This is a genomic window from Paracoccus sanguinis (assembly GCF_900106665.1).
In the GTDB taxonomy this organism is placed as follows: Bacteria; Pseudomonadota; Alphaproteobacteria; order Rhodobacterales; family Rhodobacteraceae; genus Paracoccus; species Paracoccus panacisoli.
Map to the genome: position 1 here is coordinate 333747 of NZ_FNNA01000001.1, position 55235 is coordinate 388981.

54 protein-coding genes, 2 pseudogenes and 1 riboswitch (2 of these 57 cut by a window edge) are annotated in these 55235 nt (G+C 71.6%); of the genes and pseudogenes, 30 read left to right on the forward strand and 26 right to left on the reverse strand.

Going from position 1 to position 55235, the window contains the following annotated elements; all coding sequences use genetic code 11:
• The 5 genes in view from BLW17_RS01630 to BLW17_RS01650 are tightly spaced (at most 12 nt apart) and all read right to left on the reverse strand, a layout consistent with a single transcriptional unit that may run on beyond the window.
• Positions 1-267, reverse strand: partial view of a CheR family methyltransferase gene (locus tag BLW17_RS01630; protein ID WP_052176476.1) — the 5' portion only. 567 nt of this gene lie to the left of the window's left edge; the window shows 267 of its 834 coding nt (coding positions 1-267); it begins with the start codon at positions 265-267; the stop codon falls past the left edge of the window.
• Positions 268-269: 2 nt separating this feature from the next.
• The gene (locus tag BLW17_RS01635; protein ID WP_052176477.1) at positions 270-764 is read right to left on the reverse strand and encodes a chemotaxis protein CheW; all 495 of its coding nucleotides are present in this window, start codon (positions 762-764) and stop codon (positions 270-272) included.
• Positions 765-768: 4 nt separating this feature from the next.
• Positions 769-3036: a chemotaxis protein CheA gene (locus tag BLW17_RS01640; RefSeq protein WP_074825989.1), complete on the reverse strand. Its 2268-nt coding sequence runs from the start codon at positions 3034-3036 to the stop codon at positions 769-771.
• A gap of 12 nt (positions 3037-3048) precedes the next feature.
• Complete coding sequence (locus BLW17_RS01645) at positions 3049-3414, reverse strand: response regulator (protein WP_036703542.1); 366 nt, start codon at positions 3412-3414, stop codon at positions 3049-3051.
• Complete coding sequence (locus tag BLW17_RS01650) at positions 3411-3686, reverse strand: STAS domain-containing protein (RefSeq protein ID WP_036736644.1); 276 nt, start codon at positions 3684-3686, stop codon at positions 3411-3413. The genes BLW17_RS01645 and BLW17_RS01650 overlap by 4 nt, the downstream gene beginning before the upstream one ends.
• 332 nt (positions 3687-4018) lie before the next feature.
• Between BLW17_RS01650 and rpsB the strand changes: the two genes are divergently transcribed.
• On the forward strand, positions 4019-4816 hold the full coding sequence (gene rpsB, locus BLW17_RS01655) for a 30S ribosomal protein S2 (RefSeq protein WP_139305886.1): 798 nt from the start codon (positions 4019-4021) through the stop codon (positions 4814-4816).
• A 73-nt stretch (positions 4817-4889) separates the two neighbouring features.
• Positions 4890-5777 carry a translation elongation factor Ts gene (gene tsf / locus BLW17_RS01660; RefSeq protein WP_036712727.1) on the forward strand — a complete coding sequence of 296 codons (888 nt, stop codon included), beginning with the start codon at positions 4890-4892 and terminating at the stop codon, positions 5775-5777.
• Between the two features lie 596 nt (positions 5778-6373).
• On the opposite strand, the gene BLW17_RS01665 is transcribed toward tsf, so the two are convergent.
• From BLW17_RS01665 to BLW17_RS01710, 10 genes and pseudogenes are all read right to left on the reverse strand, one after another.
• Positions 6374-7348: a proteasome-type protease gene (locus tag BLW17_RS01665; RefSeq protein WP_074825992.1), complete on the reverse strand. Its 975-nt coding sequence runs from the start codon at positions 7346-7348 to the stop codon at positions 6374-6376.
• Positions 7349-7403: 55 nt separating this feature from the next.
• A complete protein-coding gene (locus BLW17_RS01670; RefSeq protein ID WP_036702395.1) occupies positions 7404-8243 on the reverse strand; it encodes a transglutaminase family protein in 840 nt (279 codons plus the stop codon).
• Between the two features lie 4 nt (positions 8244-8247).
• The gene (locus BLW17_RS01675; protein WP_197055320.1) at positions 8248-9222 is read right to left on the reverse strand and encodes an alpha-E domain-containing protein; all 975 of its coding nucleotides are present in this window, start codon (positions 9220-9222) and stop codon (positions 8248-8250) included.
• Between the two features lie 233 nt (positions 9223-9455).
• Positions 9456-10862 (reverse strand): annotated as a pseudogene (locus tag BLW17_RS01680) (circularly permuted type 2 ATP-grasp protein); the annotation flags it as partial.
• A 127-nt stretch (positions 10863-10989) separates the two neighbouring features.
• A complete protein-coding gene (gene phoB / locus BLW17_RS01685; protein ID WP_036710320.1) occupies positions 10990-11679 on the reverse strand; it encodes a phosphate regulon transcriptional regulator PhoB in 690 nt (229 codons plus the stop codon).
• 75 nt (positions 11680-11754) lie between these two features.
• Positions 11755-12522: a phosphate signaling complex protein PhoU gene (gene phoU, locus BLW17_RS01690; protein WP_052176392.1), complete on the reverse strand. Its 768-nt coding sequence runs from the start codon at positions 12520-12522 to the stop codon at positions 11755-11757.
• Between the two features lie 30 nt (positions 12523-12552).
• Complete coding sequence (gene pstB, locus BLW17_RS01695) at positions 12553-13356, reverse strand: phosphate ABC transporter ATP-binding protein PstB (protein WP_036702391.1); 804 nt, start codon at positions 13354-13356, stop codon at positions 12553-12555.
• Between the two features lie 21 nt (positions 13357-13377).
• Positions 13378-14748, reverse strand: a complete 1371-nt coding sequence (gene pstA, locus BLW17_RS01700; RefSeq protein ID WP_036733706.1) for a phosphate ABC transporter permease PstA — start codon at positions 14746-14748, stop codon at positions 13378-13380.
• The gene (pstC, locus tag BLW17_RS01705; RefSeq protein WP_036733730.1) at positions 14745-16199 is read right to left on the reverse strand and encodes a phosphate ABC transporter permease subunit PstC; all 1455 of its coding nucleotides are present in this window, start codon (positions 16197-16199) and stop codon (positions 14745-14747) included. The genes pstA and pstC overlap by 4 nt, the downstream gene beginning before the upstream one ends.
• 268 nt (positions 16200-16467) lie before the next feature.
• A complete protein-coding gene (locus BLW17_RS01710) occupies positions 16468-17505 on the reverse strand; it encodes a PstS family phosphate ABC transporter substrate-binding protein (protein WP_036733708.1) in 1038 nt (345 codons plus the stop codon).
• A 189-nt stretch (positions 17506-17694) separates the two neighbouring features.
• Between BLW17_RS01710 and BLW17_RS01715 the strand changes: the two genes are divergently transcribed.
• The 6 genes from BLW17_RS01715 (at position 17695) to BLW17_RS01740 (ending at position 21709) form a co-directional block, all read left to right on the forward strand.
• Positions 17695-18357: a glutathione S-transferase family protein gene (locus tag BLW17_RS01715; protein ID WP_036733710.1), complete on the forward strand. Its 663-nt coding sequence runs from the start codon at positions 17695-17697 to the stop codon at positions 18355-18357.
• Between the two features lie 81 nt (positions 18358-18438).
• Positions 18439-18684 carry a hypothetical protein gene (locus BLW17_RS01720; RefSeq protein ID WP_036702382.1) on the forward strand — a complete coding sequence of 82 codons (246 nt, stop codon included), beginning with the start codon at positions 18439-18441 and terminating at the stop codon, positions 18682-18684.
• Positions 18684-19064: a type II toxin-antitoxin system death-on-curing family toxin gene (locus BLW17_RS01725; protein ID WP_036733712.1), complete on the forward strand. Its 381-nt coding sequence runs from the start codon at positions 18684-18686 to the stop codon at positions 19062-19064. Before BLW17_RS01720 ends, BLW17_RS01725 begins: the two co-directional genes overlap by 1 nt.
• A 138-nt stretch (positions 19065-19202) precedes the next feature.
• Positions 19203-21167 (forward strand): DNA topoisomerase IV subunit B, encoded by a 1965-nt coding sequence (gene parE / locus BLW17_RS01730; protein ID WP_036733714.1) that lies wholly within the window; start codon positions 19203-19205, stop codon positions 21165-21167.
• Between the two features lie 34 nt (positions 21168-21201).
• Entirely contained in the window at positions 21202-21471 is a 270-nt protein-coding gene (locus BLW17_RS01735; RefSeq protein WP_036733716.1) for a BrnT family toxin, read from the forward strand.
• Entirely contained in the window at positions 21452-21709 is a 258-nt protein-coding gene (locus tag BLW17_RS01740) for a BrnA antitoxin family protein (RefSeq protein WP_052176393.1), read from the forward strand. Before BLW17_RS01735 ends, BLW17_RS01740 begins: the two co-directional genes overlap by 20 nt.
• A 79-nt stretch (positions 21710-21788) precedes the next feature.
• Here the strand turns inward: BLW17_RS01740 and BLW17_RS01745 are convergent, their stop codons facing one another.
• From BLW17_RS01745 to BLW17_RS01765, 5 genes are all read right to left on the reverse strand, one after another.
• Positions 21789-22226: a c-type cytochrome gene (locus BLW17_RS01745; RefSeq protein WP_036733732.1), complete on the reverse strand. Its 438-nt coding sequence runs from the start codon at positions 22224-22226 to the stop codon at positions 21789-21791.
• Positions 22227-22299: 73 nt separating this feature from the next.
• Positions 22300-22971: an ABC transporter ATP-binding protein gene (locus BLW17_RS01750; protein ID WP_081969135.1), complete on the reverse strand. Its 672-nt coding sequence runs from the start codon at positions 22969-22971 to the stop codon at positions 22300-22302.
• Positions 22964-24262 (reverse strand): lipoprotein-releasing ABC transporter permease subunit, encoded by a 1299-nt coding sequence (locus BLW17_RS01755; RefSeq protein WP_036733722.1) that lies wholly within the window; start codon positions 24260-24262, stop codon positions 22964-22966. The genes BLW17_RS01750 and BLW17_RS01755 overlap by 8 nt, the downstream gene beginning before the upstream one ends.
• 228 nt (positions 24263-24490) lie before the next feature.
• A complete protein-coding gene (locus BLW17_RS01760) occupies positions 24491-26413 on the reverse strand; it encodes a calcium-binding protein (RefSeq protein ID WP_036733724.1) in 1923 nt (640 codons plus the stop codon).
• Positions 26414-26655: 242 nt separating this feature from the next.
• Positions 26656-27732: a helix-turn-helix transcriptional regulator gene (locus BLW17_RS01765; RefSeq protein WP_036733726.1), complete on the reverse strand. Its 1077-nt coding sequence runs from the start codon at positions 27730-27732 to the stop codon at positions 26656-26658.
• Positions 27733-27902: 170 nt separating this feature from the next.
• Between BLW17_RS01765 and radA the strand changes: the two genes are divergently transcribed.
• The 3 genes and pseudogenes from radA to purF form a co-directional block, all read left to right on the forward strand.
• Complete coding sequence (radA, locus tag BLW17_RS01770; protein WP_036702365.1) at positions 27903-29267, forward strand: DNA repair protein RadA; 1365 nt, start codon at positions 27903-27905, stop codon at positions 29265-29267.
• 59 nt (positions 29268-29326) lie between these two features.
• The gene (locus BLW17_RS01775; protein WP_036702363.1) at positions 29327-29980 is read left to right on the forward strand and encodes a CvpA family protein; all 654 of its coding nucleotides are present in this window, start codon (positions 29327-29329) and stop codon (positions 29978-29980) included.
• 335 nt (positions 29981-30315) lie between these two features.
• Positions 30316-31770: pseudogene (gene purF / locus BLW17_RS01780) on the forward strand (amidophosphoribosyltransferase); the annotation flags it as partial.
• A gap of 111 nt (positions 31771-31881) precedes the next feature.
• Here the strand turns inward: purF and BLW17_RS01785 are convergent.
• Both BLW17_RS01785 and BLW17_RS01790 read right to left on the reverse strand, forming a co-directional pair.
• A complete protein-coding gene (locus BLW17_RS01785) occupies positions 31882-33213 on the reverse strand; it encodes a sensor histidine kinase (protein ID WP_074825998.1) in 1332 nt (443 codons plus the stop codon).
• Between the two features lie 11 nt (positions 33214-33224).
• The gene (locus tag BLW17_RS01790) at positions 33225-33878 is read right to left on the reverse strand and encodes a response regulator transcription factor (RefSeq protein ID WP_036705463.1); all 654 of its coding nucleotides are present in this window, start codon (positions 33876-33878) and stop codon (positions 33225-33227) included.
• Between the two features lie 146 nt (positions 33879-34024).
• Here BLW17_RS01790 and BLW17_RS01795 point away from each other — a divergent pair, with 146 nt between their 5' ends.
• From BLW17_RS01795 to BLW17_RS01810, 4 genes are read left to right on the forward strand one after another with little or no spacing between them, the layout of a single operon-like run.
• On the forward strand, positions 34025-34291 hold the full coding sequence (locus tag BLW17_RS01795) for a PepSY domain-containing protein (protein WP_052172129.1): 267 nt from the start codon (positions 34025-34027) through the stop codon (positions 34289-34291).
• 1 nt (position 34292) lies between these two features.
• Positions 34293-34820: a cytochrome b/b6 domain-containing protein gene (locus tag BLW17_RS01800; RefSeq protein WP_036736754.1), complete on the forward strand. Its 528-nt coding sequence runs from the start codon at positions 34293-34295 to the stop codon at positions 34818-34820.
• Positions 34817-35533, forward strand: coding sequence for a VIT1/CCC1 transporter family protein (locus BLW17_RS01805; RefSeq protein WP_036705459.1), 717 nt, complete (start codon positions 34817-34819; stop codon positions 35531-35533). The genes BLW17_RS01800 and BLW17_RS01805 overlap by 4 nt, the downstream gene beginning before the upstream one ends.
• Positions 35534-35555: 22 nt before the next feature.
• The gene (locus BLW17_RS01810) at positions 35556-36227 is read left to right on the forward strand and encodes a tyrosine-protein phosphatase (protein WP_197055316.1); all 672 of its coding nucleotides are present in this window, start codon (positions 35556-35558) and stop codon (positions 36225-36227) included.
• Here the strand turns inward: BLW17_RS01810 and BLW17_RS01815 are convergent.
• Positions 36224-37171, reverse strand: a complete 948-nt coding sequence (locus BLW17_RS01815) for a glycosyltransferase family 2 protein (RefSeq protein ID WP_036736762.1) — start codon at positions 37169-37171, stop codon at positions 36224-36226. The genes BLW17_RS01810 and BLW17_RS01815 overlap by 4 nt on opposite strands.
• A gap of 638 nt (positions 37172-37809) precedes the next feature.
• The gene (locus BLW17_RS01820; protein WP_036734797.1) at positions 37810-38301 is read right to left on the reverse strand and encodes an ureidoglycolate lyase; all 492 of its coding nucleotides are present in this window, start codon (positions 38299-38301) and stop codon (positions 37810-37812) included.
• A 116-nt stretch (positions 38302-38417) separates the two neighbouring features.
• Between BLW17_RS01820 and uraH the strand changes: the two genes are divergently transcribed.
• The gene (gene uraH, locus BLW17_RS01825) at positions 38418-38768 is read left to right on the forward strand and encodes a hydroxyisourate hydrolase (protein ID WP_036734794.1); all 351 of its coding nucleotides are present in this window, start codon (positions 38418-38420) and stop codon (positions 38766-38768) included.
• Positions 38769-38771: 3 nt separating this feature from the next.
• Complete coding sequence (locus BLW17_RS01830) at positions 38772-39992, forward strand: urate hydroxylase PuuD (protein WP_036734792.1); 1221 nt, start codon at positions 38772-38774, stop codon at positions 39990-39992.
• A 94-nt stretch (positions 39993-40086) separates the two neighbouring features.
• Here the strand turns inward: BLW17_RS01830 and BLW17_RS01835 are convergent, their stop codons facing one another.
• Positions 40087-41286, reverse strand: coding sequence for a calcium-binding protein (locus BLW17_RS01835; protein ID WP_052176493.1), 1200 nt, complete (start codon positions 41284-41286; stop codon positions 40087-40089).
• Between the two features lie 127 nt (positions 41287-41413).
• On the reverse strand, positions 41414-42310 hold the full coding sequence (locus BLW17_RS01840) for a LysR family transcriptional regulator (RefSeq protein WP_036734790.1): 897 nt from the start codon (positions 42308-42310) through the stop codon (positions 41414-41416).
• Between the two features lie 103 nt (positions 42311-42413).
• Between BLW17_RS01840 and xdhA the strand changes: the two genes are divergently transcribed.
• From xdhA to BLW17_RS01905, 13 genes are all read left to right on the forward strand, one after another.
• The gene (gene xdhA / locus BLW17_RS01845) at positions 42414-43868 is read left to right on the forward strand and encodes a xanthine dehydrogenase small subunit (RefSeq protein WP_036734788.1); all 1455 of its coding nucleotides are present in this window, start codon (positions 42414-42416) and stop codon (positions 43866-43868) included.
• Complete coding sequence (gene xdhB / locus BLW17_RS01850; RefSeq protein ID WP_036734784.1) at positions 43865-46195, forward strand: xanthine dehydrogenase molybdopterin binding subunit; 2331 nt, start codon at positions 43865-43867, stop codon at positions 46193-46195. Before xdhA ends, xdhB begins: the two co-directional genes overlap by 4 nt.
• A complete protein-coding gene (gene xdhC / locus BLW17_RS01855) occupies positions 46192-46974 on the forward strand; it encodes a xanthine dehydrogenase accessory protein XdhC (RefSeq protein ID WP_052176492.1) in 783 nt (260 codons plus the stop codon). Before xdhB ends, xdhC begins: the two co-directional genes overlap by 4 nt.
• Positions 46971-48266, forward strand: coding sequence for a guanine deaminase (gene guaD / locus BLW17_RS01860; RefSeq protein ID WP_036734780.1), 1296 nt, complete (start codon positions 46971-46973; stop codon positions 48264-48266). The genes xdhC and guaD overlap by 4 nt, the downstream gene beginning before the upstream one ends.
• Before the next feature lie 167 nt (positions 48267-48433).
• Positions 48434-49876, forward strand: coding sequence for a Glu/Leu/Phe/Val family dehydrogenase (locus BLW17_RS01865; RefSeq protein ID WP_036734777.1), 1443 nt, complete (start codon positions 48434-48436; stop codon positions 49874-49876).
• 7 nt (positions 49877-49883) lie between these two features.
• Positions 49884-50438, forward strand: a complete 555-nt coding sequence (locus BLW17_RS01870) for a GNAT family N-acetyltransferase (RefSeq protein ID WP_170835569.1) — start codon at positions 49884-49886, stop codon at positions 50436-50438.
• A gap of 47 nt (positions 50439-50485) precedes the next feature.
• Positions 50486-50590, forward strand: a riboswitch (TPP riboswitch).
• Positions 50591-50643: 53 nt separating this feature from the next.
• A complete protein-coding gene (gene thiD / locus BLW17_RS01875; protein WP_036734774.1) occupies positions 50644-51438 on the forward strand; it encodes a bifunctional hydroxymethylpyrimidine kinase/phosphomethylpyrimidine kinase in 795 nt (264 codons plus the stop codon).
• Positions 51435-52436, forward strand: coding sequence for a glycine oxidase ThiO (thiO, locus tag BLW17_RS01880; RefSeq protein WP_036734772.1), 1002 nt, complete (start codon positions 51435-51437; stop codon positions 52434-52436). Before thiD ends, thiO begins: the two co-directional genes overlap by 4 nt.
• A complete protein-coding gene (gene thiS / locus BLW17_RS01885; protein WP_036734770.1) occupies positions 52414-52611 on the forward strand; it encodes a sulfur carrier protein ThiS in 198 nt (65 codons plus the stop codon). Before thiO ends, thiS begins: the two co-directional genes overlap by 23 nt.
• 1 nt (position 52612) lies before the next feature.
• A complete protein-coding gene (locus BLW17_RS01890; RefSeq protein WP_036702303.1) occupies positions 52613-53377 on the forward strand; it encodes a thiazole synthase in 765 nt (254 codons plus the stop codon).
• A gap of 106 nt (positions 53378-53483) precedes the next feature.
• Entirely contained in the window at positions 53484-54149 is a 666-nt protein-coding gene (locus BLW17_RS01895) for a thiamine phosphate synthase (protein ID WP_081969211.1), read from the forward strand.
• Positions 54146-55114, forward strand: coding sequence for a HesA/MoeB/ThiF family protein (locus BLW17_RS01900; RefSeq protein WP_036735408.1), 969 nt, complete (start codon positions 54146-54148; stop codon positions 55112-55114). Before BLW17_RS01895 ends, BLW17_RS01900 begins: the two co-directional genes overlap by 4 nt.
• A protein-coding gene (locus tag BLW17_RS01905) for an ABC transporter substrate-binding protein (protein ID WP_036735411.1) crosses the window boundary here: on the forward strand, positions 55111-55235 show its beginning. It continues 823 nt past the right edge of the window; 125 of the gene's 948 nt are visible here — the first part of the coding sequence; the start codon lies at positions 55111-55113; its stop codon lies beyond the right edge, outside the window. The genes BLW17_RS01900 and BLW17_RS01905 overlap by 4 nt, the downstream gene beginning before the upstream one ends.

Here is a 55235-nt window from a genome sequence, read left to right on the forward strand (position 1 = left end):
GCGGAAGAAATGGGTGAAGTTGGTGGTCAGCGCCGAGACGAGGTGATCGCGCTCCCCGGCGAGCGCGCCGTTGTCGAGCCGCTGGACGTAATCGGCGAGGCTCGTGCAGTTGTTCGCGGCAATCCGCCGGTGCAGGCGCGAATCCATCATGCCGCGCTTTTCCGGTCCGAGGACGATGCCGGCCTCGCGGTAGATCAGGTCGGCGATCCGCGCGTAGAGCGGGTCCGCGAAGCCGGCGGGCGGTGCGTGAAGGTCGGGGGGGGACATGGTCACGCCGCGCTGTCGGTCTGGTGGGCGGGCAACACCGATTGCAGTTCGAGCATCCGGATGAGCCGGTTCTCGACCAGCGTCAGGGCACTGATGCAGGCGTTGTCCTTGTCGGCGGCCAGGTCGGGGGGCGGCTGCAGGTCGCTGGTGGCGACGGCGAGGATGTCGGAGACCGCGTCCACGAGCAGCCCAGCGGTCTGGCCGTTGATCGAGACGACCATGATCACGTTGCGCTCGTCGCCCTCGATCGGCGGCATCCCCAGCCGCACGGCGAGGTCGATCACCGGCAGCACCGTGCCGCGCAGGTTGATCACCCCCTTGACGTGCGGCGGCGAGAAGGGAAGCGGCGTGGCGCGCGACCAGCCCCGGATCTCGCGTACGGACATGATGTCCACGCAGTATTCCTGTTCGCCCACGCGGAAGGCCAGCAGCTCGATCTCGGCTGCGGCGCCGGGCGTGGCTGAGGATAGGGGCGGGTTGGGGTGAAGGTCGGTCATGGCGTCATCCTGCAAGCGCTTGGTCCGGCTCGGCTGCGGGCCGGGCGGGACGGGTGAGGTCCGAGGGGTCGAGGATCAGCGCCACCTGGCCATCCCCGAGGATGGTCGCGGCGGCCACGCCGGGGACGGGGCCGAAGTTGCGGTTCAGTCCCTTGATGACCACCTGCCGCTGCTCCATGATCTGGTCGACGATCAGCGCGGCGCGGCTGCCGTCCTCTTGCGTGGTGAGGATGACGATCGACTCGCGCGCCGTGCGGGGGCCACGGCGGAAGCCGAGCTGCACCCCGAGGTCGAAGAGCGGCACGAGGTCGCCGCGGATGTGCAGCAGCTCGGTGCGGCGGCCGACGCGGCGGACGTTCTCGGATGAAAAGGTCGCCGTTTCGACGATGGCCGAAAGCGGCACCACCAGCGTCTGGTCGGCGACCCGCACCACCATCCCGTCAAGCACCGCGAGCGTCAGCGGCAGCGAGATCGAGAACTTCGTTCCCACCCCCGCCTCGCTGGTGATCGTGACGCGGCCGCCGAGCGCGGTGATGGAGCTTTTCACCACGTCCATCCCGACGCCGCGGCCAGAGAGCGCCGAGACCTGACTCGCGGTGGAAAACCCGGGCAGGAACAGCAGGTTGTCGATCTCGCTGTCGGTCAGCTGGGCGTCGGCGGCAATGAGCCCCTTGGCCACCGCGATCTCGCGCGCGCGGGGGCGGTTGATGCCGGCGCCGTCGTCGGCGACCTCGATCAGCACCCGACCGGCGCGGTGCGAGGCCGAGAGGGTGATGATCCCCTCGGCCGGCTTGCCGGCGGCGCGGCGCCTCTCGGGAAGTTCGATGCCGTGATCGACCGAGTTGCGAATCATGTGGGTCAGCGGATCGGCGAGACGCTCGATCACGGTCTTGTCCACCTCGGTCGCCTCGCCCTCGGTACGCAGCCGCACCTCCTTGCCGACGGCGGCGGCGGCCTCGCGGATGATGCGAGCCATGCGCTGGAAGAGCGGCTTCACCGGCTGGGCGCGGATCATCATGACCCCGTCCTGGATGTCGCGGGTGAGCATCATGAATTCTTCGAGGCCGTTCATCACCGAGCTGTTCTCGGCCATGCCCGCCTCGGAGACGCTTTGCGCCAGCATCGCCTGGTTGATGACCAGCTCGCCCACGAGGTTCACCAGCCGGTCCACCCGGTCGAGATCGACGCGGACGGTCGCGGACGGCGGCTCGGCCTCGGGGCGGGTCGAGCGCGCCCGGGGGGCGGCGCCGGGGGTGGGCTCGTCGGCGTTGGCCGCCGCGACGATGGTGTCGGCGTCGAGCCGCAGCGGCGGCGCTTCGCCGGCGGTCGCGGCGATGTCGGCGGGCAGCGGAAGCTCGGACTGCGGAGTTTCGGGCAGAGGCGGTTCGGACATGGCGCTCTCGACAGGATCATCGGCAAGAAAGGGGTCCGTCCCGCCTTCGGGCCCACCCGGCGGCAGCGGGGTCGCGGCGGGCGCGATGGTCAGGTCGCAGACGTCGGTCACGAAGTCGAAGACCTCGCGGATCTCGGCCTCGGTCACGTCGCCCTGCAGCAGGATCGTCCAGCCGAGACGCGGGGCCTCGGCCGCCTCGGGCGCCGACGACAGGTCATCGGGGACGTGGCAGCGCAGCTCGGCCTCGCCGAGGGCGGCGAGGGCGCGCAGGATCAGCAGCGGCTCGTTGCCGCTGGTGAAGAGGTCGGCGTGGGGCGTGAAGTCGATCCGCCACGCGGGCAGGTCCGACGCGACGCTGTCCGTGGCGTCCGTCGCAGCCGGCTCGTCGCCCTCGGCCTCGAGCGGCCCGAAGCCCTCGAACCCCGGCAGGTCGAGCGAAAAGCCGAGCCCGCTGGGGGTGAAGTCCACCGGCTCGTCCTCGACCGGGGCGGCGTCGCCCATCAGCGCCTCGAGCGCCGCCAGCATCGGCTCGGCGCCCGCGGGGGGCGGCTCGTCATACTGGGCGGCGCGAATGTGGTCGTGCAGCAGGTCGGCGCCCTGGATGAAGAGCCGCGTCGCCTCGGGCGTCAGCGCGAGCTTGCCGGCGCGGAGCTGGTCGAGCACCGTCTCGAAGCGGTGCGCAAAGCCCACCAGCGCGTCGAAGCCAAAGGCCCCCGCGCCCCCCTTGATCGAGTGGACGGCGCGGAAGACGACGTTGATCGTCTCGGCGTCGCCGCCATCCTCGTCGAGGATCACGAGCGCGTCCTGCAAGCTCTCCATCAGCTCGTCGCACTCGACGAAGAACGAGGCGCGGATCTCGGCCATCGGGTCGGTGGACATCGCCGCGCCTCCTCAGCCCGTAACCATCTGGACGGTCTTGACCAGCTTGCCCGGATCGAAGGGCTTGACGATCCAGCCGGTCGCCCCGGCCTCGCGCGCCCGCGCCTTGAGTTCGGGGGCGCTTTCGGTGGTGAGCACCAGGATCGGCACGCCGCGCATCCGCTCGATCGCGCGGACCGCGCGGATGAAGCCGAAACCGTCGAGCCGCGGCATGTTGATGTCCGAGATGATCGCGTCGGGCGCCATCCCCTCGAGCACCTCGAGCCCGTGCACTCCGTCATCGGCGGTGGTGACGGTCATGCCGGCGGCGCCGAGCGCAAGGCGCACCATGTCGCGCATGGTCCGGCTGTCGTCCACGGCGAGGATGTTGAGGCTCATCGCGCGTCCTCCGCCCCGAACCATCGGTCAAGGCCCATCACCGCCACCGCCTCGTCGAAGGCGGGCGAGCGCGGGCCGACCTCGAGCCGCAGCCCGGCCGCGGCCCAGCGCTGGCGCGCCGCCACGAGCAACTGCGCGGCGAGCGCGCCGAGATGGGTCACCCCGCCCGCGTCGAGGCTGAGGTCGGCGCCGTCGCAGGCCCCGAGCCGTTGCGCGAGCGGCCGCACGGCGCCCAGATCGAGCCGTGCATCGAGCGTCAGCACCGCCGTCATCGCCTGCACCCCTGTCCCGTCCCCGTCGCCATGTCCGTCCCTTCCCAAACCGATTCCCGCTTTGCGCCGTTATGGGCACCGATCGCTTAAGGTTCGGTTGATGGGGCCCCGCCGCCGGGTCGCAGTCAGGCGAAAAATCGCTAAAATGCCGCCGAACGGCGCCCCGATCCGGGCGCTGCGCCTTGCAACTGCGGCGGATTGGCCCTATCTCGCGCGCACTTCACAGGCGGGGGCGGGCCTCTGGCGGGAGACATCCGCCACGGTCCACCGGTTGGGGCGGCCCATGCGGTTGCGTCCTGAAACCCCTGCCCCAGGCGCAAACCGGAAAGGACATGGACATGGCGCTTCCCGAATACTCCATGCGTCAGCTGCTCGAAGCTGGCGTTCACTACGGCCACCAGACCCAGCGCTGGAACCCGCGGATGGCGGAATACATCTACGGCGACCGCAACGGCATCCACATCATCGACCTGACCCAGACGGTCCCGATGCTGGACCAGGCGCTGACCGTGATCCGCGACACCGTGGCCAAGGGCGGCCGGGTGCTGTTCGTCGGCACCAAGCGGCAGGCGCAGAAGGCCGTGGCCGAAGCGGCGGAAAAATCCGCGCAATTCTACATGAACCACCGTTGGCTCGGCGGCACGCTGACCAACTGGAAGACCGTGTCGCAGTCGATCCAGCGCCTCAAGCAGATCGACGAGGCGATGTCGGGCGGCGCCGAGGGGCTGACCAAGAAGGAACGCCTCGGGATGGAGCGCGAGCAGGCCAAGCTGCAGGCGAGCCTCGGCGGCATCCGCGAGATGGGCGGCCTGCCCGACCTGCTGTTCGTGATCGACGTGAACAAGGAAGACCTCGCCGTGCAGGAAGCCAACAAGCTTGGCATCCCGGTCGTCGCGGTGGTTGACACCAACTGCTCGCCCAAGGGCGTGACCCACGTCATCCCGGGCAACGACGACGCGGCCCGCGCCATCGCGCTCTACTGCGACCTGGTCGCGCGCGCGGCGCTGGACGGGATGTCGGCGCAGATGGGCGCCGCGGGCGTCGATCTCGGCGCGCTGTCGGACGCCCCGGCCGAGGACATCGACGACCTCGAGGCCGCGGACGCCGAGGCCGAGACCGCCGGCGCCTGAGCCGCGCCGTCACGGGACTTTCATCAGGCGGGGCCAGACCCCGCCTGACGCATTGACCAACAAGGAGAAGACCATGGCTATCACGGCCGCGATGGTGAAAGAGCTGCGCGAATCGACCGGCGCGGGGATGATGGACGCCAAGAAGGCGCTCGAGGAGACCTCGGGCGACATGGAGGCCGCGGTGGACTGGCTGAGGACCAAGGGTCTGGCCAAGGCCGCCAAGAAATCCGGCCGCGTGGCCGCCGAAGGGCTGGTCGCGGTCGCCGTCAAGGACGGCAAGGGCGTGGCGGTCGAGGTGAACTCGGAAACCGACTTCGTCGGCAAGAACGAAGAGTTCCAGTCGATGGTCCGCGGCATCGCGGAAACCGCGCTCGGCACCGCTTCGGTCGAAGAGCTGGCGGCGGCGCCCCTGAACGGCAAGCCGGTGAGCGAAGTGCTGACCGACGCGATCGCCAAGATCGGCGAGAACATGACCCTGCGCCGGATGGTGACGGTCGAGGGCGACACGGTCGTCTCGTACGTCCACAACGCCGCGGCGCCGAATATGGGCAAGATCGGCGTGCTGGTCGCGCTCAAGGGCGACGCCGCCAAGGCGGCCGAGCTGGGCAAGCAGATCGCCATGCACATCGCGGCGACCTCGCCGGCCTCGCTCTCCGAGGCGGATCTCGACCCGGCGCTGGTCGAGCGTGAGAAGTCGGTGCTGACCGAGCAGGCCCGCGAATCGGGCAAGCCGGATTCGGTGATCGAGAAGATGATCGTCGGCCGGATGGCCAAGTTCTTCGAAGAGGTGACGCTGCTCGGGCAGAAGTTCGTCATCAACCCGGACGTGACCGTGGCCCAGGCGGCCAAGGACGCGGGCGTCGAGGTGACGGGCTACGCCCGCGTCGCCGTCGGCGAGGGGATCGAGAAGAAAGAGGAAGACTTCGCCGCCGAAGTCGCCAAGACGCTGAAAGGCGCCTGATCCTCAAGGCCGCGGCGTCACGCACGGCATCAGGCCGGTCCCTGTGGGGGCCGGCTTTTTTGTTGCGTTGGGGGTGGGGCGGCGGGCGGCGGGGTGCTGGGTTGGAGACGGGCGGCAGGGGGCGGGGCGCCGCGAGAGTGGCTAACGCCGCGGCCCGTGACCCACGCGGAAAGACGGGCGGCCGGGGGAACCGCTGAGCGAACTGCGGTGACGGCACCCCGCGCTGGCCCTGCCGTGCAGAGGCGCCGATGCGGCGGCCAATAGCCGGGAGACCGGAGGCTTTGGAGGTGCTCGGTATCAGATCAGGCGTCAGCCGCCGGGGCGTTGACGTGCTCGCGCGAGGCCCTAGGGACCGGCTGACGCGGCGACCAGCGGGCGAGGCTTTGGCTATCTCCAACGGGTCAACGCCGCGATCGGGAGGGGATTGGGGAGGCCACGCGTGCGTGGGGCGTTGCCAGCCTGAGAGCCGCAGCGGCTAGAGGGTCAGCAAACCCCCACGCAGGGACGACAGAACCACCGAAAGCCGCGCGACAATGCCCGGCACCGGTACCGTGGGGATGCGGCACAGCGGTCCCCCAGCACACCTACCCCCAAATTCAGCCGGTGCGCGGGCCGCCGGGGGCGGTGGGGGCGGGCTCGGCGAGGCCGGCGGCGGCGGGGTCGTCGTTCACCGGGACCGAGACCGTGGGGTTGACCTCGACTGCCTCGGCGGGGGCCGGAGCGCCGCGCTCGGCGGGGGGCGTTGCGGTCGCCTCAGCGCCCGGCCGGGGGGAGGATGGTGCAGCGGGTGCCGTCGCCCCGTTCCCCGGCAGCGGGGTGTCCGAGGGGCTGGCCACGCAGGGCAGCTCGGGGTCGGGCAGCGCGTTCAGCGCCTCGGCCAGCGACTGCCCCCACCGCGAGGAGATCATGCTGTAATAGGGGTCCGCCTCGCCCATCCGCAGCCGCGTGGTGGCGAAGCTGTCGCGGGCCATCAGCGTCACGTCCACCGGCAGCCCGACCGAGAGGTTCGCTTTGATCGTCGAATCGAAGCTCACCGTCAGCAGCTTGACCGCCTCGCGGAAGCTCATGTCGGGGCGGTAGGCGCGCACGATGATCGGGCGGCCGTATTTCGTCTCGCCGATCTGGAAGAACGGCGTGTCGGGCGTGGCCTCGATGAAGTTGCCCTCGGGGTAGATCAGGAACAGCCGCGGCGGCGCGCCGGCGATCTGCCCGCCGAGGATCATGCTGGCCGAGAACTTCGAGGCCGCGGTCTGCCCGGCGGCATCCTCGCGCCGCTTGATCTCGTCGCGCAAGAGGTCGCCCAGCATCTGCGCCGTGGCGAACATCGACGGCTGCGAGAGCAGCGACATCCCGCGCTCGTCGGGCGCCGCGGTGCGGTCCTCGAGCCGGCCGACCACGGCCTGGGTGGTGGCGAGGTTTCCGGCCGTCATCAGGACCAGCGTCCGCTCTCCCGGCTGGGTCCAGACGCGGGTCTTGCAGAACACCGACACGTTGTCGACGCCCGCGTTGGTGCGGGTGTCGGACATGAACACCAACCCGCGGTCGAGCATCACGCCCACGCAATAGGTCATCGCCGGCGTCTCCTTCTGGCGCCCCGCGCGTGTGCGGGCGGCGGTCGTCTTATGGTCATTGCTCGCCGACGTGCAAGTGGACGTGCAGGTCTTCGGCGTGGGCGCCGTAGCGGACCCCGCCCATCGGCGCGGCCTCGTCATAGTCGCGCCCGACGGCGAGGCGCACGTAGCGGTCGTCCGGGCTGATCCGGTTCGAGGGGTCGAAGCCGACCCAGCCCAGCCCCTCGAGATGCAACTCGACCCAGGCGTGGGTGGCGGTCTGGTCCTCGCGGTCGTCGAGCCTCAGGTAGCCCGAGACGTAGCGCGCCGGGATGCCGAAGCGGCGGGCGACGGCGGCCATGACATGGGCGTGGTCCTGGCAGACCCCGGCGCCGCGGGCCAGCGCCTCTTCGGCGGTCGTGGCGGGGTGGGTGTCGTCCACGTCATAGGCCACGGCGTCGGCGACCGCCGCCATCATCCGGTGCGCGAGGCCGAGGCCCACCTGCCCCGCCACCACCGGCGCCACCGCCGGTCCGCCCGCATCGGGCCCGCCGAGGTCCGCGACCAGCCGCGCCACCCCCTCGCCCGGCATCGTCAGCGCCGTCGGCCGGGTGAAGAGCCACAGCGGCGCCAGCGCCCGGTGCGGGCCGAAGACGCCCGCCGTCTCGCGCGTCTCGACCACCCCCTCGGCGGTCACGGCGACCCGGTCGCAGCCCTGCGCCATCGAGACCAGCCACACCTCGTTGCCCAGGTGGTCGCGGAAGGCCACCTGCCGCTCGACCCCCTCGAGGCCGATGCGCCAGTCGATCACCCGCTGCGGCCCGAGGCTGCGGGGCGTGACGCGCAGCCGCATGACCCCGTAGTTCGGCGCCGCCTCGTAGCGATATTCGGTGCGGTGGCGGATCGAGAGCAGCATCGGGTCACTCCGTGAAGCGGTAGTCGCGGGCGATCGCCGCGGCGAGGCGCGCGTTGTCGGCCAGGAAGGCCTGCAGGAACTCGTGCAGCCCCTCCTCGAACACCTCGTCGATGTCGCGCTCGGAGAGCATCCGGTTCAGCGCCTCGGCCTCGGCGTGGCAGGGCTGGCGGGTGCCATAGTCCCGCGCCAGATCGGCCAGCGCGGCCGAGATCTCGGCGTGGCAGAACGCCAGCGAACGCGGCATCCGCCGGTTCAGGATCAGGAAATCGGCGGTGTTGGCGGCCGAGATGTCGGCGTCATAGAGCCATTTGTAGGCCTTGTGCGCCGAGACCGAGCGCAGGATCGAATCCCATTGCGTCTGGTCGAGCGCCGAGCCGACCCAGGCGGTCGAGGGCAGCAGGTGGTAATACTTGACGTTGAGGATGCGCGCCGTGGTGTCGGCGCGTTCCAGGTGCAGCCCGAGGCGGATGAACTGATAGCCCGGGGTGCGCAGGATGGTGTTGACCGTCATCCCGCGGATGAGCGCCGTGGCCTGCTTGATGCGGCCCAGCACGGCGGGCAGGTCGGCCTCGCGCACCGGCCGGGCGAGCTCGTCGGCGACCATGCGCCAGGCCTCGTTCACGGCCTCCCACGCGTCGCGGGTCAGGGCGGTGCGGACCATGCGGGCGTTGGTGCGGCCCTGCAGCAGGCAGTTGCGGACGCTCGAGGGGTTCTCGGGCGCGCGCAGCAGGAAGTCGATGGCGGTGTCGGGGTCGGGCTGGTCGTCCAGCGCCCCGTGGGTGGCGGTGAAGGCCTCGAGCACGCCGGCGCTTTCGAGGACCGAGCGCCAGTCGGCCTCGGCGGTGCCGCGGGTCAGGGCCATGTGCAGGCCGGCGTCGACCAGCCGGGCCATCGCCTCGCCCCGCTCGATCTGGCGGGCCATCCAGAACAGCCCGTCGGCGGTGCGGCCGAGGAGGATGGTGCGGGAATGGGCGGTCATTGCTGCCCCTCCGTCGCGGTGGGTTGGGCGGGGGTGGGCTGGGTGTCAGGCGGGGTGGAGGGGGTTGGGCGCTGCGACTGCGACTGCCTTTGCCCCTGTGCCTCTCCCTGCGACTGACCCTGGGCCTGTGACTGTCCCTGTGACTGACCCTGCGATTGTCCCTGTCCCTGCCCCTGCCGCATCGGCACCCGTGCCCCGAACGCGCCGCGCCCGTTGGTCACGGCGGACGCCCCGTCGCGCAGCACCCAGGTGTCCTTGGTGCCCCCGCCCTGCGACGAGTTGACGACCAGCGAGCCCTCTTTCAGCGCCACCCGTGTAAGCCCGCCCGGGACGATCCGCACCCCGTCACCGACCAGCGCGAAGGGCCGCAGATCGACGTGGCGCGGCGCCAGCCCCGCCTTGGTCAGCACCGGACAGGTCGAGAGCGCCAGCGTCGGCTGGGCGATATAGTTCGCGGGCCGGGCCTTCAGCTTTTCGGCGAAGGCCTCGCGTTCGGCGCGGCTGGCGGCGGGGCCGACCAGCATCCCGTAGCCGCCCGAACCATGCACCTCCTTCACCACCAGCTCGTCCAGCCGGTCGAGGACATGGGCGAGGTTCTCGGGCTCGGAGCAGCGCAGCGTCGGGATGTTCGACAGGATCGGTTCTTCGCCGGTGTAGAAGCGGATGATCTCGGGCATGTAGGAATAGACCGCCTTGTCGTCGGCCACCCCGGTCCCCGGCGCGTTGGCGATGGTGATGTTGCCGGCGCGGTAGACATCCATGATCCCCGGCACCCCCAGCACGCTGTCGGGGCGGAAGCTCAGCGGGTCGAGGTAGTCGTCGTCGATCCGGCGATAGAGCACGTCGATGCGGCGATAGCCCTCGGTCGTGCGCATGGCGACGTGGCCGTCGACCACCCGCAGGTCGGCGCCCTCGACCAGCTGCACCCCCATCTGGTCGGCGAGGAAGGCGTGCTCGTAATAGGCCGAGTTGTTCACCCCCGGCGTCATCACCGCGACCGCGGGCTGCGCGGGCGCGCGGGCCGGGCGCGCCGCCGACAGCGAGCGGCGCAGGAGCTTGGGATAGTCCTCGATCGGCTCGACCCGGTTCTGCATGAACAGCTCGGGGAAGAGCTGCATCATCGTCTCGCGGTTCTCGAGCATGTAGCTGACCCCCGAGGGGGTGCGGCAGTTGTCCTCGAGCACCTGGAACTCGTTCTCGGCGGTGCGGACGATGTCGGTGCCGACGATGTGGGTGTAGATGCCGCCGGGCGGCGTCATGCCGATCATCTGCGGCAGGAAGGCGTCGTTGGTGGCGATCAGCTCGAGCGGGACGATGCCGGCGCGGATCACCTCCTGCCGGTGATAGATGTCGTGCAGGAACGAGTTGATGGCGCGGACCCGCTGCTCGATCCCGCGGGCGAGCCGCGCCCACTCGGCGGCCGAGAGGATGCGCGGCACGATGTCGAAGGGGATCAGCCGCTCGGTCGCCTGTTCCTCGCCATAGACGGCGAAGGTGATGCCGGTGCGGCGGAACACCTCTTCGGCGTCGGCGGCCTTGCGGGCCATCAGGTCGTCGGGCTGGCTGGCGAGCCAGCGGGAGAACTCGGCATAGGGGGCCCGCACCCCCTGCCCCTCGGTCATTTCGTCGAACGCAGTCATGGTCACCTCTCGGGGACCACTGTGGCGCGGCGCGGGCGGCGGGGGCAAGGGGATGGGGCGCGTGCTCCGGCCCCCGGGGGGCACGCTGCCCAAGGCTTGGGCAGTCGCGCCGGGGTGCCCGCGCGGCTCAGCCGAGCGAGTAGCCCGTGCCGCGGACCGTGCGCACCGGGTTGTCGCCGCCATGCGCCATCAGCGCCTTGCGCAGCCGGCCCACGTGGACGTCGATGGTGCGGGTATCCACATAGATGTCGCGGCCCCACACCCGGTCGAGCAGCTGCTCGCGGGTCCAGACCCGACCCGGACGCTCCATCAGCGTCGAGAGCAGGCGGAACTCGGTCGGGCCGAGGTGCAGCGTCTTGCCCGAGCGGAAGACGCGATGCTCGCCCGCGTCCAGCAGGATGTCCTGGAAGCTTAGCCGCTCGCCCATCGTGGCCGGGCGGGTGCGGCGCAGCTGGGTGCGCAGCCGGGCCATCAGCTCGACCACCGAATAGGGCTTCACCACGTAGTCGTCGGCCCCGGTCTCGAGGCCGCGCACCCGGTCGCCCTCGTCCGAGCGGGCCGAGAGCATGACGATGGGGATATGGCGGGTGTCGGGGTCGGCCTTGACCCGGCGGCAGATCTCGATGCCCGAGACGTTCGGCAGCATCCAGTCCAGCACCATCAGGTCCGGGTTCTCTTCGGCCACCAGCAGCAGCGCCTCGTCCCCGGTCTCGGCCGAGACGACGCGGAAGCCCTCGGCCTCGAGGTTGTAGGTCAGCACCTCACGCTGGGCGCCCTCATCCTCGACGAGGAGGATGCAGGGTTGCTGAATGCTCATCGGGTCTCCTCCGTGTCATCAGGGCGCGCGCGGGGAAATACCGGCGCGCGCCGGGTTGGCAGCGGCGGGCGCGGCTCAGCCGGCGCCGGGGGCGGGACGCGGCGCCGGGCCCGCGCCGGGGTCGGCGGGCGCTTCGACGGGGGGCCGGGCGACGCTGTCGCTTTTCGGGCGCGCATCCTCGGGCAGCGTGCCCGAGACGAGATACAGCACCTGCTCGGCGATCGAGGTCGCGTGGTCGCCCATGCGCTCGATGTTCTTGGCGATGAAATGCAGGTGCATGCACGAGGTGATGTTGCGCGGATCCTCCATCATGTAGGTGAGGAACTCGCGGAACAGCGCGTTGTACATCTGGTCGACCTCAAGGTCGCGCGCCCGCACGTCCGCGGCCAGCGCCGCGTCGCGGTGGACGTAGCTGTCGAGCGCATCCTTGAGCATCGTCTCGACCGTGCCCGACATCCGCCGCAGCGCCATGCCGGCGCCGTCGATGGCCGGCAGATGCGACAGCACATGGGTGCGCTTGGCGATGTTCTTGGCGTAGTCGCCCACCCGCTCGAGGCTGCCCGAGATCTTGATGACCGTCAGCACCACCCGCAGGTCGGTGGCGTTCGGGGCGCGCAGCGCGATCACCCGCGCGGCTTCCTCGTTGATCTGCTGCTCGAGCGCGTCGATGGCGCGGTCGCGGCGGCGGACCTCTTCGGCCAGCTCGTCGTCGCGGGTCTCGAGCGCGCGGGCGGCCTCGTCGATGGCGGTCTCGACGAGCCCGCCCATCTTGACGACCAGCGCCTGCACGGTCTCGAGGTCGCGGTCAAACGCCGAGGCGATGTGGCGGTCGGTGGTGTTCATGGGGCAGTCCTCCGGTCGCGTGCCTGCGGGTTAGCCGATGCGGCCCGAGATGTAGCTTTCCGTCCGCGGGTCCTGCGGGCGGGTGAAGATGTCGTCGGTGTTGCCGTATTCCACGAGGTTGCCGAGGTGGAAGAAGGCGGTCTTCTGGCTGACGCGGGCGGCCTGCTGCATCGAGTGGGTGACGATCACCACCGAGAACTCGGACCGCAGCTCGTCGATCAGCTCTTCGACCTGGGCGGTGGCGATGGGGTCGAGCGCCGAGCAGGGCTCGTCCATCAGCAGGACCTCGGGCGAGGTCGCCACGGCCCGCGCGATGCAAAGCCGCTGCTGCTGGCCGCCCGAAAGCCCGGTGCCGGTCTCGCCCAGCCGGTCCTTGACCTCGTCCCACAGCGCCGCGCCGCGCAGCGCGCGCTCGACGATCTGGTCAAGCTCGGCCTTGTTGCGGGCCATGCCGTGGATGCGGGGGCCGTAGGCGACGTTGTCGTAGATCGACTTGGGGAACGGGTTCGGCTTCTGGAACACCATGCCCACCCGTGCGCGCAGCTGCACCGGATCGACGCGGCGGTCGTAGATGTCGTCGCCGTCGAGCAGCATCCGCCCCTCGACCCGCGCGATCGGGATGGTGTCGTTCATCCGGTTCAGGCAGCGCAGGAAGGTGGACTTGCCGCAGCCCGACGGGCCGATGAAGGCGGTCACGGTCTTGTCCAGCAGATCGACGTTCACGTCCTTGATGGCGTGCTTGGTCCCGTACCAGACCTGCACGTCGCGGCACTCGAACTTGATCTCCTTCGCGTCGGTGTCCACGGTTCTCTCCGCCAGTCGCATATCGTTCATCTTAGGGATCCCCTTGATCGCTCACCAGCGCCGTTCAAAGCGGCGGCGCAGATAGATGGCCAGAAGGTTCATCGCCAGCAGGAACACCAGCAGGACGATGATGGCGCCCGAGGCGCGCTCGAAAAACGCAGGGTCGGCGCGCTGGGTCCAGTTGTAGACCTGCACCGGCAGGGCCGAGGCGGGCTCGAACAGGCCCTGCGGCGGGGCCGACGGGTAGTTGGCGACGAACGCCACCATGCCGATCAGCAAGAGCGGCGCGGTCTCGCCCAGCGCCTGCGCCAGCCCGATGATGGTGCCGGTCAGGATGCCCGGCATGGCCAGCGGCACGACGTGGTGAAAGACCGTCTGCATCCGGCTCGCGCCCACGCCCAGGGCCGCGTCGCGGATCGACGGCGGCACCGCCTTGAGCGCGGCACGGGTCGAGATGATGATCGTCGGCAGCGTCATCAGCGTCAGCACCAGCCCCCCCACGATGGGCGCCGAGCGTGGCAGCCCCACCAGGTTGATGAAGATCGCCAGACCCAGGATCCCGAACACGATCGAGGGCACCGCCGCGAGGTTGGCGATGTTGACCTCGATCAGGTCCGTCAGGCGGTTCTGGGGGGCGAACTCCTCGAGGTAGATGGAGGCCGCGACCCCGATCGGCAAGGACAGCACCAGCACGATCAGCATCATGTAGAACGAGCCGAGGATGGCGATCCCGAGGCCCGCCGCCTCGGCCCGGTTGTCCGAGCTGTCGGTGCCGGTGATGAAGCTGGGGTTGAAGCGGGTTTCCAGCTCGCCGCGCGCCTTGAGCGCCTCGGCCAGGTCGAACTGCGCCACCGAGGTGCGGGCGTCGCCGGCCGCGGATTCGCGGCTGACCCGGCCCTTGAACATCCCGTCCACGCGCGAGCTGGTCAGCGCCGGCACCTCGATCAGCGAGCCCACAAGCCCCGGATCGGCCAGCACCGCCTGCCGCAGGTCGGCGCGGGCCTGGGCCGAGAAGAACCCGGCCAGGTCCTTGTCGGCGAGGTCGGGGATGGCGATGCCGTTCGTCTCGACGAAGCCGCGCAGCGAGTTTTCCAGCAGCTTGCCGTAGCTCGTGGTCAGCACCTTGCTCATCGCCGCCGGGTCGCGGGTGCCCTGCGGATCGACGACCGAGGCCTCGATGGTCACCGGGATGGTGGCGTAGGTCTGCACGAAGGCGGTCGAGCCGTCGCGGATGATGGTGAAGAGCAGGAACACCAGCGCCAGGATCGCCGTGGCGATGGCCGCGACGCCATAGGCGCGGAACCGCCGCTCGGCCGCGTTGCGGCGCTTGGTGCGGGCGTCCTGCACCAAAAGCGACTTGCGGGCGCGCGGCGCGGCGCTGCCGCCCACGGGGCGCGGCGGGGTCGAGGTGACGTCGGTCATTCGTACTGCTCCCGATAGGTGCGCACGATGTAGAGCGCGAAGACGTTGAGCCCGAGGGTCAGGACGAAGAGCGTCAGGCCCAGGGCAAAGGCGACCAGCGTCTCGGGGCTGGCGAAGTCGTTGTCGCCGGTCAGCTGGCCGACGATCTTGACGGTGATGGTGGTCATCGCCTCGAACGGGTTGGGGCTGATGCGCGCCATGGCGCCGGCGCCGAGGACGACGATCATCGTCTCGCCGATGGCGCGGCTGGCGGCCAGCAGCACGGCGCCGACGATCCCCGGCAGCGCCGCGGGCAGCACCACCTGGCGCACCGTCTCCGAGGGCGTCGAGCCCATGGCGAGGCTGCCGTCACGCAGCGACTGCGGCACCGCGTTGATGATGTCGTCCGACAGCGAGCTGACGAACGGGATCAGCATCATCCCCATCACCAGACCCGCGGTCATCACCGAGGACGCGCTGTTGCCCAGACCCATCGGCTGCGCCAGCCAGTCGCGGATCAGCGGGCCGACGGTGACGAGCGCAAAGAGGCCGTAGACGATGGTCGGGATGCCGGCGAGCACCTCGATGGCGGGCTTGACCAGCGACCGCACCCGGGGCGTGGCGTACTCGCTCATGTAGATCGCGGCGAAAAGGCCGATCGGCACCGACACCAGCAGCGCGATCAGCGAGATGTAGAGCGTCCCCCACAGCAGCGGCAGCATCCCGAGCTTCGAGCCGCCGCCGAAGGACGGCGTCCACTCGGTCCCGAAGAAGAAGTCCTGCCACGGGTAGAGCTGGAAGAAATGCACCGATTCGAAGACCAGCGAGAGCACGATCCCGATGGTGGTGAAGATGGCGATCATCGAGCAGAGGATCAGCAGGCCGCGCACGACCTGCTCGACCACGTTGCGGGCGCGGAACTGCGGCGTCGTCCGCATCAGCGCGAAGCCGAGCCCGCCGAGCGCCAGCACCAGCGCGAGGCCGGTCAGGATCCGCCCGCCGGTGCGGGTGAAGTCGCCATAGGACTGCGCGGCGCGCAGGATGTGGGGGGTGGTCGAGACGCGCAGCCCGGCGGCGCTCAGCCGGTCGAAGGCGGCGCTGTCCTCGGGGGTGAGGGCGGCGACCTCGGCCGGGGTCAGCACGTCGCGGGCGACGGCGGCGTTGAGCTGGCTGGCCGAGCGGCGCACGTCCTCCATCACCAGCCGGCGGCTGTCGCTGTCCGACATGGCCTCGGCCGGGATGGCGCGGTGGACCACGCGGTCGATGACCAGCGGCTGGGCGATGCCCCAGAGCAGCAGCACCAGAAGCGCCGGGACGGCAGTGAACAGCGCCACGTTCCAGCCGTAATAGGTCGGGCGCGAGTGCAGCACCCTCGTGTTGCCGTCCACGGCCCGGACCGAGCGGGTGCGGCCGAGGACATAGCCCACGACGGCGAGGGCCAGGACGATGAGTGTGATCCAGAGGGTCGGCATGGTGCCTCGCAGCATGGGTGCGCCCGTCGAGCGGCCGGGACGCGGGGAGGCCGGCCCCGCCGGGCGGACGCGGGCCAGCCTCGGGTCGAGGCGGCGCGACGGACGCGGCGGCCGCGGTGCCGGCAGTCTAGCAGATGCGAACGCCCGAGATCACGAGGGCAGACTCGGTTCCGGGGCGTCCGGGGTGAGGCGGCCCCCGAAGGGACCGCCCGTCGGCATCGGGTGGCGCAGGGCCGGCCCCGCGGGGCCATCCTCGCGCCGTCCCGGATCAGGGCATGGTGATCGTGGTGCCGTCCGCGACGGTCTTCTGCACGTCGGCCAGCTTGGGGTCCGGCACCAGGCCATAGGTCGCCAGCGGGCCGCCGGGACCGGCGATGGCGTCCGAGACGAAGAACTCGGCATATTCCTTCAGGCCCGGGATGACGCCGATGTGGTCCTTCTTGACGTAGAAGAACAGCGGGCGCGACACCGGGTATTCGCCCGACGCGATGGTGTCGGTCGAGGGGGTCACGCCGTTGATGGTGGCGACCTTCAGCTTGTCGGTGTTGTTCTCGTAGAACGACAGGCCGAACACGCCCACGCCGGTCTTGTTGCTGTCGATGCGGGCCAGCGTCTCGGTGTAGTCGCCGTCGATGTCGACCGACTTGCCGTCGGTGCGGACCGCCTTGCAGGCGCCCTCGCCCTTCTTCTCGTCGCCGCCGTTGGCCTCGACCAGCGCCTCGAGCGCGCCGGCTTCCTTGCAGCCCGCGATCAGCACCTTCTCCTCGAACACTTCACGGGTGCCGTGCTTGGTGCCGGGGATGAAGGCCATGATGTCCTGGTCGGGCAGCGACGGGTTCACGTCCTTCCACTTGGCGGCGGTGTTCGGCACCACCTTGCCGTCCACGACCACGTCCTTGGCCAGCGCCAGGAACACGTCCTTGGGGGTCAGCACGAAGTCGGCGCCGGCCTTGTCGCTGGCGAAGACGATGCCGTCGTAGCCGAACTGGACTTCGACGATGTTCGTCACGCCGTTGGCCTTGCAGGTCTCGAGCTCGGCCGGCTTGATCGGACGCGAGCTGTTGGCGACGTCGACGGTGTTCTCGCCCACGCCCTCGCAGAACTGCTTGAGACCGGCCGACGAGCCGCCGCCCTCGACCACGGGGGCCGGGAAGTCGGTGTTTTCGGCGAAGGCCTCGGCGACGATGGTGGCGTAGGGCAGCACGGTGGACGACCCGGCGACCTGGACGTTGTCGCGGGCGGCGGCGGCGGTCGCCGACAGCGCGACGATGGCCAGCGCCGAGGCGGAGAAAGTCAGCTTGTTCATGGCAGGCTCCTGCAGTTGGGTGGCGTGGCCGCCACGGGGCGCGACCTATCGCGGAAGTGCGACGGTTTCGTGACAGTCTCTTGACGGTTTCATGTCGCCGCCGGCGCCATCGCCGGTTGACGCCGCGTCGGAAACCCGCGTTGTCTGGGCCACGCCCGATCCGGGCCGCCCTCACGGAGAATACCGCAGATGCTGACCATCCACGGCGTCACCCGCTCGCGCGCGTCGCGGCTGATCTGGCTGTGCCACGAGCTGGACCTGCCCTTCCGGCAAGAGCCGGTGATCCAGGCCTACCGGCTGGCCGACGCCGACGCGCCCGACGCGCCGATGAACACCCGCTCGCCCGCGTTCCTGGCGCTGTCGCCCGCGGGGGCGATCCCGGTGATCGAGGATGACGGGCTGGTGCTCTTCGAATCGCTGGCGCAGACGCTGTATCTGGCGCGCAAGCATGACGCGAACGGCATCGGCCCGCGCGATCCGGCCGAGGACGCGTTGATGATGCAGTGGTCCTTCTATGCCGCGACCGCCATCGAGCCCGACGCCCTGACGATCCTCTTCCTGCACGCCCGCGGGCAGGAACAGTCGGGCGAGGATGCCGCCATGGTCGCGAACGCCGCCGAGCGGCTGGTGCGCCCGCTCAAGGTGCTCGACGCGCATCTGGCCACGCAGTGGCACCTGGTCGGCGGGCGCTTCACCGTCGCCGACCTGAACATGGCCGAGGTGATCCGCTACGCGCAGGGCTACGGCGCGCTGATGGCGCAGTTTCCGGCCATCGAGGCGTGGCTGGCGGCCTGCCAGTCCCGCGACGGCTTCCGCCGGATGTGGGAAGCGCGGATGGCCGAGCCGGAATAACGGATTGGGGTGCAGGCAGGGACGGAGATTGAAATATGCACCCGGATATGCGATATTCCGTGCATTCACCCGGAGAGTGCCATGACCCGCCTGCTCACGAACCACATCGCCACGATCACCGAGCTGCGCGAACCGCACAAGGTGCTCGAACGCTCGGGCGGCAAGCCGGTGGCGATCCTCAAGAACAGCGCCGTGGTCGCCTATCTGGTGCCTGAGGAGGCGACGGTCCCCAACGTCCGCTATGCGACGATGGACGAGGTGATGGAGTCGCTCGAGCGCACCCGTGAGATCGCCCAGCCGGTGCTCGACTATCTCAAGGACAAGTAATGTCCGCCTATCTGCTTCCCTCGGCCGCGATGGTCGAGGCGATCCATGATGCTGTCCTGAACCCGGGCGAGCTGGCCGGCCGGGCCCGCGACAAGTCGCTCGAAGGCGCACTGGCGCGGGTCGAGAACCGGCTTGCATACGGCCTCGTCGAGGATGTCGTCGGTCTGGCTGCGGCCTATGCGATGGCCATCGCGCAGGGTCATTGCTTCAACGATGCCAACAAGCGGACGGCCTACCGGGTGCTGATCGTCGTGCTCGACATGAACGGGGCGCCCGTCCCCGTCGTGGCCGAAGACATCATCGGCCAGAAGATCATCGCGCTGGCGCAGGGCAAGATCGACGACGGCGCGCTCGCCGACTGGCTGCGTGAGCGGACCTGACCCGCTCCCCGACGGCGCTGCGGGTCGCTGGCGCCGGGCTGGGGCATTTGGGCCAGAAAGACGCCGCGACGCCGCAAGGGTTGCCCCGCCGCGGCCCGGCGTGGGATAAGCCCGAAAACGACAAGCCGAGCAGCCTTCATGTCCGATGATCTTCTCAGCGGCGCCAGCGCCGCGACCGACAGCTATTCCGCCGCCTCGATCGAGGTGCTGGAAGGGCTGGAACCCGTTCGCAAGCGGCCGGGGATGTACATCGGCGGCACCGACGAACGCGCCCTGCACCATCTTGTCGCCGAAATCCTCGACAACGCCATGGACGAGGCCGTGGCCGGCCACGCCAGCCGCATCGAGGTCGAACTGCTGGCCGACCACTCGGTCGTCGTGCGCGACAACGGCCGCGGCATCCCGGTCGATCCGCACCCCAAGTTCCCCGGCAAGTCGGCGCTCGAGGTGATCCTCTGCACGCTGCACGCCGGCGGCAAGTTCACCGAAGGCGCCTATCAGACCTCGGGCGGTCTGCACGGCGTCGGCGCCTCGGTCGTCAACGCGCTGTCGGACCGGATGGTCGTCGAGGTCGCCCGCAACCGCGAGCTGTGGCGGCAGAGCTTCTCGCGCGGCATCCCGCAGGGTCCGGTCGAGAAGATCGGCCCGTCCCCGAACCGCCGCGGCACCACCGTCACCTTCCACGCCGACGAGCAGATCTTCGGCCACCACCGCCTCAAGCCCGCGCGGATCATGCGGATGGTCAAGTCCAAGGCCTATCTGCATTCCGGCGTCGAGATCCGCTGGCGGACCGAGATCGACGACGGCGAGACCCCGCGCGAGGCGACCTTCCACTTCCCCGGCGGCCTCTCGGACTACCTCGCCGAGCAGCTCGGGGGCGCCACCACATACGCCGACCGCCCGTTTGCCGGCCTGGTCGAGTTCCGCGAGCGCTTCGGCGTGCCGGGCAAGGTCGAGTGGGCGATCAACTGGACGCCCTCGCGCGACGGCTTCATCCAGTCCTACTGCAACACCGTGCCGACGCCCGAGGGGGGCACGCACGAAGGCGGGTTCTGGACCGCGATCCTCAAGGGCATCCGCGCCTATGGCGAGCTGACCAAGAACCGCAAGGCCGAGAACATCACCCGCGACGACCTGCTGACCGGCGGCTGCGCGCTGGTGTCGTGCTTCATTGCCGAGCCCGAGTTCGTCGGCCAGACCAAGGACCGCCTCGCCACCACCGAGGCCGCGCGGCTGGTCGAGGGCGCGGTGCGCGACCATTTCGACAACTGGCTGGCCGCCGACACCAAGTCGGCCGGCGCGATCCTCGATTTCCTCGTCCTGCGCGCCGAAGAGCGCCTGCGCCGCCGGCAGGAGAAGGAGACGGCGCGCAAGTCCGCGACCAAGAAGCTGCGCCTGCCCGGCAAGCTGGTGGACTGCTCGGCCACCGCGCGCGAGGGCACCGAGATCTTCATCGTCGAGGGCGACTCGGCCGGCGGCAGCGCCAAGGCGGCGCGCGACCGGGCGACGCAGGCGCTGCTGCCCCTGCGTGGCAAGGTGCTGAACGTGCTCGGGGCGGCGTCCTCGAAGCTGTCGCAGAACGCCGAGTTGAGCGACCTCTGCCAGGCGCTCGGCGTCGGCATGGGGACGCGCTTCAACGTCGACGACCTGCGCTATGACAAGGTCATCATCATGACCGACGCGGACGTGGACGGGGCGCATATCGCCTCGCTGCTGATGACGTTCTTCTTCACCCAGATGCGGCCGCTGATCGACAAGGGGCACCTCTACCTCGCCTGCCCGCCGCTCTACCGGCTGACGCAAGGGGCCGAGCGGGTCTACGTCGCCGACGAGGCCGAGAAGGAGGCGTGGCTTGCCAAGGGCCTCGGCGGCAAGGGCAAGATCGACGTGCAGCGCTTCAAGGGCCTGGGCGAGATGGACGCCAAGGACCTGAAGGACACGACGATGAACCCGGCCTCGCGCAAGCTGATCCGGGTGTCGATCGACGACGAGGACGGCGGCGAGACCGGCGATCTGGTCGAACGGTTGATGGGCAAGAAGCCCGAGCTGCGGTTCCAGTATATCAGCGAGAACGCGCAGTTCGTGGAGGAGCTGGACGTCTGAGGCCTTGATCCCCCGAATTTATATGTGCATATAAATGTTCGAGTGGGACGACGACAAGCGCGCGGCGAATCTGGCCAAGCATGGTGTCGATCTGGCCGCTGCCGGACGGCTTGACTGGGGTTCAGCGCTGACTGTCCCTGACGAGCGGGGGGATTATGGCGAGGCGCGGTTCGTGTCGATCCTGCCGCTGGACCGTCGCCTGCACGTCTGCGTCTGGACGTGGCGCGCGCGGGCGCGGCGGATCATCAGCCTGCGCAAGGCCAATGCGCGAGAGGAGCGGTTCTATGGGAAAGAGCTATATTGACCCCGACGGCAGCGCAGTCGAACTCGACGCCGAATGGTTCGCGCGCGCCAAGCCCTCGACCGAGATTCCCGAACTCGCCGAGGTCATCCGGCGCGGCCGCCCGCCGCTGCCCCAGGACGAGCGCAAGCAGCGGGTGACGATGTATCTTGACCGCGACCTGATCGAGGCGCTCAAGGCCGACGGCCGCGGCTGGCAGACCCGCGCCAACGCGCTGCTCAGGAAGGCGGCGGGGTTGTAGGTTTTCCCTGCGCGCCGAACAGCCCCAGAGTGGACCCTTCTTCAAGGCGCGCCCTGCACCGGACAGGGCCAGAGTCCCCCTACCGCTGCAACGTCTCCACATACCCCTGCAGCGCCACCAGACGTGCGGGCGTGGGCACGCGCAGGCCGTCGCCCGCGTCGAACATCACCTTCGGGCCGCGGCCGATCTCTTCGCCGAACTGCGGCATCGGGCTGTCGGTCTTGCCCATCGTATAGCCGTCGATCCGCGCCATCACCCGCAGCCTCGGGAAGGTGCCGCCGTTGCGGCGCGCAAGCTGCGTGAGGTCCGTGGGTCGGGGCGAGAGGCCCGCGGCCGCCGGACCGTCGCCGCGCCCTGTCGGGCCGTGGCAGGCGACGCAGTATCGGGCGTAGTCGGCCGCACCCTGCGCGGCCTGCGCGGCGGCGGGGCCGGTGGGGCGCGGGGCCTCGGCCTCGGGCACGCAGCCCGTCAGCAGCAGGGCGGCGCCCATTGCGGCCAGGGTCGGTCTGGCGAACATCATCCTCGGTCCCTCGCTGGTTTTGCCCGCGACTCTGCCCGCCCGGGCCACCCCGCGCAACCCTCGCCGGGCCTCACCCCAGCCGCACGACCCGGTCCATCCGCCCCGCCAGCTCCATGTTGTGGGTGGCGATCAGCGCGCTGAGGCCGGTCTCGCGGACTACCTCCATCAGCACCGCAAAGACCTGATCCGAGGTGGCGGGGTCGAGGTTGCCGGTCGGCTCGTCGGCCAGAAGCAGCGCCGGCCCGTTGGCGAGCGCGCGGCAGAAGGCCACCCGCTGCGCCTCGCCGCCCGAAAGCTCCGCCGGGCGGTGATCGGCGCGGGGGCCAAGGCCGACACGGCCCAAGAGGCCCGCGGCCCGCGCACGCGCGGCCGCGTCGGGGACGGCGTTGGCGAGCTGCGGCAGGACCACGTTCTCCAGCGCCGTGAACTCGGGCAGCAGGTGGTGGAACTGATAGACGAAGCCCAGCTCGCGCCGCCGCGCCTCGGTCCTCGCGCGGTCGCCAAGGCCCGTCATGTCGCGCCCGTTCAGCCAGACCCGGCCCGCGTCGGGGGTGTCGAGCAGCCCCGCGATGTGCAGCAGCGTCGATTTCCCCGCCCCCGAGGGCGCGACGAGCGCCACCACCTCGCCGCGGGCCACGCTCAGGTCCAGCCCGCGCAGCACCTCGACGGCGGCAGGAGAGCCGGGATTGTAGGTCTTGCTGACCCCCTCGAGCCGCAGCACGTCCTCTCGCACGTCACTCATGGCGCAGCGCCTCGACCGGGTTCATCCGGGCCGCACGGCGGGCCGGGAAGATGGTGACGAGGAACGACAGCACCAGCGACAGGCCGACCGCCTTGGCGATGTCGATGCCCCTGAGCTCGGCCGGGAGGCGATAGATGCCGCGCACCGCGGGGTCCCACGCCCCCCCGCCGGTCAGCCAGTTGATGCCCGCCATGATGCTGTCGATGTTGAGCGCGAGGAGAACGCCGAGGATCACCCCCGCGATCGTCCCGATCACCCCGGTGAAGGCGCCGCAGAGGAAGAACACCCGCAGGATAGCGCCCTCGGTCAGCCCCATCGTCCGCAGGATGCCGATGTCGCGGCCCTTGTTCTTGACCAGCATGATCAGCCCCGAGGTGATGTTCATGGCCGCGATCAGCACCAGCACCGACAGGATCACGAACATCACGTCATCCTCGATGTCGAGCGCCGAGAGGAACGACCCCGAGGCGTCGCGCCAGGTCCACACGACGCTGCCCGGCACCGCCTCGGTCAGCGCAGGCGTCAGGCGGTCCACCCGCTCGGGGTCGGAGGCGTAGACCTGGATCTCGTCCACCTCGCCCTCGCGGTTGAAATAGGACTGCGCCTCGGGCAGCGGCATGTAGATGCGGGTGCGGTCGATGTCGTAGCGCCCGACGGTGAAGACATAGACGACCTCGTAGGTGGCGATGCGCGGCGTGGTGCCGAACGCCGTCTGCGCCCCTTGCGGCGAGATGAGCTGCAGCCGATCGCCCACCGAGGCGCCGAGGTCGCGGGCGATGCCCGAGCCGATGGCGATGCCGCGGTCAAAGGCGTCGATGTCGCCCGCCCCCGTCTCGGGGTCGGCGACGCGGGGGATGGCCTTGAGGTCGGCGAGCGACAGCCCGTGCACCTCGGCCACGTTCGAGCGGTCGCCGACGCTGGCCATCACCTGCCCCTTCACCACCGGGTCGGCGCGGGTGACGCCAGGGATCGCCTCGATCCGCGCCACGGCGTCGGGATAGTCGCTGATGGTGCCGGCGACGGTATAGACCTCGTCGGTCAGGTCGTTCACGATCTGGCCGGGGGGCATATAGACGGTGGTATGCGCGTTGGCGCCGAGGATCGTGTCCACGAACTCGGTGCGGAAGCCCGAGCGCACGGCGAGGGTGGCGATCAGCGCCATCACCCCCAGCGCGATGCCGATGAGGCTGATCCAGGTCATGGTCGAGACCCCGCCCTCGGCGCGACGGGCGCGCAGGTAGCGCCAGGCGATCAGGAACTCGTAGCGCGAGAACGGAGGGGGGTTCGCCATGCCGGGCGGCCTTTCGTCGGGGTCGCGGCAAACTGGCCGCGGCGGACGGGGTTGGCAAGCCGACATTGGCGTGAGGCGGGGGCGAGGGCGCCTTCGCCCCGACACGACAAGGCGCGCGCGCCCCCATGCAGCGCGCGCGCCCGTCGAACGGCTGTCACGGGGCAACCCATGCCTGCCCCGCGCTGTCGCCGGGCCGCGCGGCTTAAGGCCCCGCGGCCCGGCGGGATCTCAGAGCACGAAGTCTCCGCTGGTATAGGCGCTCGCCACCACGGCGCCGTCGAGGATGCGGATCGTCATCTCGGCCACCGCATCGGCGTCGGTGTTGAAATAGACGAGCGTGTCGGTGCCGCTGGTCCCCGCCCAGGCGGTGCCGGCGCCGCCGGGGGCGGTGCCGCGCCAGGTGAAGCCCTGGTTTCCGGCGATCAGGTCGTTGGCGTCGATGGCCTGGACGTTGATCCGGTCGCCGCCCGCGACGCCGGCGCCGTCGAAGCCGTCGATCCAGTCGATGCCACCGGTGGTCGAATCGGTGGTGGCGAGGAACTGGAAGATGTCCTCGCCGATCCGGCCCATCAGCCGGTCCGACCCGTCGCCGCCCTGCAGCACGTCGTTGCCCGCACCGCCCACTAGGATGTCGAACCCGCCGCCGCCGCGCAGCACATCGTCGCCGCCGTTGCCCCAGATCCGGTTGCTGTCGCCCGACCCGATGATCGTGTCGTTCGAGCCCCCGCAGGTGACCCACTCGAAGCCCGTGAAGCTCTCCCCGGCCTGGTTGGTGGCCCCGCTCGCCATGTCCATGAAATAGGCATAGTTGCCGTTGCTGATGTAGAGCAGGTCCGTGCCGGCGCCGCCGTCCATCGTCTCGGTGCCCACCGGGGCGCCGGCCACCAACACGTCGTCGCCGTCTTCGCCCAGATAGGTGCCGAAGCCGCCCGAGATGATCCGGTCGTTGCCGGTGCCGCCCCAGATCGAGTTGACCGACCCGCCGCCGTTCAGCGTGTCGTTGCCGGCGTTGCCGCGGATGGTGTCGTTGTCCTCCTGTCCGAAGATGACGTCGCTGCCGTTCGAGCCGGCGATCAGGTCGGACCCGGTCCCGCCATACAGCGTGTCGCCGACGGTCGACCCGAGTTCGCTGGTCGAGGTCATGGCGTAGATCGAGTCGTTCCCGTCGTTGCCGTAGATGACGTCGGCGTCGAAGTTGCCGCCGATCAGGTCGCCGCCGCTGGTGCCATAGACGGTGTCGTTGCCCGCGCCGCCGTCCATCACGTCGCCGACCCCGTTGTCGCCGCCGCCGGCATCCAGCCGGTCGGCGCCATCGCCGCCCCACATCGTGTCGGCCCCGCCGTCGCCATAGAGCGAGTCGTTGCCGTCCCCGCCGTCGAGCGAATCATTGCCGCCGCGGCCGGCGAGCTCGTCGTTGTCGGCCTCGCCCAGCAGCGTGTCCGCGCCGAGCGAGCCGACCATGTCGTCGTTGCCGGCGCCGCCGTACATCCGGTCGGCATAGCCCGAGCCGTCGATATTGGCGGCGGTCATGGCATACATGCGGTCGTCGCCGCCACCGCCATAGAGAACGTCGGCCAAGAAGTTGCCGTAGATCGTGTCGGCCCCGTCGGCCCCGTAGATCGTGTCGTTCCCGTCGCCGCCGTCCATCAGGTCGCCCACGGCGCCCGCGTTCTGCAGCACGTCGTTGCCCAGCCCGCCGCTAAGCTGGTCATAGCCCAGCCCGCCATACAGGCTGTCGTTGTCGGCCCCGCCGTCCATCACGTCGTCGCCGTTGCCGCCGCTCATGTAGTCGGTCCCGGCCGCGCCGAGCATCGTGTCGGCGCCGCTCGCGCCATAGAGCACGTCATTGCCCAGCCCGCCGGTCATCCAGTCGCCGACGAACGACCCCGCCACATCGGTCGAGGTGTTGGCGTAGATGGTGTCGGCGCCGTCCCCGCCGTTGAGCGAATCGCCGTCCAGACCGCCGTTGATGATGTCGTTGCCCGAGCCCGCCACGACGGTGTCGGCGCCGCTGAGGCAGTTGATGATGTCGCCCGACCCGTCCGACAGCCAGAAGAGCGGCGAGAAGAAGGGCTGGTCGTCGGTGAAACCGATGACGTTCGACCCCGCGATGGCGGTGTCGTTGCCGTTGGTCCCGGTAAAGATGGCCATGAAACTCGTCCTCGATAAGGCCGGCGGGACGCAAGGCGCACCGCGCCGGCGGCATTGTACACGTCGGCCTCTCGCGGGGTGCGCGGATGCGCCGGCGGCTCTGCCGGCCCCTCGCGGGCCCCACGGGCCCACGGCATCAATCTACCACCGGGGTCGGGGGGCAGCGTCCCCCGTTCGGGGGATGGGCACGGGCCGAACGGGTGACGCGCTTTCGCGCGCCCCGCCCCCCCCCCGCGACCGGCTCACGCCTCGCGCGAGACCAGCGCCACGAGCTGCGCCTGCCGGTGGGTGTCGGTCTTCTGGAAGATCTGCTTGAGGTGATGCCGCGCGGTTTCGCGCGACATCCCCAGCGCCGGGGCCGCGTCGGTCAGCGAGCTGCCGCAGGCCAGAAGCGCGGTCAGCTCGGCCTCGCGCCGGGTCAGGCCGAACCCGTCCATCAGCGCGTGCGGGTCGCGGCTCGGCGGGTCGTCGCCCGCGGGGTCGAGCGTCACCAGCAGCGCCGCCGCCCCGTGCCAGCTCGTCGGCACCGCCTGCAGGCGTTGCTCGGGCAGCGCGGGGTCGCGCGGCCTCAGCGTCAGGTCCACGCCCCGGCCGAAGCGGGCGGCGAGGCCAATGCGGGCGCGGATGAACTCGGCATTCTCCCACCCCGCCAGCGACAGCCGCCCGCTCTCGCCGCCGGTCTCGCGCACCAGCGGCGGGTGGTGGGCGAGTGCGGCGGCATTCGCCTCGAACACTCCCTCGTCGGGGCCGATCAGCACCGCCGGCCCCGGCAGCGCCCCGAGCAGCGAGGGGCCCTGCGGCCGCGCCTCGGCGGTCGGGTCGCGCAGGCCCAGCGTCACGCTGCGCACCATGTGCGGGCGCAGCCGGTTGAGCCGCCCCACCGCCTCGCGCGAGAACCCGGCGGCGCCGGCCTCGCGCTCGAAGGTGAAGACGAACCGGCGGCCGTCCGGGGTCCGGTGCAGCGTCGCGGTCTGGTCCCAGAGGCCCAGCCGGTGCAGCGTCTCGACCGCCGGGCGGCGGGCGACGGCGGCGGGAAAATCGGCCTCGTGGACGAAGAGCGCGTCCCCCACCCGGTCGAGCCTCCCCGCGCACGAGGCAAAGAGCCCCGCCTCGACGAAGTCACGCAGGGCCCGTTCGGTCCGCCGGGTGGCGTAGAAGCTGGTGCCCGCCGCGCTGCCGGGGGCGGCGCTGTCCATGATCAGGCAGCCGCTGGCGAACCCGGTCGAGGCGCAGATCGCGGCAAGGATGTCCGGCCAGCGCTCGGGCTCGAGCGTCGCCTGATAGATCAGGTCAAGGATCGCCTCGGTCTGTCGTGACACGCGCGGCCCTCCCCGCGTCGGCAGCGTCCACTCGAGCCTTTAAATCGCACGCCAGTATAACGCGCGGATCACGGCCGCGGTCGCATCATTTTTGCGTCGGACGGTGAGGACGCGCGCCCCCTCGGCCGCGCCCATTGCCGCACCCCGCGCGGCCTGCCACAAGGCGGGCCATGGCCAAGCCCGTCACCGCCTTCACCTGCACCGCCTGCGGCGCCGCGCACCGCAAGTGGTCCGGCCGCTGCGACGCCTGCGGCGAATGGAACTCGATCGTCGAGGAGGCGCCGCTGAGCCAGGGGCCGGGCCGCGGCCTCGGCGCCCAGCGCGGCCGCGTCGTGGCGCTGAGCGGGCTCGCGGCGGACGAGCCGCCGCCGCCGCGCACCCCCTCGGGGATCGAAGAGCTGGACCGGGTGCTGGGCGGCGGGCTGGTGCCGGGCAGCGCGATCCTCGTCGGCGGCGATCCGGGGATCGGCAAGTCCACGCTGATGCTGCAGGCCGCCGCCGCCTTCTCGCGCAAGGGCGCCAGCGCCATCTATCTGTCGGGCGAGGAAGCCGGGGCCCAGCTCAGGATGCGCGGCCAGCGCCTCGGCCTCGCCGACGCGCCGGTGCGGCTGGGGACCGAGACGAGCCTGCGCGACATCCTGACCACGCTCGACGCCGAGCGGCCCGAGGTGGCCGTGATCGACTCGATCCAGACGCTGTGGAGCGACACGGTCGAGGCCGCGCCGGGCAGCGTCGGGCAGGTCCGGGCCGCCGCTCACGAGCTTGTGACCTTCGCCAAGCGCACCGGCGTCGCGGTCGTCATCGTCGGCCACGTCACCAAGGACGGCCAGATCGCCGGGCCGCGGGTGGTCGAGCACATGGTCGACACCGTGCTCTACTTCGAGGGCGAGCGCGGCCACCAGTTCCGCATCCTGCGCGCGGTCAAGAACCGCTTCGGCCCCTCGGGCGAGATCGGGGTGTTCGAGATGACCGGCGCGGGCCTCGCCGAAGTCACCAACCCCTCGGCGCTGTTCCTGTCCGAACGCGGCCAGCCGGTCGCCGGCAGCGCCGTCTTTGCCGGGATCGAGGGCACCCGGCCGGTGCTGACCGAGGTGCAGGCGCTGGTCGCGCCGTCGACGCTCGCCTCGCCCCGCCGGACCGTGGTGGGGCTGGACGGGGGGCGGGTCTCGACCATCCTCGCGGTGCTCGAGGCGCGCTGCGCGGTGCCTTTCGCGGGGCTCGACGTGTTCCTGAACGTGGCCGGCGGGATGCGGGTCGCGGAACCCGCCGCGGACCTGGCCATTGCGGCGGCGCTCTTGAGCGCGCGCGAGGATCATCCGCTGCCGGCCGAGACCGTCTTTTTCGGCGAGATCAGCCTCTCGGGGGCGCTCAGGCCGGTGGGGCAGGCCGAAAACAGGTTGAAAGAAGCGCGGAAACTTGGTTTTTCCCACGCGATGCTGCCCGCGGTCCAGAAGGTCGAGGGCGGCGAGGGGCTGACACTCTCGCGGGTGGCTGACCTCACGAGTTTCACGGGCGAGACGTTCGGGGCCGGCTGACCCCACGCCGCCCCCAAAGCACGGGCCGCGCGGGCGGTCCGCATCGAGGGCGGAGACACATGGACGGATTCACCCTGATCGACGGCATCGTCGCCGCGATCATCATCCTGTCGGCCATCCTGGCCTATTCGCGCGGCTTCGTGCGCGAATCGCTGGCGATCCTGGGCTGGATCGGGGCCGCGGTGCTGGCCTTCATCTTCGCCCCGGCGGTGCGGCCGCTGATCGCCCAGATCCCCTATCTGAACAGCCTGATCGCCGACAACTGCGAGTTGGGCACCATCGCCGGCTTCGCGGTGGTGTTCGCCCTGGCGCTGGTGCTCTTCTCGATCCTGACGCCGCTGTTTTCCTCGGTCGTTCAACGCTCTGCGCTGGGCGGGGTCGATCAGGGCATGGGCTTCCTGTTCGGCGTGGCGCGGGGCATCCTGCTCGTCGTGATCGCCTTCATCGTCTATGACCGGATCATGACGACCGAGCGGGTGGCGATGGTGGACCAGTCGCGCTCGGCGCAGGTGTTCCAGCAGATGAGCGGGCGGCTGAACCAGCAGATCCCGCAGGACGCGCCCGGCTGGCTGGCCGCGCGGTTCGAGCAGCTGGTGCGCGACTGCGGCCCGACCGCGACGGCGCCGGCCGCAGCGGGGACCTCGGCCGCGACCACCACGACGACGACCACGACCACCACGACGCCCGCGACCCCGGCCGCGCCGGCCAACTGACGGCGTTGCGCGCCCGCCCCGCGCGGCGGGCGTTGCGCCGGGCGTATGAACGGCGCGGGGCGGCACGGCGGAAATCCCCACTTTTGCCGGAAACGGCGATGCACGACCCGTTCGGGGTTCGTGCATCGTTCATGCACAGTTCATGCGAACGAGTCCCGCCGCCCCCTCCCCGTGCCCCGGCCCCCGGGACCATCGGATGCGGCGTCTGGCGGGCGGGGCGCCCTGACCCCGTGACTTTCCCGCGCCGAGTGCCTATCTCTGCCTCATCCCGACAGACCCTGTCCTGCCCTTCCCGACTCGGCCGCGCGTCCGGCCAGAAGCCCCGAGCCCCAGCCATGTCCCAGCAGCCTTTCCTCGCCGACCCCTTCGACAGCGACCGGCTGCACGAGGAATGCGGCGTCTTCGGCGTCAACGGCGTCGCCGAGGCGGCGAACTTCGTCGCGCTCGGGCTGCACGCGCTGCAGCACCGCGGGCAGGAGGCGGGCGGCATCGTCGCCTTCGACCCCGACAAGGGGTTCAACAGCGCCCACCGCTTCGGCTACGTCCGCGACAACTTCACCAAGGCCTCGCTGATGGAGACGCTGCCGGGCGAGCTCGCCATCGGCCACGTCCGCTATTCGACCGCCGGCGCCAAGGGGCCGGCGATCCGCGACATCCAGCCCTTCTTCGGCGAGTTCGCCATGGGCGGCTGCGCCATCGCCCACAACGGCAACATCACCAACGCGCTGGCGCTGCGGCGCGAGCTGATCGAGCGCGGCTCGATCTTCCAGTCCGGCTCGGACAGCGAATGCATCATCCACCTGATGGCGCGGTCGATCCAGCGCAACATCCCTGAGCGGATGAAGGACGCGCTGCGCCGGGTCGAGGGGGCGTTCTCGGTCATCGCCATGACCCGCACCAAGCTGATCGGGGTGCGCGACCCGCTGGGCGTGCGCCCGCTGGTGCTGGGCCGGCTGGGCGAGGGCGCCTATGCGCTCGCGTCCGAGACCTGCGCGCTCGACATCATCGGGGCCGAGTTCGTGCGCGAGATCGAGCCGGGCGAGATGGTGGTGATCTCGAAGGGCAAGGTCGAGACCTCGCGCCCCTTCGGCCCCTCGACGGGGCGGTTCTGCATCTTCGAGCACGTCTATTTCAGCCGCCCCGATTCGATCATCGGCGGGCGCTCGGTCTATGAGACCCGCAGCCAGATCGGGGTGGAGCTCGCCCGCGAGGCGCCGGTCGAGGCGGACCTCGTCTGCCCGGTCCCCGACTCGGGCACCCCGGCGGCGATCGGCTATGCGCGCGAAAGCGGCATCCCGTTCGGGATGGGGATCATCCGCAACCAGTACATGGGCCGCACCTTCATCGAGCCGACCGAGCAGATCCGCAACATGGGCGTGCGGCTGAAGCTGAACGTCAACCGGGCGCTGGTGCGCGGCAAGCGGGTGGTGCTGGTGGACGATTCGGTGGTCCGCGGGACCACGAGCCGCAAGATCAAGGACATGATCCTCGATGCCGGCGCGGCCGAGGTGCATTTCCGCATCGCCTCGCCCCCGACCGCCTGGCCCTGCTTCTACGGCGTGGACACGCCCGACCGCGACAAGCTGCTGGCCGCGCACATGACGCCGGACGAGATGCGCGAGTGGATCGGGGTGGACAGCCTCGCCTTCGTCTCGCTCGACGGGCTTTATAGGGCGGTGGGCGAGGCCAAGGGGCGCGATGCCCGGGCGCCGCAGTATTGCGATGCGTGTTTCTCGGGCGATTATCCGGTGGCGCCGTTCGACCAGCTCGAACGCGGGTTCCGCATGAAGCAGGACCCGATGTCGGGCGATTGCGAGGCGGAAGAGGACCAGTCGGGCTACGAGCCGCTGGACCACACGCTCAGCCCCAACAGCGCCACCCGCGCCGCCGAATAGGCCCCCTCAGCGCGACCAGTCGAGGACGGCGGTGGCCACGCCCCCGGCGATGCCGGTGGTCAGCCGCGCGCCGGATTGCTCGGCCAGCTTGGCGGCGATGGTGAGGCCGAGGCCGGTGCCCTCGGACGCCGGGTCGCGGTCGAGCCGGCCCATGCGGAACCGCGCCCCGGGCCCCACCGGGTTGGTCACCGTCAGCCGCGGTCCCGCCGCGAGCGTGACCCGGACCGGGCCGGTCCCGTGGCGCAGCGCGTTCTCGGCCAGGTTGCGGATCAGGATGGCGATGCCGTCGGCGTCGCCCTCGACCACCGCGGTCTCGAGGTCGCCGTCATCGTAGGCGAGCGGCCGCCCCGGCAGCGCCGGCAGATCGTCGAGCGCCATCGGCACCAGCGCTGCGAGGTCCACCGGCCCGCGCGCCAGCCCGATCCCCGATTCGGCGCGGGAAAGCTGCAACAGCCGCTCGGTCAGCGCGGTGATGCGGTCGAGCGCGGCGACGATCCGCCCGGCGTCGGCCGCGACCTCGGGGCGGCGGGCGAGCAGCTGCGCCTCGGCCCGCGCCGCGGCGACGGGGGTGCGCAGCTCGTGGGCGGCGTGGGCGGCGAAGTCGCGCTCGGCGGTCATCAGCCCCTGGATGCGGGCGAGGTAGCGGTTGAGGTTGGCCGCCACCGGCGCCAGCTCCGCCGGCAGCCCGGCGCTGTCGAGCGGCGCGAGGTCAGCCGCATCCCGCCCCGAGAGCGTCGCCGACAGCGCCGCCACGGGCCGGAGCGCCTGCCCCAGCGTGCGCCGCACCGCCCACATCAGCGCCAGCGCCACCGGCAGCATGGCGGCGAGGAGGCCGCGCAGGCTCTCGATCAGCTCGTGGCGGCGCAGCGCCAGCGGCTCGCCCAGTTCGAGGCGGCGGCCGTCTTGCAGCGTCACCCCGGCCACCACCCAGCCGCCGCGCCGGGTGATCTCGGCCTTGCCGGGGGGCGTGGCGGGGCCGGGCGCGGGGGGCCAGGGCGGCGCGGGAGGCCCCGCCTGCCGGGGCGCTGCCCCGGACCCCGGGATATTTGGGTGCAAGGAAGAGGGGGGGATCAGGGCGAGGAAGCGGTCGTCGCTCGGCAGCGCCGGCAGCGCCGCGCCGTTGGCCGCCATCGCCGCGAGGAGCTGCGCCTCGTGCCCGAGCGCGTCGTCCAGCGTCTCGCCCGTCTCGTGGTCGAGGACGGCGATGGCCACCGCCACCGCGAGCAGCCAGCCTGCGCCGGTCAGCGCCAGCACCCTGAGCGAGAGCCGCCGGGTCAGGCTGTAGCCGGCCGGCGCGCGGGGCGGCGTGGGCTGGGCGGGGGCCCGGGCGGGGGGCATGGCGGGGCCGCTCACGGGATCAGGTAGCCGAGGCCGCGGCGGGTCTCGATCACCCCCTGCCCCAGCTTGCGGCGCAGGCGGCTGACGTAGACCTCGACGGCGTTGCCCTCGATCTCGGCGTCGAAGGCAAACAGCGCGTCCTCGAGCGCGGGCTTGCCCAGCACCCGCCCGCGGGCGCCGAGCAGCGTGTCGAAGAGCGCCCATTCCCGCTGGGTCAGCCGGACCTCGGCGCCGCCGGCGTGGACCCGGCGGCGGGCGCGGTCCACGGTGACGCCGCCAAGGTCGATGACGGTCGCCGGGCTGTCCTGCCCGCGGCGGGCATTGGCGCGGATGCGGGCGGCGAGCTCCTCGAGGTCGTAGGGCTTGACGACGTAGTCGTCGGCGCCCGCGTCGAGGCCCGCGATGCGGTCGCTGATCTGGTCGCGGGCGGTGGCGATGACGATCGGCGTGCGGTCCTGCGCCGCGCGGCGGGCGCGCAGGAACCCCAGCCCCGAGCCGTCCGGCAGCCCGAGGTCGAGCAGGATCAGCGCATATTCGGCCACCGCCACGGCATCCTCGGCCTCGGCCAGGGTGGCGGCGCGGTCCACCGCATGGCCCTGCGCGGTCAGGTGGCGGGCCACGGCCTCGGCCAGGGGCGCGCTGTCCTCGACGATCAGAAGGCGCATGAGGGGGTCCTTTCGGCGTTGGTCTGCGTGGGGGTTGCGGCGGGGGGCATCCTGCCCCGCGCATCCTGCATGGCGTCGCAAGCTGACCGCAAGCTGACCGGGGCAAACACCCCCCATCGCAACTGCATCTTCACGGGAGACATCCGATGCGTCTGACGATTGCCGCCGCCGCCCTGATGGGCCTGACCGCCCTGACCCCCGCCTTCGCCGCCGAGGTCGAGTGCAAGCAGCCCGAAGCGAGCTGGAAGCCCGTCGAAGAGCTGAAGACCAAGCTGACCGCCGAGGGCTGGACGATCAAGAACGTCAAGACCGACGAGGGCTGCTACGAGGTCTATGCCACCGACAAGGACGGCAAGAAGGTTGAGGTCTACTTCGACCCGGTCACCTTCGAGCCGGTCGGCGAGGACAGCTGAGATGGCCGCCGCGACCACGCCGATGGTTCCCGTCTGGGACCGCTTCGTCCGGGTCTTTCACTGGTCGCTGGTGGGGCTGATCGCCGCGGCCTGGCTGACCGAGGACGCCAAGCGGGTCCACATCTGGATCGGTTACACGGTTCTGGCGCTGGTCGCGGCGCGCCTGGTCTGGGGCGTCGTCGGCAGCCGCCACGCGCGGTTCGCCGACTTCGTCGCAGGCCCGGCCCGGGTGCTCGGCTATCTGCGCGACCTCGTCCGTGGGCAGGAGCTCCGGTACCTGGGCCACAACCCCGCCGGCGGCGCGATGATCGTCGCGCTGCTGGCCACGATCCTCGTGACCTGCATCTCGGGCTGGCTGATGGGCACCGATCGGTTCTGGGGTTCGGAGCTGATGGAAGGCATCCACGAGACCGCCGCCACCCTGATCCTGGTGCTGGTGGCCGCCCACGTCGCCGGGGTAGTGTGGGAATCGCTGCACCACGGCGAAAACCTGGTGCGGGCCATGATCACGGGACGGAAACGCGCATGACGGAATACTCGCAGGACGCCTCGGCCCACCCCGAGGCGCCGCACATGATCAACCGGGCCAACTGGCTCAGGGCGGCGGTGCTGGGGGCGAACGACGGCATCGTCTCGGTCAGCGCGCTGATCGTGGGCGTGGCCGCCGCCGACCCCTCGCCGCAGGCGATCCTGATCGCCGGCGCCGCGGGGCTCGCCGCGGGCGCCATGTCGATGGCGGCGGGCGAGTATGTTTCGGTCTCGAGCCAGTCCGACATCGAGCGCGCCGACCTCGACCGTGAGCGCACGGCGCTGGCCGAGATGCCGGACCAGGAACTCGCCGAACTCGCCGCGATCTTCGAGAGCCGCGGGATGACCGCCGCCACCGCGCTGCAGGCGGCGCGCGAGGTGACGCTGCACGACGCGCTCGGCGCCCACGCGCGCGAGGAACTGGGGCTGCATGACGTGAACCAGGCCAATCCGCTGCAGGCGGCGCTGGCCTCGCTGGTGACCTTTGCCATTGCCGCGGCGGTGCCGCTGGCGGCGGCGGTGCTGGCGCCGGCCGGGATGGTGATCCCGGTGGTGCTGGTCGTGACGCTGGTCGCGCTGGCGATCCTCGGCGCGGTGGGGGCACGGGCCGGGGGCGCGCCGCTGTTGCCGGCGACGATCCGGGTGCTCGTCTGGGGCGCCTTCGCGATGGCCGTCACCATGGGGGTGGGCCGGATCTTCGGCATCTCGGCATGACCCTGCGCACGAGAGGGTGCCCGTGAAGGGGCTCGCCACCCGGGCCGGAATGCTGGTGCTGGCCGCGCTGATGCTGGCCGTGGGCTGGTTCGGCGGGCTCTACCAGTCGGGCAACTACCACGCCGTGCTGCCGGGCGAGCTCTACCGCTCGGCCCAGCTCAGCGGCGAGGAGCTGAGCGACCGGATCGCCCGCGACGGCATCCGCAGCGTGCTGAACCTGCGCGGCTCGAACCCCGGCGCGGCGTGGTACCCGCCCGAGGTCGCCGCCGCCTCGGCCGCAGGCGTGGCGCATTACGATGTGCCGCTGCTCTCGTCGCAGTCGCTGAGCCGGGCGGATGCCGAGCGGCTGGTGGCGCTGATGCGCGACGCGCCGAAGCCGCTGCTGGTCCATTGCGAGGGCGGGGCGGACCGCACCGGGCTGGCCACCGCGCTCTATCTCGCAGCGACGGGGCATCCGCTGGATCAGGCGGCGGGCCAGCTTTCGGCGCGCTACGGCTTCGTCGGGATCGAGGGGGTCACGCGGCCCTGGCCGATGTGGGAAAGCTGGGAACGGCTCGGCCCGGCGCTGGCCGGGTCGGCGCAGGTCGGGGCGCACGATGCCGACGTGGCGTCCTCCGAGCCAGTTGAGGGGGCGGCCGACCCGGCCCCGCCGCCCGCGCCGGCTGAGGGCGGCGACGGCACCGGCGGTGCCTAGACCAGCGCCTCGATCAGCGCGCCATAACGACGCTCGGTCTCGGCCTGCGCCTCGGCCACGCCGGGCAGCGCCAGAAGCCGGGCGTATTCGGCGCGCAGCCGGTCGCCGTGGCGGGCCGCGAACCCGGTATCCTGCACCCGCAGCCGCGCCAGCCGGTCGAAATACATCGTGTCGTGGCGGGTGTTCGCCTCGCTCACCGGCCGCGCGCCGCGGCCGCGCAACTGCCGCAGGCAGTAGGCGGCGAGCGATTTCACCGCGTAGTGATTGTAGTGCGCGAGCCCGTGGCGGATGTCGGCCACCGGCAACCGGCGCAGGTTGCGCCACAGGTGCGGGTCGTCGCCCGGCAGGGTGAACCGCGTCCCGTCCCCCCGCATCACCGTCAGCGGCGCCGCCCCGGAGTAGGCGGTGACGCTGTGGTTGTGGATGGCGCCGAACCGGTCGAGCCCGCGGGCCAGCGACTTGACCGGCGCGTTGTGGGCCGAGCGCGCGGCGGCGCGGCGGGTGAACTGCTCGGTGACGAGGCCCGGATGCCAGAGCGGATCCTCGGTCGAGCCGAAGGTGTGGGGGTTGAGGATGATGATGTCGGCATCCGCGCCCGCCGCGTCGGTCAGGTCCTGCACCCGGCCCGCGCCGGTGGTCACGTCGAGGAACTCGTCGGCGTCCAGCACCATCAGCCACTCGGCGCGGTCGAGCCCGTGCGCCTTGCGCATCGCCGCATAGGCGGCGTGCTGGGGGATGTCGCGGGGCGCCAGCGTGCTGCGGTGGTGGGTGACGGCGCCGGCCGCGTCGAGCGCGTCGAGCACGAGGTCGGTCCCGTCACGGCAGTCGTTCGAGGCGATGAACAGGCGGTCGAAGCCGATGGCGCGGTGGTGGGCGACGTATTCGAGGACATAGGGCCCCTCGTCCCGCATCGACGAGAGCAGGACGTGGCCGAGCCCGCTCACGCGCCCGTCCCCGGTCGGGGGCCGGCGGGGCCGCGCGAGACGGGACGGGAGGGGCGGCGCATGGCGGTGGTCCGGCTGGGGGCGGGCGGGGTGGAGAGGGAGGTAAGGCCGGGCGGACGGCGGGGCAAGGGGCGGGGGATGTTGGGTGGGAGATGGAGATGCGCGGGGTGCCGCGCTTTGTCGCCACGGGGTGCGCCTTGCTCCGGTGCCACCCTCCGGGCGGCGGCCTAGCGGTTAACATTGAAGGGCGGAAGTGTGGCGAGGGGCGCGAGGGCCAATCGGACGGAACGGCAGGCGGCGCGGGCCGGGACGCAGTGAAACGCCGGCCTGTTGTGGGACACAGGGGCCGTCGGGGGGCGCGGGCCCTCGCGGCGATTTCGAGGGCCGGGTGGTCGCGTCGATGGTTTAGGGGTGCGGACTGCTGCTGCACCCCTCCGACGCGCCTAGCCCCTCTGCGCCGCTCCATTGCTCTCAGCCCCGCCCCACCCGTCCAGTCGGCGTCGTAACTTGAGGTCAGGCCGGTCGCGCGGCGTTGAGAGGTCGGCAGGGCTGGGAGACGGCAGGGCAAATGCCGGAGGCAGGGAGGCCGGGTCACGCAGAGCGATGGGGGCGCTGGGGCGCAGGCTGCTGCACCCCCCCTACCCCGCCACCACCGTCCAGTCGGCGTCGTAGCGGTATTCCTCGAGGTTCGGGCCGTCGCCGCAGCGGTCCACCACCGCGAACAGCCCCGGCTCGGCCAGTGGCGTCAGCACCCCGTGCCATGCCCGGCGCCGCAGGTTGATCCCCTGCCCCGGCGCGGTCAGGAACGCCTGCGGGCGGCCCGGCACCCCGCCCTCGTCGGGGGCCACGATCACCAGGAACGGGTGCTCGGTCATCGGCAGGAACGCCTGCGAGCCGAGCGGGTGGCGCTCGACCAGCCGGAAGGCATAGGGCAGCGTCACCGCGCCCGAGCGGAAGAGCGACAGGCCGACCGGCTCGGCATCCAGCCGGGCGCGGTCGTGCCAGCGCCCGCAGCGCCCCTCGTTGATGATCCGGTCGGGCGCGCCCGCCGTCTCGAGCACCTCGCCCCAGGGGGCGAAGGCGGCGGCGGTCAGCGGGGCGGCGCGGAGTGTGCGGTCGGGGGGCGTCATGCGCGGTCCTTGTCCATTCTTCGCCGAAACGAGAGGCTGAATGTCGTTTCGCAATATTGTCTGCCCGCCATCCTGCGGTATCACCGGACCAGATACCATGCTTGAACGGGGGGCTCATGCCCGGTTTTCTGACCACCCACGTGCTCGACACCGTCGGCGGACGCCCGGCGGCGGGGATGCGCATCACGCTCTACGCGCTCGACGGTGAGCGGCGGCAACTGGCCGAGGTCGTGACCAACGCCGACGGGCGCACCGACGGCCCGATCCTGCCCGAGGCCACCTTCCGCACCGGCCGCTACGAGCTGGTGTTCCACGTCGGCGACTGGCTGGACGCGCAGGGGCATCAGGCGGCCGGGCCGCGGTTTCTCGACGAGGTGCCGATCCGCTTCGGGATGGCCGAGGACGACCACTACCACGTCCCGCTGCTCGTCTCGCCCTACGGCTTCTCGACCTACCGGGGCAGCTGACGCATGGACCCGATCATCCTGCACGACTGGGCGGCGCTGGCGATCCGCTGGCTGCACGTCGTCACCGCCATCGCCTGGATCGGCTCGTCCTTCTACTTCATCGCGCTGGACCTGGGGCTGCAGAAGGCGCCCGGCCTGCCCGAGGGCGCCCACGGCGAGGAGTGGCAGGTCCACGGCGGCGGTTTCTACCACATCACCAAGTACCTCGTGGCGCCGGCGCGGATGCCCGAGCACCTGACCTGGTTCAAGTGGGAGAGCTATGCCACCTGGCTGACCGGCCTCGCCATGCTCGCCGTGCTCTACTGGGCGCAGAGCGAGCTGTTCCTCATCGACCCCGCCAAGATGGAGCTGGCGCGCTGGGAGGCGATCGCGATCTCGGCCGGCTCGCTGGTCGTGGGCTGGGTGATCTACGACACGCTCTGCAAGAGCCGGCTGGGCGAGAACCCGACCACGCTCATGCTGCTGCTGTTCGTGCTGCTGGTGGCGATGGCCTGGGGCTATGACCAGGTGTTCACCGGGCGCGCCGCGCTGCTGCATCTGGGCGCCTTCACCGCCACGATCATGACCGCGAACGTGGCGATGGTCATCATGCCGAACCAGCGCATCGTCGTGCGAGACCTCAAGGCGGGGCGGCGGCCGGACCCGAAATACGGCAAGATCGCCAAGCTGCGCTCGACCCACAACAACTACCTGACGCTGCCGGTCGTGTTCCTGATGCTCTCGAACCACTACCCGCTGGCGTTCGCGAGCCGCTACAACTGGCTGATCGCGGCGCTGGTGTTCCTGATGGGCGTCACCATCCGGCATTTCTTCAACACCAAGCACGCCCGCAAGCCGTGGCCGTGGTGGACCTGGGGGGTGACGGCGCTGCTGTTCGCGGCGGCCGTGTGGCTCTCGTCGCTCGGCACCCAGCGGCTGCCGGACGAAGAGCGGCTGACCACCGCGCAGGCGCGGCTGATCGAGGACCCGCATTTCGACGACGTGCGCAACATCGTGCTGGGCCGCTGCTCGATGTGCCACGCCGAGACGCCCGGCTGGCCCGGCATCGCCACCGCGCCGCGTCGGATCGTGCTTGAGACCGACGCCCAGATCGCCCGAACCGCGCGGGACATCCTGACGCAGGCCGGGCTGACCGACGCCATGCCGCCCGGCAACGTGAGCTTCATGGAGCCCGCCGAGCGCGCCGTGATCCGCGCCTGGATCGACAGCGCCGGGCGGGGGTGAGGCGCCGGGCGCGCGGCTGGGCCTCGGTCCGGGCGCGCCGGGCCGGAGCGGGGGCCGACGCGCCGTGCGTCCAGCCCCGCCCGCGGCCCTCCGCTCAGATCAGGAAGAAACTGTCGCGGAACTCGTCGAGCGTGACCCCGGTCACGATCAGGTCGTTCGCGCCGGCCCCGTCCACCATGATGCCGTTTCCCCACACGCGGCAGGCGGCCAGCACGTCGGCGCGGCTGGCCAGGCCCAGCGCGTCGGCGTCGAGCGCCACGCGATCGACGCCGTGCTGAAAATCCAGCACCACGTCGCGCCCGCCGGTGAAGACGAAGCGGTCGGCCCCGGCCCCGCCGGTCAGCCGGTCGTCGCCCGCCCCGCCCGCCAGCGTGTCGTTGCCGCCGTTGCCCCAGAGCGTGTCGTTGCCCGCTAGTCCGTCGAGCCGGTTGGCGCCGCCGTTCCCGGCCAGCCGGTTGGCGCCCGAATTGCCGGTCCCGGCGAGGTTCGCGGTCCCCTCGAGCGTCAGGTTCTCGAGATGCGCGCCGAGCGTCCAGCTGACCGTGCTGCGCACGCTGTCGGTGCCGCCGCCGGCGAGCTCCACCACCGTGTCCCCTTGCGTGACCACGTAGCTGTCGTTGCCGCCCAGCCCGACCAGCCGGTCGCGCCCGAGGCCGCCGTTCAGCACGTTGGCGCCGTCCGTGCCGGTCAGCACGTTGTCGAGCGCGTTGCCGACGCCCCAGGCGGCCGCGCCGGTCAGGCTCAGCCGCTCGATCCCGTCGCCGAGCCGATAGCCGGTGGCGGCGAAGACGTGGTCGGTGCCGGCACCCGGCGCCTCGATCACCACGTCGCGGCTGTCGTCGACGATGTAGCGGTCGTTGCCGGCGCCCCCCTCCATCCGGTCCACGCCGGCGCCGCCGATCAGCAGGTCGTCGCCGCCATTGCCCAGCAGCGTGTCCGCCCCGGTCAGCCCGATCAGCGTGTCGTTCCCGCCGCTGCCCGAGATCCGGTCGGCGCCGCGCAGCACGTCGCGCAGGATGCCCTCGATATCACCCTGGTCCATCATCTGGACGAAGCGGTAGGCGTCGAGGTTCAGCCCCGTCGCCGTGTAGGACACCGCGCCGCCGACGGTCTGCGTCACGCTGGTCAGCTGGCCGTAGACGCCATAGGCGTCGAAGGTGAAATGCCCGCCGTAGCGGGTCACGACCTGCCCGGCGGTGATGGTGATGTGGGTGCTGCCGTACGAGGTCAGCGCTCCGTAGGAGATGCCGAGGTTGCTCATGTCCGCGGCCATGCGGATGTCGATGTTCGCCATGTGCGAGGGTACCTTTTAAGAACGCGCCGGGCGGCGCCGCGGGACCAGCGTTAGCACGCCGCCGTCACCGATCAAGCGCGCCCTTGGCCCGCTGCGTCACCGCGCCACGGGCCAGGCGCCGCGGCGGTCAGGCCACCGCCCCCTTCAGCGCCTTCACGGCGAAATCCACGAAGAGCCGCACCTTGGGGTCGAGGAACTCGCGGTGCGGGGTCAGCACCCCGAACTCGACCGGCAGCGGCGGGGTCTCGGGCAGCAGCTCGACCAGCCGCCCGGCGGCGAGGTCGTCCGCCACCTCGTAGCGCGGACGGTTGGCGATCCCCGCCCCGGCCAGCGCCCAGTCGGTCAGCACCGAGCCGTCGTCGGTGTCGAACCCGCCCGCCACCATCAGCTTCACCGGCCCCGCCGGGGTGTCGAGCACCCAGTAATACTCGGGCGAGCGCGGAAAGCGCAGCAAGAGGCAGGTGTGGGCCTTGAGATCCTCGGGCGCCGTGGGCGTGCCGCGGGCGGCGAGATAGGCGGGGGCGGCCACCAGCACCCGCGGGCAGGGGCCGATCTTGCGGCGGATGAGGGCGGATTCCTCGGGGTGGCCGAGGTAGAAGGCGACGTCGATCCCCTCTTCGACCATGTTCACGGCGCGGTCCGAGAGGCGCAGGCGGACCTGCACCTCGGGGTTCTCGGCCACGAAGCGCGGGACCAAGGGCGCGACCAGCCGCCGCCCCGCGACCAGCGGCGCCACCACCCGGACGACGCCCTGCGGGGTGCCAGAGGCGGTGGCGACCGCGGCCTCGGCCTCGTCGAGCGTCGCCAGCACCCGGCGGGCGTTGTCGTAGAGCACGCGGCCGATCTCGGTGGGTGTGAGGGTCCGCGTGGTGCGGTTCAGCAGCCGCACCCCGAAGCGTTCCTCGAGGTCGCGGATGCGGGCCGAGGACGCCGCCGGCGACAGCCGCATGTCGCGCCCGCCCGCGGTGATCGAGCCGAGCTCGACCACGCGGACGAACACGCGCAGGCTCTCGAGGTAGGACATGGGGGCCTTTCTTTCGCCGGGGCGTAAACTGTTCACGCACGGACGGGGTTTCTGCAAGGGCGGGCTTGCCCCAGAATGGCCGCGGCAGCAGCATGGACCGATCATGGGCGACCCGATCCGCTTTCTTCTCAACGACACCGAGATCAGCCTGACCGAGGCGGCCCCGGGCGACACGCTTCTCGACTTCGTGCGGCTCGGGCGGCGGCTCACCGGCACCAAGGAGGGCTGTGCCGAGGGCGACTGCGGCGCCTGTACGGTGCTGGTCGGGCGGCTGACCGAGGGCGGGCTGGTCTATGAGCCGGTCAACGCCTGCATCCGGTTCCTCGCCGCCTGCCACCGCTGCCACATCGTCACGGTCGAGCACCTGAGGGGCGCGGACGGCGGCCTGCATCCGGTGCAGGCGGCGATGGTCGAACATCACGGCAGCCAGTGCGGGTTCTGCACCCCGGGGTTCGTGATGGCGCTCTACGGGCTGTGGATGACCAACCCCGACCCCTCGGTGGTCGAGATCGAGACGGCGCTGCAAGGGAATCTCTGCCGCTGCACGGGCTACGCGCCGATCGTGCGGGCGGCGCAGGCGGCGGGCCGCGCGGGGGGCCAGTTGCAGGACGCGCTGGCGGTCGAGCGCGCCGAGGTCGCGGCCCGGCTCGCGGCGATCCCGCCGGGGGCCGAGGTCCAGCGCGGCGAGGCCCGCGCGGTGGTGCCCGCCGACACCGACGCGCTGGCGGCCGAACTTACCGCCCACCCCGAGGCGACGCTCGTCTCGGGCGCGACGGACGTGGGGCTGTGGGTGACGAAGCTGATGCGCCCGATCGAGCCCGGCATCTTCATCGGCCATCTGATGAAGGACATCGAAGAGACCGACGCCGACCTCCGCATCGGCGCGGGCGTGACCTTTTCCGAGTTCGCCCCGGTGGTGCGGGCGCATTTCCCCGAGGTCGAGGATTACCTTCTGCGGATCGGCGGCTGGCAGATCCGCAACGCGGGCACCGTCGGCGGCAACATCGCCAACGGCTCGCCCATCGGCGAGATGCCGCCGCTGCTCATCGCGCTCGGGGCGCGGATCGTGCTGCGCCACGGCGACGCGCGGCGCGAGATGGCGCTCGAGGACTACTTCATCGCGTACGGGCGTCAGGACCGGCGGCCGGGCGAGTTCCTCGAAACCATCATCATCCCGCGCAAGGGGGATGCGATCATCGCCGCCTACAAGCTCTCGAAGCGGGTGGCGGCGGATATCTCGGCCGTGGCGGCGGGGTTCCGCCTCACCGTCGCGGGCGGGCGGATCACCGGCGCCCGCGTCGCCTTCGGCGGCATGGCGGGCATCCCCAAGCGGGCGGGGGCGGCCGAGGCGGCGCTGGAAGGCGCGCCCTTCGCGGCCGAGAGCTTCGAGGCGGCGGCCGCGGCGGTGGCGGGCGATTTCACCCCGCTCAGCGATTTCCGCGCCTCGGTCGCCTATCGGCAGGCGGTGGCGGCCAATTTCTTCCGGCGGTTCTGGCTCGAGCAGGCGGGGATCGCGGTTCCGGTGCGGCTGGACCGCGCGGTGGCGGAGGCAGGATGATGGACCAGCGCACCCCTTATGCCGAGGTCGCGGCCAGCCGCGACGTGCCGCACGAATCCGCCACGCTGCACGTCACCGGGCGGGCCGACTATACCGACGACCTGCCGATCCCCGAGGGCGCGCTGCACGCGGCCTTGGGCCTCGCCACCGTGGCGCATGGGACGATCCGGCGCAGGGACCTCGACGCGGTGCGCGCCGCGCCGGGGGTGGTGGGGGTGCTGACCGCCGCCGACATCCCCGGGCGCAACGACGTGAGCCCGATCGGGCGGGGCGACGACCCGATCCTCGCCGACGGCCGGGTGATGTTTCACGGCCAGCCGGTCTTCGCGGTGATCGCCGAGACGCGCGAGGCCGCGCGCCGGGCCGCGACGCTGGCCGAGATCGACTATGACGACGCGCCCTTCGTCCTCGACCCGGTGCAGGCGCTGGCCGCCGGCGGCGCGCTCGCGGTCGAGGGGATGACGCTCAGGATCGGCGAGGCCGAGGTGGCGCTCGCCGCCGCGCCGCGCCAGGCCGAGGGGCGGTTCGTGATCGGCGGGCAGGACCATTTCTACCTCGAGGGGCAGATCGCGCTGGCGATCCCCGGCGAGGGTGACGAGATGACCGTGTTCACCTCGACCCAGCACCCGACCGAGGTGCAGCACATGGTGGCGCACGCGCTGGACGTCGCGGCGCACGCGGTGGTGGTCAACGTGCGGCGGATGGGGGGCGGGTTCGGCGGCAAGGAAACGCAGATGAACCTGTTCTGCTGCATCGCCGCCATCGCCGCGCGGCGCTGGGGGCGGGCGGTCAAGCTGCGCCCCGACCGCGACGAGGACATGATCGCCACCGGCAAGCGCCACGACTTCGTCGTCGACTACCGCGTGGGCTTCGACGACGCGGGCCGCATCCTTGGCGTCGAGGGCGACTGGTACGCGCGCTGCGGGTTCTCGGCGGACCTGTCGCAGGCGGTGACCGACCGGGCGCTGTTTCACGCCGACAACGCCTATCGCTACCCGGCGGCGCGGCTGACCTCGCATCCCCTGCGCACCAACACGGTATCGAACACCGCCTTCCGCGGCTTCGGCGGCCCGCAGGGGGTGATCGTCGCCGAGCGGATCATCGAGGACATCGCCTATGCCACCGGGCAGGACACGCTCGCAGTGCGCAAGGTGAACCTCTACCGGAACGGCGACCTGACCCCCTATCACCAGGAGGTCGAGGACCAGATCCTGCCGCGCATCTTCGCCGAGCTCGAGGCGTCCTGCGACTATGACGCCCGCCGGCAGGGGGTGCTGGACTTCAATGCCCGCGCCGAGGCCGCCGGCAGCCCCATCCGGCGCGGCATCGCGCTGACGCCGGTGAAGTTCGGGATCAGCTTCACCGCCACGCATTTCAACCAGGCGGGGGCGCTGGTGCACCTCTATGCGGACGGCTCGATCCAGCTCAATCACGGCGGGACCGAGATGGGCCAGGGGCTGCACACCAAGGTGGCGCAGGTCGTGGCCGAGGCCTTCGGCGTCGATCTGGCGCTGGTGCGGGTGACGAAGACGACGACCGAGAAGGTGCCGAACACCTCGGCCACGGCGGCGTCCTCGGGGACCGACCTCAACGGCATGGCGGCGCTGGACGCGGCCGGCAAGATCAAGCGGCGGCTGGCCGAGTTCCTGGGCCGCGCCAAGGGTGTCGCGCCCGAGGCGGTGCGGTTCGAGGGGGGCGAGGTCATCGCCGGGGACGACCGGACGCCCTTCGCCGAGCTGGCGCAGATGGCCTATCTCGCCCGCGTACCGCTGTCGGCGACGGGGTTCTATGCGACGCCGAAGATCCATTGGGACCGCAAGGCCGGGCGCGGCCGGCCGTTCTATTACTACGCCTATGGCGCGGCCTGCGCCGAGGTCGCGGTGGACACGCTGACCGGGGAATACGTGATCGAGCGCGCGGACGTGCTGCATGACGTCGGCCGCTCGATCAACCCGGCGATCGACGTGGGCCAGATCGAGGGCGCCTTCGTGCAGGGCACCGGCTGGCTGACGAGCGAGGAGCTGGTCTGGGACGACACCGGACGGCTGAGGACGCACGCGCCCTCGACCTACAAGATCCCGCTCGCCTCGGACCGGCCCAAGGTCTTCAACGTGGCGCTGGCCGACTGGTCCGAGAACCGCGAGCCGACCGTGCGGCGGTCCAAGGCGGTGGGCGAGCCGCCGTTCATGCTGGGGATCTCGGTGTTCGAGGCGATTGGCCATGCGGTCGCCTCGGTCGAGGGCTACCGCGTGGCGCCGCGGCTCGATGCGCCGGCGACGCCCGAGCGGGTGCTGATGGCGGTCGCGCGGCTGAGGGGCGCGGCATGACCCGTGGGGCGCGCAGGGGGACCGGTGCCGCGGGGGAGGCGGCCCGGAACGACGCGATCCGGGTGCGCGTGGCGGGCGTGCGCGGCTCGGCCCCGCGCGAGGTCGGGGCCGAGATGATCGTCACCGCCGATGCGGTCACCGGGTCGATCGGCGGCGGGGCGCTGGAATACATGGCGATGGACCGCGCGCGGGCGATGCTGGCGAAGGGCGAGCGTAAGGCCGCGATGGACGTGCCGCTCGGCCCCGAGATCGGCCAGTGCTGCGGCGGGCGGGTGGCGCTGAGCCTCGACCGCGCGCCCGCGACGGTGCCGCCGCCGGGGCCCGAGGTGCTGGTCTTCGGCGCGGGCCACGTCGGGCGGGCGCTCGCACGCGCCTTGACCCCCCTGCCCGTCCGGGTGCGGCTGATCGACAGCCGGGCCGAGGAACTCGCGCAGGCCGGCTGCGTCCCCCAGACCCTGACCGCTCTGCCCGAGGCCGAGGTGCGCCGCGCGGACCCCGGCGCGGCCTTCGTCATCGTCACCCACGATCACGCGCTGGATTTCCTGATCGCGGTCGAGGCACTGGCGCGCGGGGATGCGGGCTATGTGGGCATGATCGGCAGCGCCTCGAAACGCGCGGCCTTCCTGCGCCACGCGACGCGGGTCGGGGTGGACGCGGGGCGGCTGACCTGCCCCATCGCCGCCCACGCCCCCCGCGACAAGCGCCCCGAGGTGATCGCGGCCTTCGCCGCGGCCGAGATCATGGCCGCGCTCATGACCCACGCGCGCGTGCCCGCATGAGCGACACGCTGATCCGCGGCCGGGTGCTCGGCTTTCACGCAGACCCCGAGGAGGTGGCGGACGCCCACCTCTACCTCGAGGACGGCGCGGTGCTGGTCCGCAACGGGCGCATCGCCGCGGTGGGCGACGGGGCGGCGCTGGCCCGCGCCCATCCGCAGGCGCGCGAGATCGACCACCGCCCGCACCTGATCCTGCCCGGCTTCATCGACCCGCATATCCACTTTCCACAGGGGCAGGTGGTGGCAAGTTACGCCGCAGCCCTGCTCGACTGGCTGAACGACCACACCTTCCCGGCCGAGGCGGCCTTTGCCGATCCGGCCCACGCGGCGCGGATGGCCGAGGCGTTTCTCGACCTGCTGATCGCGCATGGCACGACCACGGCCTGCGCCTTCGGCTCGGTTCATCCGGGGTCGATCGACGCGCTGTTCGCCGCCGCCGAGGCGCGCGGCATGGCGATGCTGGGCGGCAAGGTGATGATGGACCGCAACGCCGCGCCGGCGGTCCACGACACGGCGCAAGCCTCGTATGACGATAGCCGGGCGCTGATCACCCGCTGGGCCGGGCGCGGGCGGCTGACCTATGCCATCACGCCGCGCTTCGCGATCACCTCGACCCCCGAACAGCTCGCCGCGGCCGGGGCGCTGGCGGCCGAGTTCCTTGATCTGCCGATTCAGACCCATCTGAGCGAGAACCGGGCCGAGATCGACTTTACGCTGAGCCTCTATCCCGAGGCGCGCGACTACCTCGACATCTACGACCGCTTCGGGCTTCTGGGACCGCGCAGCCTGATGGGCCACGCCATCCACCTGACCCCGCGCGAGATCGCGCGGATGGCCGAGACCCGCACGCGGGCGATCCATTGCCCGACCTCGAACCTGTTTCTCGGCTCGGGGCTCTTCGACCGCACCGGCCTGCGGGCGGCGGGGATCGTGACCGGGGTGGCGACCGACATCGGCGGCGGCACCTCGTGGTCGATGCTCAGGACGCTGGACGAGGCCTACAAGGTCAGCCAGCTGCGGGGCGCGCGGCTGAACCCGCTGGCGGCGTTCCACTGGGCGACGCGCGGCAACGCGCTGGCGCTGGGGATGGCGGACCGGATCGGGACGCTGGCCGAGGGCTCGGACGCCGATCTGGTGGTGCTCGACGCCCGCGCGACGCCGGCCATGCGGCTGAGGGCCGAGCGGCTGCGGGGGCTCGAGGACGAGCTGTTCCTGCTGCAGACGCTGGGGGACGACCGGGCGGTGGTCGAGACCTACGTCGCCGGCCGCCCGGCCAAGTCGGCGGCGGCCTGACCCCCGCTTCGGCCGGAACGGCGGCGGCGGCGGCGCTTTGCCCGGCGCCGCCCGAAAATCGTGCAGAGCGCCGGGTTTACAAGCGGAATCCGGCAGCTAACGTAACGTCCATTCGCCACCTGCGCGCCCCGGACAGCCTCCCGGGCGCCATCACCAAGGGATCCTTCATGAGCGCCGTCCTCACCGCCCCGCCCGCCGCCTCGTTCCGCGATTCGGTGGACCGGATGTTCACCGAGGCCGCCCAGCTCATGGACCTGCCCCCGGGGCTTGAAGAGAAGATCCGGGTCTGCAACTCGACCTATGTCGTCCGCTTCGGCGTCCGGCTGCGCGGCGAGATCCACACCTTCACCGGCTACCGGGCCGTCCACTCGGAACATCAGGAGCCGGTCAAGGGCGGCATCCGCTATGCGCTCAACGTGGACCAGGACGAGGTCGAGGCGCTGGCCGCGCTGATGAGCTACAAATGCGCGCTGGTCGAGCTGCCGTTCGGCGGCTCAAAGGGCGGGCTGACCATCGACCCGCGCGCCTGGGACGAGGACGAGCTGGAAAAGATCACCCGCCGCTTCACCTATGAGCTGAGCCGGCGGCGGCTGATCTCGCCCGCGCAGAACGTCCCCGCCCCCGACATGGGGACCGGCGAGCGCGAGATGGCGTGGATGGCCGACGCCTACAAGCGGCTGCACCCCGAGGACATCGACGCACGCGCCTGCGTCACCGGCAAGCCGATCAGCTTCGGCGGCATCGCCGGGCGGATCGAGGCGACCGGGCGCGGCGTGCAATACGCGCTGCGCGAGGTGTTCCGCACCCCCTCGGTCCTGACCCGCGCGGGGCTCTCCGGCACGCTCGACGGCAAGCGCATCGTGGTGCAGGGCCTGGGCAACGTGGGCTTCCACGCGGCGCAGTTCCTGTCGACCGAGGACGGGGCGCGGATCGTCGCGGTGGCCGAGCGCGACGGCGCGGTGATGAACCCCGCAGGGCTCAACATCCTCGAGCTGCAGGCGCACATGAAATCGACCGGCGGGGTCCGCGACTTCCCCGGCGCGACCTTCGAGCCCGACTCGGCCAAGGCGCTGGAGCTTGACTGCGACATCCTGATCCCCGCGGCGCTCGAGGGGGCGATCCACCGCGGCAACGCCGAGGGCATCCGCGCCCCCCTCATCGTCGAGGCCGCGAACGGCCCGATCACCGCCGAGGCCGACGCGATCCTGCGCGCCCGCGGCGTAGTCATCGTCCCCGACCTCTACGCCAACGCGGGCGGCGTCACGGTCAGCTATTTCGAGTGGGTCAAGAACCTCGGCCACATCAGCTTCGGCCGGATGGAGCGCCGGCAGGAGGAGGCCCGCCACCGCATCCTCGTCGAAGAGCTCGAGCGGCTGTCGGCGGACGAGGGGCTGGGCTGGACGCTCTCCGAGGGGTTCAAGCAGAAATACCTGCGCGGCGCCGACGAGCTTGAGCTGGTGCGCTCGGGGCTCGACGACACGATGCGGGGGGCGTTGCAGAACATGGTCGCGGTGCTCGAGACGAACGCCAAGGTGCCGGACCTGCGGACTGCGGGCTACATGGTGGCCATCTCGCGCATCGCCGCGAGCTATCGCGCGCTGGGGCTGTAGGGCCGGGATGGCGCTCGCAGCAAGCGTGACGATCCGCGAGGCGGGGCCGGCGGATGCCGGGGCGATCGCCGCGATCTACAACGACGCGGTGACCGGGACGACGGCGGTCTGGAACCTGACCCCCGTCGATGCCGCCAACCGCGCCGCGTGGATGGAGGGGCGGCAGGCGGCGGGCTATCCGGTGCTCGTGGCCACCGGCGCCGGTGGCGCGGTGCTGGGCTACGCGAGCTTCGGCGACTGGCGGGCCTTCGACGGCTACCGCTTTACCGTCGAGCATTCGGTCTATGTCCGGGCGGACGTGCGCGGCGGCGGCATCGGGGCCGCCCTGCTCACCGCCCTGATCGACCGGGCGCGGGCGCTGGGCAAGCACGTCATGGTAGCCGGGATCGCCGTCGAGAACACCGGCTCGATCCGCCTGCACGAGCGGATGGGGTTCCGCCAGACCGGGCACCTGCCGCAGGTGGGGGCCAAGTTCGGGCGCTGGCTCGACCTCGCGTTCCTGCAACTCGAGCTTGACGACCGGCCGGCGCCCGGTCCCGACCCTGCGCCTGACGCGCCCTGACCGGCCCGAGCCTTGCACCGGCGCCGCGGGCGGCTTATCTGACAGGGAACTGCTCGTTGGGGCGCCCCGCGCGGGGCTGAGATGTGCCAGGCACAGCACCCATCGAACCTGATCCGGGTCATGCCGGCGAAGGGAACGGGCCACGCCGCAGACCTCTCTGCGGTCCATTCCCCCGCACCGGACGACCCCACCTTGGGGGGACGACATGGCGATTGCGCTGACCATCGCGGGGTCGGACAGCGGCGGCGGAGCCGGCATTCAGGCTGACCTGAAAACCTTTTCCACGCTCGGCGTGTACGGTGCCAGCGCACTGACCGCGGTCACCGCCCAGAACACCCGCGCGGTGACGCGGATCGAGGGCGTGTCGCCGGCGATGATCCGGGCGCAGATCGCGGCGGTGCTGGACGACCTCGACGTGGCCGCGGTCAAGATCGGGATGCTTGGCACGGCCGAGGCGACCGAGGCGGTGGCCGACGCGCTTAAGGGCTGCGCCGCACCCATCGTCCTCGACCCGGTGATGATCGCCAAGTCCGGCGACCGGCTGATCGACGCGCCGGCCATCGCGGCGATGATCGACCGGCTTCTGCCGATGGCCACGGTGCTGACCCCGAACCTGCCCGAGGCGGCGCGGCTTCTGGACCGGATGGTGGCGCAGGACGCGACCGAAACCGCCGCCCAGGGCGAGGCGCTGCGCGCGATGGGGCCGACGTGGGTGCTGATGAAGGGCGGCCACGCCGAGGGCGACACCCTGACCGACCTGCTCACCGGCCCCGAGCCCCGGCGCTTCGCCGCCCCCCGGATCGCTACCCGCAACACCCACGGCACCGGCTGCACGCTTAGCGCCGCCATCGCGGCGGGGCTCGCCCAGGGCCTGAGCGTGCCCGAGGCGGTCGCCCGCGCCCACGGCTGGCTGCACCAGGCCATCGTCGCGGCCGACCGGCTGCACGTCGGGTCGGGGCACGGGCCTGTGCATCACTTCCACGCCTGGTGGCCCGCATGAGCCGCGCGACGATCCTCGGCGCCGGGGTCATGGGCCTCTGCGTCGCGACCGAGCTGGCCCGGCGTGGCCATGCGGTGACGGTGGTCGACCCCGCGTCCGGCCCCGGCGGGCACGGCTGCTCGTGGTGGGCGGGCGGGATGCTCGCCCCCTTCTGCGAATTCGAGAACGCCGAAGAGCCGGTCCTGCGCCACGGCCAGGCCGCCCTCGACTGGTGGGAGGCGAACGCCGGCGGCGTCACCCGCGCAGGGACGCTGGTGGTGGCGCTGGGGCGCGACCGGCGCGAGCTGGACCGCTTCGCCCGCCGGACCCAGGCCTTCGACCTGCTCGACCCCGGCGCGATCGGCGCGCTCGAGCCCGACCTCGCCGGGCGGTTCGAGCGGGCGCTGTTCTTCTCGGGCGAGGCGCATCTCGACCCCCGAGCGGCGCTGGCGGCGCTGGTGGCGGGGCTGGCGGCGCGGGGCATCACCGTCCAGCCGACGCTGCCGGCCGAGCCGGGGCAGATCATCGACTGCCGCGGGCTCGCCGCGCGTGACATGCTGCCCGACCTGCGCGGGGTGCGGGGCGAGATGCTGGTGCTGCGCTGCCCCGAGATCAGCCTTGCGCGGCCCGTGCGGCTTCTTCACCCGCGGGTGCCGATCTACCTCGTGCCGCGCGGCGACGGGGTGTTCATGATCGGCGCCACGATGATCGAGAGCGACCGCCGCGGCGTCGTCACCGCGCGCTCGGTGCTCGAACTGCTGAGCGCGGCCTTTGCGCTGCACCCGGCCTTCGGCGAGGCCGAGATCCTCGAGCTGGGGGCCGATGCGCGCCCGGCCTTCCCCGACAACCTGCCCCGGATCGGGCGGGCCACCCACCCTGACGGGGGCGAGAGGCTCTACGCCAACGGCCTCTACCGGCACGGCTACCTGCTGGCGCCCGCGGTCGCGGTGCAGCTGGCCGACCATTTCGAGACGGGCGCACAACCGGAGTTCTGGCATGAAACTGACGATCAACGGTGAGCCGCGCGAGATCGACGCCGCGACCGTGGCCGAGGCGCTCGCCGCCGAGGGGCTGGCCGAGGCGCGCGTCGCCACCGCGCTGAACGGCGCCTTCGTTCCGGCCGGCGCGCGGGCGGATACGGCGCTGTCGCCCGGCGACGCGCTGGAAATCGTCGCGCCGATGCAGGGGGGCTGAGATGGCGGTTTTCTATGGCACCGAGGTCGCCTCGCCGCTGATGCTGGGGACCGCGCAATACCCCTCGCCCGCGATCCTGGCCGAGGCGTTCCGCGCCTCGGGCGCCGGGGTCGCCACGGTCAGCCTGCGGCGCGAGGCGGGCGCGGGGCAGGATTTCCTGCGCCTGGTCGAGGGGCTGGGGGTGCGGCTGCTGCCCAATACCGCCGGCTGCCACACCGCGCGCGAGGCGATTACCACCGCGCAGATGGCGCGCGAACTTCTGGGCACCGACTGGATCAAGCTCGAGGTGATCGGGCACAGCGACCTGCTCTCCCCCGACGTCTTCGGGCTGGTCGAGGCGGCCCGCGCGCTCAGCGCCGAGGGGTTCAAGGTGTTTCCCTACTGCACCGAGGACCTGTCGGTCTGCGAGCGGCTGCTCGCCGCGGGCTGCGAGGTGCTGATGCCCTGGGGCGCGCCGATCGGATCGGGCCTCGGGCTGGCGAACCCGCACGGGCTCAGGGCGCTGCGCGCGGCCTTCCCCGAGGTGCCGCTGGTCGTGGACGCGGGCATCGGCCTGCCGAGCCACGCGGCGGCCGCGATGGAACTGGGGTTCGACGCGATCCTCCTGAACACCGCCGTGGCCCGCGCCGGCGACCCGGTGGCGATGGCCCGCGCGATGGCGCAGGCCGCCGAGGCCGGGCGCGCCGCCCACCGCGCCGACCCCATCGAGCCGCGCGACATGGCCACCCCCTCGACCCCGGTGATCGGCAAGGCGTTCCTCGCATGACCGCGCCCCCCGCCCCCCTCTTTCCCCCTTTCTTTCCTGCGCAAATATCCCGCGGGGGTGCGGGGGCGCGAAGCCCCCGCTGCGGCGGCGACGAAAGGACCAGATCGTGACCCTGCCCCGGTTCTACCCGATCTTCGACAGCGCCGACTGGGTGGCGCGCGGGCTGGACAGCGGCGCGCGGCTGATCCAGCTGCGGATCAAGGACGCCGACGAGGCGGCGTTGCGCGCCGAGATCGCCCGCGCCCGCGACATGGCCCGCGCCAAGGGGGCGCTGCTGGTCGTCAATGATCACTGGCGCCTCGCCATCGACCTCGGCTGCGACTGGCTGCATCTGGGGCAGGAGGATCTGGACGACGCCGACCTGCCCGCGATCCGCCGCGCCGGGCTGCGGCTCGGCGTCTCGACCCATGACGAAGCCGAGCTGGACCGGGCGCTCGCCACCCGGCCGGACTACGTGGCGCTGGGGCCGGTCTGGCCCACGATCCTCAAGGCGATGAAATGGGCGCCGCAGGGGCTCGCGCGGGTGACCGCGTGGAAGGCCCGCACGGGCGACGTGCCGCTGGTGGCGATCGGCGGGCTCACGCCCGAGCGCGGGCGCGCGGCGCTGGCGGCCGGGGCGGACGTCGTCTCGGCGGTGACCGACATCACCCTGAACCCCGACCCCGAGGCGCGGATGCGCGAATGGCTCGACGCGACCGGCGAGGGCGCGCGGGCGTCCGGCGCCGAGGGGTATCTAGACCAGACAGACAGCGGAGGAGACACCGGCCGATGAGCGACCGCCACGCCCGCCAGATCGTCCTGCCCGAGGTCGGCGCCGCCGGCCAGGCGCGCATCGCCCGCGCGCATGTGCTGATCGTGGGCGCGGGTGGGCTCGGCTCGCCCGCGATCATGGCGCTGGCCGGGGCCGGGATCGGGTCGATGACCATCCTCGATCCCGACGTGGTCGAGACAGGGAACCTGCACCGCCAGCCGATCCATGCCGGCCGCGTCGGCTGGGGCAAGGCGCAGTCCGCGGCGGCCTTTGTCGCCGCCCTCGACGATGCGGTCGGCGTCAACGCGCGGGCCGAGCGGCTGACGCCCGCCAATGCGCCGGCGCTGGTGGCCGAGGCGCAGGTGGTGCTCGACTGCGCCGACAGCTTCGCGGTGAGCTATATCCTCTCGGACGCCTGCGCGGCGGCGGGGGTGCCGCTGATTTCGGCCTCGGCGCTGGGGATGGGCGGCTATGTCGGGGGGTTCTGCGGCGAGGCGCCCTCGCTGCGCGCCGTGTTCCCCGACCTGCCCGAGCGCGCCGCGACCTGCGCCTCGGCCGGGGTGCTGGGGCCGGTGGTGGCGATGCTCGGCGCGGCGCAGGCGCAGATGGCGCTGGCGGTGATCCTCGGGCTCGCGCCCTCGCCGCTGGGGCAGCTCGTCACGCTGGGGCCGGGGCTGCGCTTCGGCGGGTTCCGCTTCGACGGAGCGCCGGAGGCGGCGGACCCGCTGCGCTTCATCGACGCGGCCGACCTCGGGCCGGCGGATTTCGTCGTCGACCTGCGCGGACCGGACGAGGCGCCCGTGCCCGTCTCGCCCGACGCCCTGCGCGGCACGGCCGACGCGCCCCCCCTGCCGCCCGAGGCGCACGCCGGCCGCACCGTCTATGCCTGCCGCTCGGGCCTCAGGGCCTGGCGCGCCGCCCGCGCCGCCGCCGCCCGGCGGCCCGGGCTGCCCATCGTCCTCATCGCAACCGGAGATCCTGGATGACCCTGACCCGCACCCTCGCCGCCGCCGCCTTCGCGCTGCTGGCCCAGCCAGCGCTGGCCGCCGACAAGATGACGCTGATGCTGGACTGGTTCATCAACCCCGACCACGCGCCGATCATCCT

Coding starts and splice junctions, on each gene's coding strand:
- BLW17_RS01635 (WP_052176477.1), bottom strand. CDS start 764: ATGACCGACCTTCACCCCAACCCGCCCCTATCCTCAGCCACGCCCGGC.
- BLW17_RS01640 (WP_074825989.1), bottom strand. CDS start 3,036: ATGTCCACCGACCCGATGGCCGAGATCCGCGCCTCGTTCTTCGTCGAG.
- BLW17_RS01645 (WP_036703542.1), bottom strand. CDS start 3,414: ATGAGCCTCAACATCCTCGCCGTGGACGACAGCCGGACCATGCGCGAC.
- BLW17_RS01650 (WP_036736644.1), bottom strand. CDS start 3,686: ATGACGGCGGTGCTGACGCTCGATGCACGGCTCGATCTGGGCGCCGTG.
- rpsB (WP_139305886.1), top strand. CDS start 4,019: ATGGACATGGCGCTTCCCGAATACTCCATGCGTCAGCTGCTCGAAGCT.
- tsf (WP_036712727.1), top strand. CDS start 4,890: ATGGCTATCACGGCCGCGATGGTGAAAGAGCTGCGCGAATCGACCGGC.
- BLW17_RS01665 (WP_074825992.1), bottom strand. CDS start 7,348: ATGACCTATTGCGTGGGCGTGATGCTCGACCGCGGGTTGGTGTTCATG.
- BLW17_RS01670 (WP_036702395.1), bottom strand. CDS start 8,243: ATGCTGCTCTCGATCCGCCACCGCACCGAATATCGCTACGAGGCGGCG.
- BLW17_RS01675 (WP_197055320.1), bottom strand. CDS start 9,222: ATGACCGCCCATTCCCGCACCATCCTCCTCGGCCGCACCGCCGACGGG.
- phoB (WP_036710320.1), bottom strand. CDS start 11,679: ATGAGCATTCAGCAACCCTGCATCCTCCTCGTCGAGGATGAGGGCGCC.
- phoU (WP_052176392.1), bottom strand. CDS start 12,522: ATGAACACCACCGACCGCCACATCGCCTCGGCGTTTGACCGCGACCTC.
- pstB (WP_036702391.1), bottom strand. CDS start 13,356: ATGAACGATATGCGACTGGCGGAGAGAACCGTGGACACCGACGCGAAG.
- pstA (WP_036733706.1), bottom strand. CDS start 14,748: ATGACCGACGTCACCTCGACCCCGCCGCGCCCCGTGGGCGGCAGCGCC.
- pstC (WP_036733730.1), bottom strand. CDS start 16,199: ATGCCGACCCTCTGGATCACACTCATCGTCCTGGCCCTCGCCGTCGTG.
- BLW17_RS01710 (WP_036733708.1), bottom strand. CDS start 17,505: ATGAACAAGCTGACTTTCTCCGCCTCGGCGCTGGCCATCGTCGCGCTG.
- BLW17_RS01715 (WP_036733710.1), top strand. CDS start 17,695: ATGCTGACCATCCACGGCGTCACCCGCTCGCGCGCGTCGCGGCTGATC.
- BLW17_RS01720 (WP_036702382.1), top strand. CDS start 18,439: ATGACCCGCCTGCTCACGAACCACATCGCCACGATCACCGAGCTGCGC.
- BLW17_RS01725 (WP_036733712.1), top strand. CDS start 18,684: ATGTCCGCCTATCTGCTTCCCTCGGCCGCGATGGTCGAGGCGATCCAT.
- parE (WP_036733714.1), top strand. CDS start 19,203: ATGTCCGATGATCTTCTCAGCGGCGCCAGCGCCGCGACCGACAGCTAT.
- BLW17_RS01735 (WP_036733716.1), top strand. CDS start 21,202: ATGTTCGAGTGGGACGACGACAAGCGCGCGGCGAATCTGGCCAAGCAT.
- BLW17_RS01740 (WP_052176393.1), top strand. CDS start 21,452: ATGGGAAAGAGCTATATTGACCCCGACGGCAGCGCAGTCGAACTCGAC.
- BLW17_RS01745 (WP_036733732.1), bottom strand. CDS start 22,226: ATGTTCGCCAGACCGACCCTGGCCGCAATGGGCGCCGCCCTGCTGCTG.
- BLW17_RS01750 (WP_081969135.1), bottom strand. CDS start 22,971: ATGAGTGACGTGCGAGAGGACGTGCTGCGGCTCGAGGGGGTCAGCAAG.
- BLW17_RS01755 (WP_036733722.1), bottom strand. CDS start 24,262: ATGGCGAACCCCCCTCCGTTCTCGCGCTACGAGTTCCTGATCGCCTGG.
- BLW17_RS01760 (WP_036733724.1), bottom strand. CDS start 26,413: ATGGCCATCTTTACCGGGACCAACGGCAACGACACCGCCATCGCGGGG.
- radA (WP_036702365.1), top strand. CDS start 27,903: ATGGCCAAGCCCGTCACCGCCTTCACCTGCACCGCCTGCGGCGCCGCG.
- BLW17_RS01775 (WP_036702363.1), top strand. CDS start 29,327: ATGGACGGATTCACCCTGATCGACGGCATCGTCGCCGCGATCATCATC.
- BLW17_RS01785 (WP_074825998.1), bottom strand. CDS start 33,213: ATGCCCCCCGCCCGGGCCCCCGCCCAGCCCACGCCGCCCCGCGCGCCG.
- BLW17_RS01790 (WP_036705463.1), bottom strand. CDS start 33,878: ATGCGCCTTCTGATCGTCGAGGACAGCGCGCCCCTGGCCGAGGCCGTG.
- BLW17_RS01795 (WP_052172129.1), top strand. CDS start 34,025: ATGCGTCTGACGATTGCCGCCGCCGCCCTGATGGGCCTGACCGCCCTG.
- BLW17_RS01800 (WP_036736754.1), top strand. CDS start 34,293: ATGGCCGCCGCGACCACGCCGATGGTTCCCGTCTGGGACCGCTTCGTC.
- BLW17_RS01805 (WP_036705459.1), top strand. CDS start 34,817: ATGACGGAATACTCGCAGGACGCCTCGGCCCACCCCGAGGCGCCGCAC.
- BLW17_RS01820 (WP_036734797.1), bottom strand. CDS start 38,301: ATGACGCCCCCCGACCGCACACTCCGCGCCGCCCCGCTGACCGCCGCC.
- uraH (WP_036734794.1), top strand. CDS start 38,418: ATGCCCGGTTTTCTGACCACCCACGTGCTCGACACCGTCGGCGGACGC.
- BLW17_RS01830 (WP_036734792.1), top strand. CDS start 38,772: ATGGACCCGATCATCCTGCACGACTGGGCGGCGCTGGCGATCCGCTGG.
- BLW17_RS01835 (WP_052176493.1), bottom strand. CDS start 41,286: ATGGCGAACATCGACATCCGCATGGCCGCGGACATGAGCAACCTCGGC.
- BLW17_RS01840 (WP_036734790.1), bottom strand. CDS start 42,310: ATGTCCTACCTCGAGAGCCTGCGCGTGTTCGTCCGCGTGGTCGAGCTC.
- xdhA (WP_036734788.1), top strand. CDS start 42,414: ATGGGCGACCCGATCCGCTTTCTTCTCAACGACACCGAGATCAGCCTG.
- xdhB (WP_036734784.1), top strand. CDS start 43,865: ATGATGGACCAGCGCACCCCTTATGCCGAGGTCGCGGCCAGCCGCGAC.
- xdhC (WP_052176492.1), top strand. CDS start 46,192: ATGACCCGTGGGGCGCGCAGGGGGACCGGTGCCGCGGGGGAGGCGGCC.
- guaD (WP_036734780.1), top strand. CDS start 46,971: ATGAGCGACACGCTGATCCGCGGCCGGGTGCTCGGCTTTCACGCAGAC.
- BLW17_RS01865 (WP_036734777.1), top strand. CDS start 48,434: ATGAGCGCCGTCCTCACCGCCCCGCCCGCCGCCTCGTTCCGCGATTCG.
- BLW17_RS01870 (WP_170835569.1), top strand. CDS start 49,884: ATGGCGCTCGCAGCAAGCGTGACGATCCGCGAGGCGGGGCCGGCGGAT.
- thiD (WP_036734774.1), top strand. CDS start 50,644: ATGGCGATTGCGCTGACCATCGCGGGGTCGGACAGCGGCGGCGGAGCC.
- thiO (WP_036734772.1), top strand. CDS start 51,435: ATGAGCCGCGCGACGATCCTCGGCGCCGGGGTCATGGGCCTCTGCGTC.
- thiS (WP_036734770.1), top strand. CDS start 52,414: ATGAAACTGACGATCAACGGTGAGCCGCGCGAGATCGACGCCGCGACC.
- BLW17_RS01890 (WP_036702303.1), top strand. CDS start 52,613: ATGGCGGTTTTCTATGGCACCGAGGTCGCCTCGCCGCTGATGCTGGGG.
- BLW17_RS01900 (WP_036735408.1), top strand. CDS start 54,146: ATGAGCGACCGCCACGCCCGCCAGATCGTCCTGCCCGAGGTCGGCGCC.